Annotated in this window: 52 protein-coding genes, 4 tRNA genes, 2 pseudogenes and 1 riboswitch (1 of these 59 running past the window's edge); of the genes and pseudogenes, 19 read left to right on the forward strand and 39 right to left on the reverse strand. The window is 72.5% G+C overall.

Translation table 11 applies throughout. From position 1 onward, the window contains the following. The 3 genes and pseudogenes from G6R13_RS02025 to G6R13_RS02035 form a co-directional block, all read right to left on the reverse strand. A pseudogene (locus G6R13_RS02025) lies at positions 1-269 on the reverse strand (IS21 family transposase); the annotation flags it as partial. Between the two features lie 246 nt (positions 270-515). Continuing rightward, positions 516-1,693 (reverse strand): annotated as a pseudogene (locus G6R13_RS02030) (IS3 family transposase). A gap of 221 nt (positions 1,694-1,914) precedes the next feature. Beyond that, positions 1,915-3,480 carry a multicopper oxidase family protein gene (locus G6R13_RS02035; protein WP_060974119.1) on the reverse strand — a complete coding sequence of 522 codons (1,566 nt, stop codon included), beginning with the start codon at positions 3,478-3,480 and terminating at the stop codon, positions 1,915-1,917. Between the two features lie 316 nt (positions 3,481-3,796). Between G6R13_RS02035 and G6R13_RS02040 the strand changes: the two genes are divergently transcribed. Then, a protein-coding gene (locus tag G6R13_RS02040; RefSeq protein ID WP_163720937.1) for an IS5 family transposase occupies positions 3,797-4,691 on the forward strand; the annotation gives its coding sequence in 2 pieces (ribosomal slippage) (positions 3,797-4,153 and positions 4,155-4,691; 894 coding nt in all). Here the strand turns inward: G6R13_RS02040 and G6R13_RS02045 are convergent. The 12 genes from G6R13_RS02045 to G6R13_RS02100 all read right to left on the reverse strand — a co-directional run bounded on the left by G6R13_RS02045 (position 4,677) and on the right by G6R13_RS02100 (position 15,100). Then, a complete protein-coding gene (locus G6R13_RS02045) occupies positions 4,677-4,961 on the reverse strand; it encodes a hypothetical protein (protein WP_080696003.1) in 285 nt (94 codons plus the stop codon). The two genes, G6R13_RS02040 and G6R13_RS02045, sit on opposite strands and share 15 nt — an antisense overlap. Beyond that, positions 4,958-5,089: a hypothetical protein gene (locus G6R13_RS12420; protein WP_020624531.1), complete on the reverse strand. Its 132-nt coding sequence runs from the start codon at positions 5,087-5,089 to the stop codon at positions 4,958-4,960. The genes G6R13_RS02045 and G6R13_RS12420 overlap by 4 nt, the downstream gene beginning before the upstream one ends. Before the next feature lie 418 nt (positions 5,090-5,507). Further along, positions 5,508-5,990 carry a 6,7-dimethyl-8-ribityllumazine synthase gene (gene ribH / locus G6R13_RS02055; protein WP_036383758.1) on the reverse strand — a complete coding sequence of 161 codons (483 nt, stop codon included), beginning with the start codon at positions 5,988-5,990 and terminating at the stop codon, positions 5,508-5,510. After that, complete coding sequence (locus tag G6R13_RS02060; protein ID WP_020624533.1) at positions 5,987-7,300, reverse strand: bifunctional 3,4-dihydroxy-2-butanone-4-phosphate synthase/GTP cyclohydrolase II; 1,314 nt, start codon at positions 7,298-7,300, stop codon at positions 5,987-5,989. The genes ribH and G6R13_RS02060 overlap by 4 nt, the downstream gene beginning before the upstream one ends. Further along, a complete protein-coding gene (locus G6R13_RS02065) occupies positions 7,297-7,953 on the reverse strand; it encodes a riboflavin synthase (RefSeq protein ID WP_010078770.1) in 657 nt (218 codons plus the stop codon). Before G6R13_RS02065 ends, G6R13_RS02060 begins: the two co-directional genes overlap by 4 nt. Further along, positions 7,954-9,087: a bifunctional diaminohydroxyphosphoribosylaminopyrimidine deaminase/5-amino-6-(5-phosphoribosylamino)uracil reductase RibD gene (ribD, locus tag G6R13_RS02070; protein ID WP_141842769.1), complete on the reverse strand. Its 1,134-nt coding sequence runs from the start codon at positions 9,085-9,087 to the stop codon at positions 7,954-7,956. Further along, positions 9,084-9,788: a nicotinamide riboside transporter PnuC gene (gene pnuC, locus G6R13_RS02075; protein WP_095695671.1), complete on the reverse strand. Its 705-nt coding sequence runs from the start codon at positions 9,786-9,788 to the stop codon at positions 9,084-9,086. Before pnuC ends, ribD begins: the two co-directional genes overlap by 4 nt. An 82-nt stretch (positions 9,789-9,870) precedes the next feature. Continuing rightward, positions 9,871-10,015, reverse strand: a riboswitch (FMN riboswitch). A gap of 104 nt (positions 10,016-10,119) precedes the next feature. Next, the gene (gene rpe, locus G6R13_RS02080) at positions 10,120-10,791 is read right to left on the reverse strand and encodes a ribulose-phosphate 3-epimerase (RefSeq protein ID WP_144919259.1); all 672 of its coding nucleotides are present in this window, start codon (positions 10,789-10,791) and stop codon (positions 10,120-10,122) included. A gap of 16 nt (positions 10,792-10,807) precedes the next feature. Continuing rightward, positions 10,808-12,439: a transcription antitermination factor NusB gene (locus G6R13_RS02085; protein ID WP_163720939.1), complete on the reverse strand. Its 1,632-nt coding sequence runs from the start codon at positions 12,437-12,439 to the stop codon at positions 10,808-10,810. Next, positions 12,436-13,518 (reverse strand): methionyl-tRNA formyltransferase, encoded by a 1,083-nt coding sequence (locus tag G6R13_RS02090; protein WP_228070664.1) that lies wholly within the window; start codon positions 13,516-13,518, stop codon positions 12,436-12,438. The genes G6R13_RS02085 and G6R13_RS02090 overlap by 4 nt, the downstream gene beginning before the upstream one ends. Positions 13,519-13,532: 14 nt before the next feature. Then, on the reverse strand, positions 13,533-14,117 hold the full coding sequence (gene def, locus G6R13_RS02095; protein WP_061867729.1) for a peptide deformylase: 585 nt from the start codon (positions 14,115-14,117) through the stop codon (positions 13,533-13,535). Next, the gene (locus tag G6R13_RS02100; protein WP_036340783.1) at positions 14,114-15,100 is read right to left on the reverse strand and encodes a hypothetical protein; all 987 of its coding nucleotides are present in this window, start codon (positions 15,098-15,100) and stop codon (positions 14,114-14,116) included. Before G6R13_RS02100 ends, def begins: the two co-directional genes overlap by 4 nt. Before the next feature lie 158 nt (positions 15,101-15,258). Between G6R13_RS02100 and G6R13_RS02105 the strand changes: the two genes are divergently transcribed. From G6R13_RS02105 to G6R13_RS02120, 4 genes are all read left to right on the forward strand, one after another. Continuing rightward, positions 15,259-15,332: transfer RNA gene (locus tag G6R13_RS02105), tRNA-Gly, on the forward strand. 18 nt (positions 15,333-15,350) lie between these two features. Continuing rightward, positions 15,351-15,421: transfer RNA gene (locus G6R13_RS02110), tRNA-Cys, on the forward strand. Between the two features lie 58 nt (positions 15,422-15,479). Beyond that, positions 15,480-15,551 (forward strand) — tRNA-Val (locus G6R13_RS02115). Between the two features lie 28 nt (positions 15,552-15,579). After that, positions 15,580-15,653 (forward strand) — tRNA-Gly (locus G6R13_RS02120). Positions 15,654-15,752: 99 nt separating this feature from the next. Here the strand turns inward: G6R13_RS02120 and G6R13_RS02125 are convergent. Continuing rightward, positions 15,753-16,643 (reverse strand): siderophore-interacting protein, encoded by an 891-nt coding sequence (locus G6R13_RS02125; protein WP_049147987.1) that lies wholly within the window; start codon positions 16,641-16,643, stop codon positions 15,753-15,755. A 161-nt stretch (positions 16,644-16,804) separates the two neighbouring features. Here G6R13_RS02125 and G6R13_RS02130 point away from each other — a divergent pair, with 161 nt between their 5' ends. The 5 genes from G6R13_RS02130 to G6R13_RS02150 are packed head-to-tail and all read left to right on the forward strand — an operon-like array spanning position 16,805 to position 24,906. After that, positions 16,805-18,400: a pyridoxal-dependent decarboxylase gene (locus G6R13_RS02130; protein ID WP_163720941.1), complete on the forward strand. Its 1,596-nt coding sequence runs from the start codon at positions 16,805-16,807 to the stop codon at positions 18,398-18,400. Beyond that, on the forward strand, positions 18,397-19,722 hold the full coding sequence (locus G6R13_RS02135; protein WP_043279265.1) for a SidA/IucD/PvdA family monooxygenase: 1,326 nt from the start codon (positions 18,397-18,399) through the stop codon (positions 19,720-19,722). Before G6R13_RS02130 ends, G6R13_RS02135 begins: the two co-directional genes overlap by 4 nt. Before the next feature lie 5 nt (positions 19,723-19,727). Continuing rightward, on the forward strand, positions 19,728-20,372 hold the full coding sequence (locus G6R13_RS02140) for a GNAT family N-acetyltransferase (protein ID WP_223246401.1): 645 nt from the start codon (positions 19,728-19,730) through the stop codon (positions 20,370-20,372). Then, entirely contained in the window at positions 20,369-22,204 is a 1,836-nt protein-coding gene (locus G6R13_RS02145) for an IucA/IucC family protein (protein WP_020624757.1), read from the forward strand. Before G6R13_RS02140 ends, G6R13_RS02145 begins: the two co-directional genes overlap by 4 nt. Further along, positions 22,201-24,906 (forward strand): GNAT family N-acetyltransferase, encoded by a 2,706-nt coding sequence (locus tag G6R13_RS02150; RefSeq protein ID WP_113914430.1) that lies wholly within the window; start codon positions 22,201-22,203, stop codon positions 24,904-24,906. Before G6R13_RS02145 ends, G6R13_RS02150 begins: the two co-directional genes overlap by 4 nt. Positions 24,907-24,981: 75 nt before the next feature. On the opposite strand, the gene zapE is transcribed toward G6R13_RS02150, so the two are convergent. Next, positions 24,982-26,037, reverse strand: coding sequence for a cell division protein ZapE (gene zapE / locus G6R13_RS02155; RefSeq protein ID WP_036340820.1), 1,056 nt, complete (start codon positions 26,035-26,037; stop codon positions 24,982-24,984). A 222-nt stretch (positions 26,038-26,259) separates the two neighbouring features. Here zapE and G6R13_RS02160 point away from each other — a divergent pair, with 222 nt between their 5' ends. From G6R13_RS02160 to G6R13_RS02170, 3 genes are read left to right on the forward strand one after another with little or no spacing between them, the layout of a single operon-like run. Then, positions 26,260-27,153 (forward strand): sulfurtransferase, encoded by an 894-nt coding sequence (locus G6R13_RS02160; RefSeq protein ID WP_123244432.1) that lies wholly within the window; start codon positions 26,260-26,262, stop codon positions 27,151-27,153. 37 nt (positions 27,154-27,190) lie between these two features. Continuing rightward, positions 27,191-27,649, forward strand: coding sequence for a SufE family protein (locus G6R13_RS02165; RefSeq protein WP_070708839.1), 459 nt, complete (start codon positions 27,191-27,193; stop codon positions 27,647-27,649). Between the two features lie 7 nt (positions 27,650-27,656). Continuing rightward, positions 27,657-28,175 carry an aminoacyl-tRNA deacylase gene (locus G6R13_RS02170; RefSeq protein ID WP_163720943.1) on the forward strand — a complete coding sequence of 173 codons (519 nt, stop codon included), beginning with the start codon at positions 27,657-27,659 and terminating at the stop codon, positions 28,173-28,175. 25 nt (positions 28,176-28,200) lie between these two features. Here the strand turns inward: G6R13_RS02170 and pgsA are convergent, their stop codons facing one another. From pgsA to G6R13_RS02195, 5 genes are all read right to left on the reverse strand, one after another. Beyond that, complete coding sequence (gene pgsA, locus G6R13_RS02175; RefSeq protein ID WP_123244431.1) at positions 28,201-28,812, reverse strand: phosphatidylinositol phosphate synthase; 612 nt, start codon at positions 28,810-28,812, stop codon at positions 28,201-28,203. Beyond that, a complete protein-coding gene (locus tag G6R13_RS02180; RefSeq protein ID WP_070708841.1) occupies positions 28,812-29,492 on the reverse strand; it encodes an HIT domain-containing protein in 681 nt (226 codons plus the stop codon). The genes pgsA and G6R13_RS02180 overlap by 1 nt, the downstream gene beginning before the upstream one ends. Then, positions 29,489-31,507 (reverse strand): threonine--tRNA ligase, encoded by a 2,019-nt coding sequence (gene thrS, locus G6R13_RS02185; RefSeq protein WP_044659661.1) that lies wholly within the window; start codon positions 31,505-31,507, stop codon positions 29,489-29,491. Before thrS ends, G6R13_RS02180 begins: the two co-directional genes overlap by 4 nt. Positions 31,508-31,616: 109 nt before the next feature. Next, positions 31,617-35,315, reverse strand: coding sequence for a DNA polymerase III subunit alpha (gene dnaE, locus G6R13_RS02190; protein WP_163720945.1), 3,699 nt, complete (start codon positions 35,313-35,315; stop codon positions 31,617-31,619). After that, positions 35,312-35,638, reverse strand: coding sequence for a DUF6504 family protein (locus G6R13_RS02195; protein ID WP_036338972.1), 327 nt, complete (start codon positions 35,636-35,638; stop codon positions 35,312-35,314). The genes dnaE and G6R13_RS02195 overlap by 4 nt, the downstream gene beginning before the upstream one ends. 475 nt (positions 35,639-36,113) lie before the next feature. Here G6R13_RS02195 and G6R13_RS02200 point away from each other — a divergent pair, with 475 nt between their 5' ends. After that, positions 36,114-36,857: a DUF6318 family protein gene (locus G6R13_RS02200; protein WP_119217322.1), complete on the forward strand. Its 744-nt coding sequence runs from the start codon at positions 36,114-36,116 to the stop codon at positions 36,855-36,857. 479 nt (positions 36,858-37,336) lie between these two features. Next, a complete protein-coding gene (locus tag G6R13_RS02205) occupies positions 37,337-37,807 on the forward strand; it encodes a PKD domain-containing protein (RefSeq protein WP_004167595.1) in 471 nt (156 codons plus the stop codon). Between the two features lie 68 nt (positions 37,808-37,875). Here G6R13_RS02205 and G6R13_RS02210 read toward each other — a convergent pair whose 3' ends face one another. The 4 genes from G6R13_RS02210 to G6R13_RS02225 all read right to left on the reverse strand — a co-directional run bounded on the left by G6R13_RS02210 (position 37,876) and on the right by G6R13_RS02225 (position 39,650). Further along, a complete protein-coding gene (locus tag G6R13_RS02210; RefSeq protein ID WP_036381645.1) occupies positions 37,876-38,121 on the reverse strand; it encodes a hypothetical protein in 246 nt (81 codons plus the stop codon). Beyond that, a complete protein-coding gene (locus G6R13_RS02215) occupies positions 38,118-38,477 on the reverse strand; it encodes a hypothetical protein (protein ID WP_020628069.1) in 360 nt (119 codons plus the stop codon). Before G6R13_RS02215 ends, G6R13_RS02210 begins: the two co-directional genes overlap by 4 nt. Positions 38,478-38,569: 92 nt before the next feature. Continuing rightward, positions 38,570-39,391 (reverse strand): SOS response-associated peptidase, encoded by an 822-nt coding sequence (locus G6R13_RS02220; protein WP_036381670.1) that lies wholly within the window; start codon positions 39,389-39,391, stop codon positions 38,570-38,572. A 1-nt stretch (position 39,392) separates the two neighbouring features. Further along, complete coding sequence (locus G6R13_RS02225) at positions 39,393-39,650, reverse strand: hypothetical protein (RefSeq protein ID WP_036381642.1); 258 nt, start codon at positions 39,648-39,650, stop codon at positions 39,393-39,395. Positions 39,651-39,855: 205 nt separating this feature from the next. Between G6R13_RS02225 and G6R13_RS02230 the strand changes: the two genes are divergently transcribed. Genes G6R13_RS02230 through G6R13_RS02240 form a run of 3 tightly spaced genes read left to right on the forward strand, consistent with a single transcriptional unit; the run spans position 39,856 to position 42,259 of the window. Then, positions 39,856-40,950: an S-(hydroxymethyl)mycothiol dehydrogenase gene (locus tag G6R13_RS02230; RefSeq protein ID WP_036381639.1), complete on the forward strand. Its 1,095-nt coding sequence runs from the start codon at positions 39,856-39,858 to the stop codon at positions 40,948-40,950. Further along, positions 40,950-41,606 carry an MBL fold metallo-hydrolase gene (locus tag G6R13_RS02235; protein WP_004167600.1) on the forward strand — a complete coding sequence of 219 codons (657 nt, stop codon included), beginning with the start codon at positions 40,950-40,952 and terminating at the stop codon, positions 41,604-41,606. The genes G6R13_RS02230 and G6R13_RS02235 overlap by 1 nt, the downstream gene beginning before the upstream one ends. Positions 41,607-41,638: 32 nt before the next feature. Further along, positions 41,639-42,259: a hypothetical protein gene (locus tag G6R13_RS02240; protein ID WP_036338950.1), complete on the forward strand. Its 621-nt coding sequence runs from the start codon at positions 41,639-41,641 to the stop codon at positions 42,257-42,259. A gap of 27 nt (positions 42,260-42,286) precedes the next feature. Here the strand turns inward: G6R13_RS02240 and G6R13_RS02245 are convergent, their stop codons facing one another. The 9 genes from G6R13_RS02245 to nrdH all read right to left on the reverse strand — a co-directional run bounded on the left by G6R13_RS02245 (position 42,287) and on the right by nrdH (position 51,322). Continuing rightward, on the reverse strand, positions 42,287-43,057 hold the full coding sequence (locus tag G6R13_RS02245) for a lipoate--protein ligase (protein WP_036381636.1): 771 nt from the start codon (positions 43,055-43,057) through the stop codon (positions 42,287-42,289). Further along, positions 43,054-43,920: a thioesterase family protein gene (locus G6R13_RS02250; protein ID WP_036381633.1), complete on the reverse strand. Its 867-nt coding sequence runs from the start codon at positions 43,918-43,920 to the stop codon at positions 43,054-43,056. The genes G6R13_RS02245 and G6R13_RS02250 overlap by 4 nt, the downstream gene beginning before the upstream one ends. Before the next feature lie 85 nt (positions 43,921-44,005). After that, positions 44,006-44,683, reverse strand: coding sequence for a methionine ABC transporter permease (locus G6R13_RS02255; protein WP_036313181.1), 678 nt, complete (start codon positions 44,681-44,683; stop codon positions 44,006-44,008). Further along, positions 44,680-45,774, reverse strand: a complete 1,095-nt coding sequence (locus G6R13_RS02260; protein ID WP_159833103.1) for a methionine ABC transporter ATP-binding protein — start codon at positions 45,772-45,774, stop codon at positions 44,680-44,682. Before G6R13_RS02260 ends, G6R13_RS02255 begins: the two co-directional genes overlap by 4 nt. A gap of 3 nt (positions 45,775-45,777) precedes the next feature. Then, entirely contained in the window at positions 45,778-46,683 is a 906-nt protein-coding gene (locus tag G6R13_RS02265) for a MetQ/NlpA family ABC transporter substrate-binding protein (RefSeq protein ID WP_123244148.1), read from the reverse strand. 507 nt (positions 46,684-47,190) lie between these two features. Beyond that, positions 47,191-48,162, reverse strand: a complete 972-nt coding sequence (nrdF, locus tag G6R13_RS02270; protein WP_036338940.1) for a class 1b ribonucleoside-diphosphate reductase subunit beta — start codon at positions 48,160-48,162, stop codon at positions 47,191-47,193. 261 nt (positions 48,163-48,423) lie between these two features. Further along, positions 48,424-50,601, reverse strand: a complete 2,178-nt coding sequence (gene nrdE / locus G6R13_RS02275; RefSeq protein ID WP_123244149.1) for a class 1b ribonucleoside-diphosphate reductase subunit alpha — start codon at positions 50,599-50,601, stop codon at positions 48,424-48,426. After that, complete coding sequence (nrdI, locus tag G6R13_RS02280; RefSeq protein WP_004167610.1) at positions 50,598-51,065, reverse strand: class Ib ribonucleoside-diphosphate reductase assembly flavoprotein NrdI; 468 nt, start codon at positions 51,063-51,065, stop codon at positions 50,598-50,600. The genes nrdE and nrdI overlap by 4 nt, the downstream gene beginning before the upstream one ends. An 11-nt stretch (positions 51,066-51,076) precedes the next feature. Continuing rightward, positions 51,077-51,322, reverse strand: a complete 246-nt coding sequence (gene nrdH, locus G6R13_RS02285) for a glutaredoxin-like protein NrdH (RefSeq protein WP_036313172.1) — start codon at positions 51,320-51,322, stop codon at positions 51,077-51,079. 411 nt (positions 51,323-51,733) lie between these two features. Between nrdH and G6R13_RS02290 the strand changes: the two genes are divergently transcribed. Then, positions 51,734-52,039, forward strand: coding sequence for a GNAT family N-acetyltransferase (locus G6R13_RS02290; protein WP_036338933.1), 306 nt, complete (start codon positions 51,734-51,736; stop codon positions 52,037-52,039). Positions 52,040-52,048: 9 nt separating this feature from the next. Here the strand turns inward: G6R13_RS02290 and G6R13_RS02295 are convergent, their stop codons facing one another. The 4 genes from G6R13_RS02295 to G6R13_RS02310 form a co-directional block, all read right to left on the reverse strand. Next, positions 52,049-53,092 (reverse strand): hypothetical protein, encoded by a 1,044-nt coding sequence (locus G6R13_RS02295; protein ID WP_036338930.1) that lies wholly within the window; start codon positions 53,090-53,092, stop codon positions 52,049-52,051. Positions 53,093-53,294: 202 nt separating this feature from the next. Beyond that, complete coding sequence (locus G6R13_RS02300; protein ID WP_123244150.1) at positions 53,295-54,365, reverse strand: DUF305 domain-containing protein; 1,071 nt, start codon at positions 54,363-54,365, stop codon at positions 53,295-53,297. 122 nt (positions 54,366-54,487) lie between these two features. Beyond that, positions 54,488-55,393, reverse strand: a complete 906-nt coding sequence (locus tag G6R13_RS02305) for a class F sortase (RefSeq protein ID WP_063189606.1) — start codon at positions 55,391-55,393, stop codon at positions 54,488-54,490. Positions 55,394-55,473: 80 nt separating this feature from the next. Beyond that, positions 55,474-55,916, reverse strand: the end of a protein-coding gene (locus G6R13_RS02310; protein ID WP_123244151.1) for a LysR family transcriptional regulator. 454 nt of this gene lie beyond the right edge of the window; the window shows 443 of its 897 coding nt (coding positions 455-897); its start codon lies beyond the right edge, outside the window — the gene reads right to left on this strand; its stop codon occupies positions 55,474-55,476.

Consider the following 55,916-nt stretch of genomic DNA (forward strand, 5'->3'; position numbering starts at 1 on the left):
GTGTAGCCCATTGCGGTGAGCTTGGCGTGCACGACATCGGCGCGGATCCTGCCCGTGGAGGCCTCGACCCATTCCTCGATCTTGGGCAGCCAGACATCGGTGACCTTCGGGCGGCTGGCTCCGGATCCAGGGGTCTGGCCGGCGTCGCGGGCCCGCACCAGCCGGGCCACGGTGTGATGGGAGCAACCGGCCAGCTCGGCGGCGCCCCGCAATGACTTGGTCAGGTCATAGGCACTGAGTATTTTCATGGTTTCTGCGGCATCCTTCATTCAGGGCCTCTTCCTCGCTGGATTCGATTCGACACCGATATCCAACCCGGGGAGGAGGCCCCCGCCGGCTCACGACGCGGCGGGCAACGAGCAACGCGGGCAAACCAGATGGCCAGCACCGGGCAGTTCCCGTGGCCATCACTGGGCAGTCCTCATGGCCGTCAGCGGGTCATTCCCTGGCCACCTATGGGCAGCTTTTCATGGCCGCTTACAAGGGTCTGCCATGAGTTTGCTTGACACGAGTTATCAGGCGGCGGCAGCCGCCTGGACTGATTGAACCATCTCGAACTCGACAGGGGTGAGCTTCCCGAGACGGGCCTGCCTACGACGGCGGTGATAGGTCCGCTCGATCCAGCTCACGATCGCGAGCCGGAGCTGGTCGAAGGACTGCCAGCGACGCCGGTTCAGCACGTTCTTCTGCAACAGCGCGAAGAAGGATTCCATTGCCGCGTTGTCCCCAGCAGCACCGACCCTGCCCATCGACCCGACCAGGCCGTTGACCCGGAGCGTCTCCACGAACCGCCTGGCTCGAAATTGCGATCCTCGATCCGAATGCACCCGGCAACCCTGCACCTCGGCCTTGCCTCCACGCCGGCCCAGAGCCATCTGCAGGGCGTCCACGGCCAGCTGCGAGCTCATCCGCCGATTGATCGAGTAGCCCACGATCCGGTTCGAGAACACGTCCTTGACCGCGCAGAGATAGAGCTTGGAATCCCCGGCCCAATGCTCTGAGATGTCCGTGAGCCACAGCTGGTTCGGCTTCTCAGCGGCGAACTCACGACGAACCAGATCATCATGAACGGCAGGGCCAGGACGCTTGCCCGAGCCGCGACGGATCGAGTGGCAGCAGCGGACCTTCACGAGCCGACAGGCCTTCAACACCTGATGGTCCGACACGGCCAGGCCACGGCCGCGGAGCTCATCAGCCAGGAACCGGTATCCGAACTCCGGGTCATCGGCATGGGCATCGAGGACGGCGTTGGCGGCATGCGCGTCGGACCATTCCCGCTCGCTGACAGGTTCGGCCAGCCACTGGTAGTAGGCCTGACGGGAGAACCCGAGGACCCGGCAGGAGAGTTTCACGGCAATCCCGTCGCGGGCCAGGTCCTTCACGACGGGATAGGTCATTTTGGGGACTGACCCAATTTCAGGTTCGCCTGGGACAGATACGCGGCCGCACGCCGTAGGACCTCGTTCTCCATCTCCAACTCGCGGTTGCGGCGCTTGAGAGCCTTCAGCTCCTCGTTCTCAGCCTTGGTGATGCCGGGCCGGATCCCGGCCTCGACATCATCCTGGGCCAGCCAGCGCCGTAGGCAGGACTCGGCGATGCCGAAGTCCTTCGCGACCTGCGCGATCGGCATCTGACCCTTACGGGCGATCGCGACCACGTCCTGGCGGAACTCTCGGGGGTATGCAGCGGGCATGGGGTCATCCTTCCAGCAGTCCCTCCCGGGACCACAGATCAGATGTCAACCAAACTCACGGCAGACCCTTTCCTCCTACGGGTCAGGACGGGGGTGCCGGGCCAGAGGTCTCGGGCGGGCTGGGCACGGTGGGTGGGGGTGAGCGATAAAGGCATGTTCTTTCCTGGGCGGCCACCGTGCGATGCCCCCGTGGATGGAGGGGTGTGGGCCGGGCGGGAGGGTCAGTGGATGTAGGAGAAGACGCCCATCATCCCGGCCTCGGCGTGGTAGGCGTTGTGGCAGTGGGTTAGCCACTGGCCCGGGTTGTCCGCCTCGAAGTCGAAGACGATGGTTTGCCGGGGTTTGATGATGACCGTGACCTTGCGGGCGCCATGGTCGGCCAGCTGGAAGGTGTGGCCGTGCAGGTGCATGGGGTGCCACATGTCGGTGTCGTTGGTCATCGTGACCCGCACGCGTTCGTCCAACCGGAGTTCGAAGGCGCCCTCGAAGGGGTTGGCCGGGTCGAAGCGTCGCCCGTTGATGCCCCAGTCGTACTCCATCATCGATCCGGTGAGGCGTACCCCGTGGGTCGTGGTCGGGTCCTTGGGTGGGAGCAGGACGGATTCGTGTGCCTTCAGTCGGCTGCCATCGAGCACGGTTCCGCCCAGGGTCTGTGGGAGCCGACCGGAGAGCGTGGTCTTTGGACCGGCTGCGATGATGCCGTAGGCGTGGCCGGTCTTGCCCTCGGGCAGGGCCAGTACGGGCACCGCCTGGTCGCCGAGGGTGATCAGCACGTCCAGGCGTTCGCCCATCCCCAGGACGACGGCATCGGCCTGGCGGGGCTGGACCGGGAACCCGTCGGTGTGGGTGATGGTCAGTTCCTGGCCGGGGATCCCGACCCGGTAGGCGGTGTCTCCGGCCGCGTTGATCAAGCGCAGGCGGATCCGGTTGCCCGGGGTGCTGGAGAAGGTGTCCGGGTCGGATGGGGGGCGGCCGTTGAACAGGTGCACGGGGATCTTCACGTCGCCGGCGTCCCCGCCCAGATAGTCGCTCTCAGCGCCCATGAGCATGTGCTTCATGGGCATGCCCGAGGAGCTGTCCTGGCTCATGGACCCGTGGTCCATGCCCGCCATGCCGGCCATGCCCTCCATGTCGCCGGACATGTCCATCCCGGCGGAGAGTTCCTCGACGACGTCCTGCGGTGTTCCGGTGATCCCGTCGAGCCAGTCGTCCAGGATCACGACCCATTCCTGGTCGTAGCTGAGGGGCTCGTTGGGGTCCTCGACGATCAGGGCCCCGTACAGGGCGCGTTCGCGCTGGGTGTCGAAGTGGGAGTGGTACCAGTACGTGCCCGGATGGGACAGCCGGAAGCCGTACGTATAGCGTCCTCCGGCGGCGATGGGGTCCTGGGTCACCCCCTGGACTCCGTCGGCGTCGTTGCGCAGGGCCAGCCCGTGCCAGTGCACGCTCGTGTCCTCGGGCAGGTCGTTGGCGACGCTGACCTTGAGCAGGTCCCCGGTCTGGGCGCGCAGCAGCGGCCCGTTGAGGCCGTCGTTGTATCCCCAGGTGGTCAGGCCCCGACCCTGGAGGGAGGTCTCGAGGGGTGCGGCGGAGAGCCGGTGGGTGACGGTGGTGCCCGAGGCGGCGCGTCGTTTCTCGTACTCGGCGACCAGCGGGTCGGTGGGCAGGATGCGCCCTGACGGTTGGGGGCTGATGACGGGATCGGCGCAGGCGGCCAGCCCGGCCAGCGCCAGGGCCCCGACGGAGGCGCCCAGGAAGGTGCGGCGGGTGGTCAGTGAGGAGGTCATCGGTTCTTCTTTCCGTCATCCGGCCCCGTGTCGCAGGCGGGCGCGACGGGGCCGGGCATGGCTGATCAGTTGCTGGGTGAGGCCGGTGGCGTACCGGGGCTGCGTGCCGCTGTCACCCGGAGGTATTGGCGGACCCTGCGCTCACCGGTGGGGCGCGGCCGGGGGCTTTAGGTGCGGCTGACGGCCAGTTGAGCCAGTGAAGGGTCCACGGGGGCCGGAAATGGGCAACCCAGGGCAGGGGTGGTGCGGTCAGTCCCCCACCGGGGCTAGGGCGTGTCTGAGAATAGATGCACGAGTCAGCTGAGACCCTGGGGACATGTCCCGGTTCCAGATGCTCTCTGACACCCAATGGGAGTTGATCGCCCCGATGCTCCCGACCCGGACCGGCCGCGCCGGCAGGCCGTTCGCCGACGCCCGCGCCATGGTGGAGGCGATCATCTACCGGTACCGGTGCGGAATCGCTTGGAGGGATCTGCCCGAGGTCTACGGGCCCTGGCAGACCGTGTGGACCTGGCATCGGCGCTTGGCTGAAGAGGGCACCTGGGACACGGTGCTGGCCACGCTGACCGCCGCCGCTGACGCCGAAGGCCTGATCGATTGGTCGGTCTCGGTGGACTCCACGATCGCCCGCGCGCATCAGCACGCGACGAACATCACCCGCCACACAGGGGGATGGATCGAACTACAAGAATCCGCGTGAGGAGCCGGCCGATCACGGCATCGGGCGCTCCCGTGGCGGGCTGAGCACGAAGATCCATCAGCTCGTGGACGGGACCGGGCTGCCGCTGGTCAGCCTGATCACCCCCGGCCAGGCAGGGGACTCCCCGATGCTGCTTCCTCTTCTGGCGCAGCTGCGCGTGACCCGGCCAGTAGGGCGGCCCCGGACCCGCCCCGAGGCCGTGCTGGGCGATAAGGCGTACTCCTCCCGGGCGATCCGCACCCACCTACGCGCCCGTGGGATCAAAGCGGTCATCCCCGAACCGGCCGACCAGCAGGGCCACCGCAGACGGCGCGGTGCCCGCGGCGGGCGCCCCGTCAGCCTCGACGTGGACGCCTACAAGGGCCGCAACGTCATCGAGCGTCAGTACGCTCACCTGAAGCAGTGGCGGGGTCTGGCGACCCGGTATGACAAGTACGCGATCATCTACAGGGCCGCTGTGGTCCTGAATGCTGTGATCGCATGGTCCAAACGATTGTCAGACATGCCCTAGGGCTTCGATGACCGCGGCCTGGCTGGGCGTTGCCGGGTTCGTGGCGGCCTCTCGACGCACCGCGTCGCGGATCGCTTCGGGCACTCGCACGTTCAGGGCCACGGTCGGCGCCCCACGCCGCGCCAGGGGCGCATACCCACCGGCCGGGTCCGAGGTCGTTGCCGGTTCTGCGGGGATCACCGCTCCGGGAGCCGGGGTCTGGGGGGCCGGGGTGGGCTTGCGTCGCTGTGCTCGCAGACTCAGGTCGGGCTCAAGCTGCTTCTCGTTCATGCGGTGATCCTTTCGAAGATGAGGCCGGCCAGGTCGGCGTAGGCGGAGGCGACGGGTTCGCGCTTCTCATAGTGGCCCAGCCAGTCGCAGGCCAGACGTGCACCGGGGACGATGGAGCGGGCCGGCACCAGGGGGGTGAGCAGCAGCCCGGTCTCGCGCAGCTCCCAGCAGGGCCATGGACTGTTTGAACGCGGCCACGCTGCGGCAGGCTCCGTGCACCCCGACGCAGTCGTCCGAGGCGGGGCGGGCCGCATAGATCACCCGTCTGCGGCGGTGAACGCGTTGGGGGTCAACGGCCCGCCCTGACGGTCGGGGCAGTGGACGACGAGCTGTGGATGCCGCGAGCGAGACGAAGGGCGGGGGCTTCGCGTCTCCGCCTCTATCGTCGGGTCCCCGCGCCCTCCGGCCGACCCCATCCATGACGGCGCGGGGCTGCCGTCGTTCCGGACGGGCCCGGTTGACCGGCCTGCGATCACCCCACCGGCCCCGGGGACAGGGTCCACGTCGAGAGCAGCCGACCCAGCAGGCAGCCCCGCCCGGCCACCCTCAGTCCCGTGGCGTGACCGAGCGCAGCGCGAGCTCGGTGAGGACGGCCGCCTCGAGGGCCTCGCGTCCCTTGTCCTCTCGAGATCCGGGCAGGCCCGCCCGGTCGCGGGCCTGCTGGTCGGTGTCCACGGTGAGCACGCCGAAGCCCACGGGAACGCCCGTGCGCACCGAGACCTCCGTCACGCCCTGGGTCACGGACTGGCACACGTAGTCGAAGTGCGGGGTGTCCCCGCGCACCACGACGCCGAGGACCACGACGACGTCGAAGCGCTCCGCCAGCCGCGCCGCAGCGACGGTGAGCTCGACGGTGCCGGGCACGCGCACGAGCACGGGCTCCAGGCCCAGGTCGGCCGCGGCGGCCTGCGCCCCGGCGATCAGCCCGTCCATGATCTCCGTGTGCCACTGGGCGGCGACGATCGCCACGTTCAGGCCGCTCGCAGCGGCGGGGTCGGGGGTGAAGGTCGGGGCTCCGGCGCCGCTCATGGGGTGTCCTCCTGGTGGGTGGGGTGGGTCGGGTCGGTGGTCGGGTCATCGGCCGGCGTGGCGGGGCCGCCGGTGGCCGTCGGCGGTTCGAGCACGCGGTCCGCCAGGGCGTGGGCCATGCGGTCCCGCTTGGTGCGCAGGTAGACGACGTTGTGCTCGGTGACGGGCGTGGGGGCCGGGACACGCTCGACGACGTCGATGCCGGCCGCCCGCAGCCCCGCGACCTTCGCGGGGTTGTTGGTGACCAGGCGGATGCGCCGATGGCCGGCGGCCGTGAGGACGGCGGCGGCCCCGGCCCAGTCGCGCGCCTCGGCGGGCAGACCGAGGGCGAGGTTGGCCTCGACGGTGTCCATCCCCTCCTCCTGGAGCCGGTAGGCGCGGATCTTGTTGGCCAGGCCGATGCCGCGTCCTTCGTGGCCCCGGAGGTAGAGGACGGCGCCGCCCTCGGCCGCCGCGCGGGCCAGGGCGTCCTCGAGCTGGGGGCCGCAGTCGCAGCGCAGGGAGCCGAGCACGTCGCCGGTGAGGCACTCCGAGTGCACGCGGACGGTGAGGGGACGCTCCGGGTCGGTCTCCCCCGCCACGAGCAGCAGGTGCTCAGCCCCGGTCTCGGCGTCCACGTGCACGCTCACGCGGAACAGGCCGTGCCGGGTCGGCAGGGTGGCCTCGGCGGGGACGGCGGTCAGGGTCGGCGTCGTCTCCTCCAGGTGGGCCACGAGGTCCTCGATGGAGATGAGCACGAGGCCGTGCTCATCGGAGAACTCCCGCAGGGCGGGCAGGCGCATCATGGTGCCGTCGTCGTGGACGAGCTCGGCGATGGCGGCCACGGGCGCGACGCCGGCCAGGCGGCACAGCTCGACGCCGGCCTCGGTGTGGCCGCGGCGGGCCCGGACGCCGCCGGGGACGGCGCGCAGGGGGAACACGTGACCGGGCCGGGTCAGGTCACCGGGGGCGGCACCGGGGTCGGCGAGCACGCGGAGGGTGCGGGTGCGGTCGGCGGCGGAGATGCCGGTGGTGACGCCGGCGGCGGCGTCCACGCTCACGGTGTAGGCGGTCCCCTTGGGGTCCTCGTTGACGGTGGTCATGGGCGGCAGGGCCAGGCGGTCGGCCAGGCCGGCCGGCAGGGGCGCGCAGATGACGCCCGAGGTGTGGCGGACGGTGAAGGCGGTGACCTCGTCGGTGGCCAGGGCGGCCGCGTAGATCAGGTCGCCCTCGTTCTCGCGGTCGGCGTCGTCCACGACGACGACGGGCCGGCCGGCGGCGATCGCGGCGATCGCCGCGGGGACGGGGTCCAGACGGATGTGCTCGCTCACGGGCGGGCCTCCTCGGTGGGTGCGGCGGGGGCGGACGGGATGAGCGCGAGACGCTCGGCGTACCGGGCGAGCACGTCGGTCTCGAGGTTGACGCGGTCGCCCGGCCGCAGGGCGCCCAGGGTGGTGGCCTCGAGCGTGGCCGGGATGATGCCGACCTCGAACCAGTGCGCGGCCGCGCCCGGGTCGGAGACGGCGGTGACGGTGAGGGAGACGCCCTGCAGGGCGATGGCCCCCTGCGCGGGGACGTAGCGGGCCAGGCGGGCGGGCAGGCCGATGCGCAGAGTGGTCCAGGCCCCGTGCGGGGTGACCGCGAGGACCTCGCCGGTCCCGTCCACGTGGCCCTGGACCACGTGCCCGTCCAGGTGGTCGGTGGGGCGCAGGCAGCGCTCGAGGTTGACCCGGTCCCCCGGGGCGCGGTCGCCGAGGCTGGTCATGCGCAGCGTCTGGCCCATGAGGTCGGCACGGAACACGCCGGGGCGCTCCGTGGGCTCGTCGAGGGCCGTGAGGCACACGCCGTCGACGGCGAGCGAGCCGCCGGCGGGCAGCCCGTCGAGGGCGCCGCCGGCGTCGAGGGTCAGCAGGGCGGTGTCGGCGGCCGCGTCGTGCTCGAGGGCGACGACGGTGCCGAGATGGGTGACGATGCCGGTGAACACTCAGTCCTCCTGGAAACGGGTCGGGGCGGGGGCGGTGGGCAGGCGCGGGGCCGGCACCGGGCTCAGGTGGGTCCAGACGTCGACGCCGAGGGCACGGACGGGGCCGCCCTCCGCGGGGTCGGGGTGCCAGCGCAGTCCCTCGGACAGCGTGGCGACGTCCAGGCCGGCGACGGCGGCGCGGCCCGGGCCGAGCAGCAGGGGCGCGGTGTAGACCATGAGCTCGTCCACGAGGCCGGCGCGCAGCCACGCGCCGAGCACGCGGGGCCCGCCCTCGATGAGCACGTGCTCGGCACGGCGGCCGTGGGGCCAGGGCCCGGGGTGGGCCGCGAGCGCGGCCAGGACGGCGTGCGGGTCGTGGTCGAGGACCTCCAGCACCACCGGGTGGGTGCGCAGGGCGGCGCCGTCGGGCACGGGCCGGTGACCCTGGACGACGGGCACGGGCTGGTGCGCGAGTTCGGCGCCGACGGCGTCACGGGCGGTGAGGCGGGGGTCGTCGGCCAGGACGGTCCCCGTGCCGACGACGATGGCGTCGACGCGGGAGCGCACCTCGTGGGCGTGGACGCGGGAGTCCGGGCCGGTGATCCACTGGCTCGTGCCGTCGGCGGCCGCGGCGTGGCCGTCGAGGGACTGAGCGAGGTGCCCGGTCACCCACGGACGGCCTGCGTCGCGGACCTCGCGCCAGCGGGCGGTGAGCGTGAGGGCGGCCGCCTCGCCGGTGGGGCCGGTGACGTGCACCCCGTGCGCGGCGAGGCGGGCCGCGCCGCCGCCGTCGTGACCGGTGGGGTCCGCGACGGCGTAGCGCAGTGCGCCGATCCCCGCGTCCAGGACGGCCTGCGAGCAGGGGCCGGTGCTGCCGGTGTGGTCACAGGGCTCGAGGGTGACGTGCAGCGTCAGGCCGGCGTGGTCGAGGGCAGCCAGGGCCGGATCCGCGGCGCGGGCGGCCCGCCAGCGGGTCAGGGCGTCGACCTCGGCGTGGGCGGTCCCCCGTCCGCGGTGGTGCCCGACGGCCAGGATGCGGCCGGCCGCGTCGGTCAGGACGGCCCCGACGAGGGGGTTGGCGCCGCGCACGCCGCGCAGCGCGGCGCCGACGGCGAGGTCCATGGGGTCGGCGGACGGGGTCTCGGCGGCGTTCATCGGGCGACGTCCCCCTCGGGGCCGTCCGGCAGCAGCGTCTCCACGGCGGGCTTGTCCCGGTCTGTGGCGCGCAGCCACACGAAGAAGCCGATCAGGGTGAAGGCGCCGTAGAAGGCGTACATGACGGCCGAGGCGTAGTAGCCGGTGCTCCACAGCAGGGGCACGCCGACGACGTCCACGGCCACCCAGATCAGCCAGAACTCCACCCAGCCGCGCGCCATGCCGTAGGTCGCCAGCAGCGATCCCACGAACGTCCAGGCGTCCGCCCACACCGGCTCCCACGAACCCAGCGCGCGGAACACGGGGGTGAGGGCGACGGTGCCGACCGCCATGGCCGTCACGAGGAACACGCGCCCGCGCCAGCCGGCCCACTCCGGGGTGATGGCGGGAGCGTCCTCGGCGTGGCCCCGACGGGCCTGACGCCAGCGCACCCAGCCGTAGACGGAGACGGCGATGAACATGACCTGTCGGCCGGCCTGACCGAGCAGGGTGGCGTGATCGGCCCCCGTGAACAGGGAGGCGAGGAAGACCGTCAGCAGGATGAGGTTGCCGAGGATGCCCACGGGCCAGGCCCAGACCCTGCGCGCCATGCCGCCCAGGGCGGAGGCGAGGCCGAAGACGTTGCCCAGCACCTCGCGCATGAGCAGGCCGCCGCCGGCGACCGGGATGGTCCAGTTGAACGCGTCCACCAGCCAGTCCATGACCGTGACGCCACCTCCTCGGATCGGGACTCCGAGGGGTGCGCTCCGCAGCCCTCCCGCGCAGGGCGCGGAACGGCTCCGCCGCGTGCCTCTCCCATCCCGACTGTACGGTCGGCACCGGAATTCCACCGGTCAGGCCGCTCGGCACCGCCTCGGATGAGGACGGGCCGCGCGGTTAGCGGGCTGTCACCGCCGGTGCGGACTTCCACCGCATCTCGGAGCACGTTGCTGTCCAGCAGTATCGCACGCCCGGCCGGCCGCGCATGCCGGACGTCGCCGGACGACGCCGGGCGACGTCCGGCGCGGCGGGCGGGCGACGGCGTCGCCGGGCTCAGTGGCAGGCGCGGGCGGCGGCGGTGCGCAGGCCGGCGAGCGCGGCGTCGGGGTCCTCGGCGCCGAACACCGCGGAGCCGGCCACGAACACGTCGGCCCCGGCCTCGGCCGCGCGTTCGATGGTCTCGCGGTTCACGCCGCCGTCAACCTGGAGGGCCAGCGGGGCGGGCCCGCCGTCGAGGGCGCGGCGGGCCCGGCGGATTTTCGGCAGCACGACGTCGAGGAACGCCTGCCCCCCGAAGCCGGGCTCCACGGTCATCAGCAGGAGCATGTCCAGCTCCGGGAGCATGTCCAGGTAGGGCTCGACCGCGGTCGCCGGTCGCAGCGCCATGCCGGCCTTCGCTCCGGCCGCGCGCAGCTCGCGGGCCAGTCGGACGGGCGCCGCCGAGGCCTCGGCGTGGAAGGTGACGGACTCGGCCCCCGCCTCCGCGTAGCCGGGCGCCCAGCGGTCGGCGTCCTCGATCATCAGGTGGAGGTCCAGCGGCAGGTCCGTGGCGCGTCGGATCGCCTCGACCACGGGCAGGCCGAGGGTGAGGTTCGGGACGAAGTGGTTGTCCATGACGTCCACGTGCACCGCGTCCGCGCTGGGGATGCGGGCCAGCTCGTCGGCGAGGCGGGCGAAGTCCGCGGACAGGATCGAGGGGTGCAGGCGCGGGGGGCGGGCGGTCATGGTCGGGTCCTCTCGGTCAGGCGCCGGGGGCGCGCAGCAGGGCCAGGAACATGGCGTCGGTGCCGTGCCGGTGCGGCCAGAGCTGGGCCGTGTGGGCGACCACGTCTCCCGGCTCCGGCGCGCCGGTGGGTTCTGCCTCGTCCAGGCGCAGGTCGTCGAGCGCGACGGCGTCGAGGGCGGTGCGGGCGTCGAGCAGCTCCAGCTCGGGGTGGCGGCGCACGAGGTCCTGGACCTGGACGACGGTCTCCGCGACGTGCGGGGAGCAGGCCACGTAGGCGAGCACGCCGCCGGGGGCCAGGACGGCGACCGCCGCGTCGAGCAGCTCGGCCTGCAGGCCGGTGAGCTCGGCGAGGTCGGCCGGGGTGCGGCGCCAGCGCGACTCGGGTCGGCGGCGCAGCGCACCGAGGCCGGTGCAGGGGGCGTCCACGAGGACGCGGTCGAACGCCGGGGCCGCCTCGGGGGCGTCGGCGATCGTGCGGCCGTCCCCGGCCCGGACGGTCCAGGCTCCGGCGGGCACGGCGGCGAGTGCCTGCCGGACGAGGTCGGCGCGGTGCGGGGCGACCTCGTTGGCCACGAGCGTCGCACCCCGCTCGGCGGCGAGGGCGGCCAGCAGGGCCGCCTTGCCGCCGGGGCCGGCGCACAGGTCGAGCCAGCGCTCGGCCCGCCCCTCGGCCGCGGGGACGGGTGCCTGGGCCAGGGCGCGGGCGGTGAGCTGGGAGCCGGCGTCCTGGACGCGGAGCACGCCCTCGCGCACCCCGGGCAGACGGCCGGCGTCGCCGCCGGAGTGCAGGGCGGAGTCCGGGGCCAGCGGCCCGGGTTCGGCGCCGTCGTCGAGGGCCGCGGCGAGCGCCTCGGCCCCACCGGCCACGGGCAGGGCGACGAGGTTGACCACGGGCGGGGCGTTGTCCGCCTCGAGCAGGGCGGCCAGCTCGGCGTCGCGGTCGGCGATGTGGCGGGTGCCGCGGTGAGCGGCCAGGGCCTGGCGCAGCGCGCGGACGATCCACACGGGGTGCGAGGTGCGGACGGCCAGGGCGGCGTCGCCGCCGTCGGCGGGGGCGACGTCGGCCAGCCACTCCTCGAGGGGGCGTTCGGCGACCCGACGCAGCACCGCGTTCACAAACCCGGAGGCGCCGGCCCCGATCTCGGCGCGCACGAGGGAGACGGTGGCGTCGAGGGCGGCGTGGGCGGGCACGCGCATGCCCAGCAGCTGGTGGGCGCCGAGCCGCAGGGCGTCGAGCACGGGTGGGTCGATCTTCTCGAGCGGGCGGTCCACGCAGCGGGTCAGGATCGCGTCGTACAGGCCGAGCCCGCGCAGGGTGCCGTAGGCGAGTTCGGTGGCGAAGCCCGCGTCGCGCCGGTCGAGGCGGGCCTGGCGGATGCGCGCCGGGAGGACCAGGTTCGCGTACGCGTCCTCCGCGTGGACGGAGCGGACCACCCCGAACGCGACGCGGCGCGCCGGGTCGGCGGTGCGGGAGCGCTGTGACGGCGCCTGCGCCGAGTACTTCCGCCCGGCGCCGGAGCGACCCCGGTTGCGGGTGCGCCCCTGCGCGTCGCGGCGGTCCTGGGCGTCCGGCCGGGGTGCGCGGCCGCGTTCTCCGCGGGCCCCTCGCTCGCCCCGGCCCTGTCCTGCCTGTCCTTCGCGGCTCATGCGCGTGCCTCCTCGTCCTGTGCCGCGGCGTTCCGCGCGGCCTCGCGTGCCGCCGCCCGGGCGGCGGCCTCCTGGCGGGCCTGTTCTTCGTGGTGGGCGAGCGCCTCCCCGGCCAGCAGCGCGGCCCCGGCGGCGGCGCCGCGCGCCCAGTCGGCGGCCGGCATCAGCTTCCTGCCCGCCGGCTGGACGCGGGAGAGCCGGACGGCCCCGCCGGCCGTGCGCAGCCAGGCGGCCTTCGCGGCCACCAGGATCTGCCCGGGAACCGCGGCGTCGAGGGCGGAGGGCCAGCCGTCGTCGCCGGCGCGGACCGGGGCGACGCCGTCGAGCTTGAAACGGGCCGGGGCGGCGCCGTCGTCCGCGGTCAGCCAGCCCCAGGCGCCGGGCTCGGGGGTGACGCCGTTGATCCGGGCGGCCACCTCGGCGGCCGGGCGGGCGGGGTCCACCAGGCCGTCTGCGGCCGTGAGCTTCGGCGCGTGGGAGGGTTCGCCGCGCTGGGGCGTCGCCGTCGCGGTGCCGGCCGCCAGGCGGTCGAGCACGTCGATCACGAGCGGACCGCCGCGCTCGGCGAGGTCGGTGAGCACGGCCCCGGCGGTCTCGTCGGCCGCGACGGGGCGGGTGAGCCGGGCGAAGACGGGGCCGGTGTCCAGGCCCTCTTCGAGCTGGAACACGTCGGCGGCGATCTCGGTCTCCCCGGCCATCACGGCGCGCTGGACGGGGGCGGCGCCGCGGTAGGCCGGCAGCGCGGAGAAGTGCAGGTTGAGCCAGCCGTGGCGGGGGATCTGCAGGGCCTCGGCGGGCACGAGCGCCCCGTAGGCGACGACGACGGCCACGTCTGCCTCGAGCGCCCGGATCGCCTGGAGGGCATCGGCGCCCTCGGGTCCGCGGAGTCGGTCGGCCTTGAGCACGGGCAGGCCGGCCTCCTCGGCCACGATCGCGACCGGCGACGGGGTCAGCACCCGCCGGCGCCCGACCGGGGCGTCCGGCCGGGTGAGCACGCCGACGACCTCGTGGGGCGAGTCGAGCAGGGCGTGCAGCACGGGCACGGCGGTCTCGGGCGTGCCGGCGTAGAGCACGCGCAGGGGCGTCGGGGCGGTCATCGGGCGGCTCCTGTTCCGGCGGCGGGGGCGGCGGGGGCGCCGAAGACCGAGCTGACGGCGGCCGCGCGCTCGGCCCCGATGCGGCGAGCGGCGTGGTCCACCTCGCCGGCGCGCATGCGGCGGCGGGCCTCACGGCGTTCCTCGCCGTCGAGGCGGTCGACGTAGAGGATCCCGTCGAGGTGGTCGGTCTCGTGCTGCAGGCAGCGGGCGAGCAGGCCGGTCCCCCGGTGCTCCACCGGGTTCCCGTCCACGTCGGTGCCGCGGACGACGGCCTCGGCGGCGCGCGCCGGGTGGTAGCGCAGCCCGGGCACGGACAGACACCCCTCGCCCGGCTCCCGCAGCGCCTGGCCGGCGGTCTCGAGTACGGGATTGACCACGTGCCCGGCGACGCCGGCGACGTCGAACACGAAGACGCGCAGGCCCACGCCCACCTGGGGCGCGGCCAGGCCCACGCCCCCGACGGCGTGCATCGTCTCGATCATGTCCGCCACGAGGGCGCGCACATCCGCGCCCGGGGGCACGGGCGACGCGGCGGTGCGCAGGACGGGGTCGGGGACGGTGCGGACGGGCAGGACGGTCACGCCGTCACCCTATCGCCGCCCTCGGCAGACGCCGGGCGCGACGACGACCCGTCGGGCGCCACGTCCGGGGCGGCGTGGGAGCCGCCGCCGAACGCCGCGGCGCGCACGGCCTGCAGGCCGGTGGCCGCCGACACCGGGACCGACGGCGGAGGGGGGCCGATGACACGGAGCGCGGGGCCGGCGTCGTCCACGGCCTGCGCGTGCTTCCAGACCTGGCGCAGGGCCCAGAACTTGTGCCAGTGGCGGGGCAGCACGCCCGGGTTGGCCTGGTGCACGGCGACCTCGGTCTCCCCCAGGGCGACGCCGAGCAGCATCTCGGCCTGGCCGTGCCGCCACTCCTCCCAGGTGCCGGCCTCGGGGTCCACCAGGGACTCCTCCGCCTTCAGGCCGGCGGTCAGCTGCATGACCACCTTGGGATCGAGCGCCTTGACCCGTCCGTCCCGCCCCGTGCCCTTCGTCTTGTAGTCGATCAGGCACAGCCGGCCGCCGATCCGGGCGACGAGGTCCAGCGTGCCCGCGTAGCCCACCGTGTGGTTCCAGACGGTGATCTCGGCCGCGATCGGCCGGACGTCGTAGAGGTCCCACCACTCGTCGAAGCGGTCCGCGTAGGCGCCCTCGCCGTGCTCGATCAGCCGGGCCCGGGCCTCCGCCATGGTGTGGGGGCGGCCGAGGGCGCGCTGGGCCACCTGCTCGGCGTAGTCGTGCACGCGGTCCCCGCGCTCGGCCGCGGCGTCCCGGTAGCGGGCGGCGGCGTCGGCGGACTGCCGGGCCACCTGCTTCAGGCGCGCCGCGGAGCCCACCGATTCCGCCAGGCGCGGATCCTGGGTCACGGACTGGGCCGCCATCCACCCGACCCAGCCGTCCAGGTCCGTCTTCTCCATGCCGATCACGGTGGTGATGGACGGGACCTCGGGCAGGCCCGAGAGGGAGCGCGCGTACATGCGTCCGTGGGGGGTCTGATGCGCGAGGCGTGGCTGGGTCATGGTCAGCCATTCTGGCAGGGTCCCCGGACCCCCGACGGGGTGGCCCGACACGCCTCCGGACGCCGATTTTGCATCCGGGCGGAGATGGCCTAGAGTTCTTTCTCGTTGGAAAACGCAGGTGAGCGGCTCGGACGAGCGGATCCCGGCGGCACCGACGCGCGGATGTAGCTCAGTTGGCTAGAGCGCCACCTTGCCAAGGTGGAGGTCGCGAGTTCGAATCTCGTCATCCGCTCGCTCAACCTTCACCCCTGGTCGGGTGGCCGAGAGGCGAGGCAGCGGCCTGCAAAGCCGTATACGCGGGTTCGAATCCCGTCCCGACCTCGCAGCCTTCTCCGACCGGGAGTGGCGGCATGTTCACCACCTCTTCGGAGGTGGACGAGCGCGATTGGCGCAGCGGTAGCGCGCTTCCCTGACACGGAAGAGGTCACTGGTTCGAACCCAGTATCGCGCACGGAGACGATCCGTGAGGATCGACTCAGGCGGATGTAGCTCAGTTGGCTAGAGCGCCACCTTGCCAAGGTGGAGGTCGCGAGTTCGAATCTCGTCATCCGCTCCCACACGAAGGGACCCTCCTGGCGGAGGGGCCCTTCGTCGTTCCGGGGCGTGCGGTCGGCCTCGTGCTCGGAGCACGGACGCCGACCGTCGGACGGGATCAGAGCCGCGGGCCGTCCACCCGCCAGTAGCCGCTGAACATGATCGCGCGCTTCGGTGCGATGCCGCGGCGGACGATCACCCGCCGCGCCGCCGTCGCGAGCGACTGCTCGCCGCACGCCCACACGTGGTCGCGGGGCGCGGCGGGGAGGTCCTCGAGGTGCGGCGTGAGCAGGGCGCCCGGCACGGCGTCTCCGCGGTGCAGGACCGTGAGCGTGGCGCCCTCCGGGACCTCGAGGGCGGGGACGTGGTCACGGCCGGGCACCTCCAGGACGACGTCCATCCGGCCCCCGCGCGGCGTGCGACGCTGCGCGGCGAGGGCGGCGGCGATGCTCGGGACTGCGGTCTCGTCCCCCACCACGAGGTGCGACTCCCCCGCCGCCGGCAGACGATAGGCGCCCGTCCCGGTGCGGAAGCCGGCGACGTCGCCCGGACGTGCGGTGCGCGCCCACGTGCCGGCGGGGCCCGCATGGTCGTGCACGACGACGTCGACGTCGATCTCACCGACGGAGGGCCGGTGCTCGGCGACCGTGTACCACCGCAGATCCGGCCGCACGTCCTCGGGGATCCGCCCGACCGCTCGCCGCGCATTGAGCGCCGCGGGATCGGGCATCACGAGCGCCCGCCCCGGGGGCGGGGTGAGCAGCCCGAAGTACTCGTCGCAGCCCTGCGGGGTGAACGTGCGGAACTCCTCCGCGGCGAACGTGAGACGACGCAGCCGGGGGGCGAGCAGCCACGTGGCGCGGACCGTCATGGTCCACTGCGGATACTCGTCGCGGTCAACGGGCATCGCCTGGCCGAGGGCCGCGAGCCCGCGGTAGGCCTTCATCTGCAGGGCCTCGACACGCGAGGGACGGGCGGCAGGCGGGGGGAGGACGGAGGAGCTCGTCATCCGGTCATCATAGGTGAGCCTCACCTTTGCTGGAGTCCTCCCTTTGAATACGTCACGTCATTGTTGCGTATTTGCTTTCTTAGGTAAGGCTTCCCTACTGTGCGGGACGTCCGTGGCGCACGCCGCCCGGAGCCGACGACCCCCTCACGGAAGGCCCTCCCATGCTCCCTCGCCTGTTCGGACTCGGCGATCCAGCCGCCTACCTCGACGCCACCGGCAGGGCGGCCCGGGTGGCCGTCGACACCGCCTACGACCGCGCGGGGGTCCACCCGGACACCCCGTCGACGCACCTGGCCGACGCCGTCGGCGCCGTCGACTTCTCGCAGCCGACGGGCAGCCTCGACGACGCCCTCGCCGAGGTCGCGGAGCTCTACGCCCACCAGACCACCGCCTACCACCACCCGCGCTATGCCGCTCACCTCAACTGCCCGGTCCTGCTCTCCAGCACCGCAGCGGACACCGTGCTCGGGGCGCTCAACACGGCGGTCGAGTCCTGGGACCAGGCCCGCTCCGCGGCGCTCATGGAGCAGCGGCTCCTGGCCGAGGTCGGACGCTGGTGCGGGTTCGCCGCGGGCGACGGCGTCTTCACCTCCGGAGGGTCGGCCTCCAACCTGCAGGCCATGACGCTGGCCCGCGGCCGCGCCGTGCAGCGTCTCACCGGCCACGCCGGGCTCGCCGACCTGCCCGCCGAGGTGCTCGGCTCGCTGCGCGTCTTCGTCAGCGCGGCCACGCACTACAGCATCGCCAAGGCAGCCGGCCTGCTCGGGCTGGGCCGCCACGCCGTGGTCGTCGTCCCCACCGACGCCGCCGGGCGCCTGGACCCCGGGGCCCTGGCCGCGGCGGTCGAGCGTGAGGTGGCCGCCGGTGCCGTGCCGATGGCCGTCGTCGCGACGCTGGGGACCACCGACCGCGGCGCCATCGACCGGCTGCCGGCCATCGCCGACGTCGCCGAACGCCACGGGATGTGGGTCCATGCGGACGCGGCCGTGGGCGGGATCCTCGCCGCGAGCGCGGCGACGCGCCACGAGCTGCCGGCACTGCACCGTGCGGACTCGGTGACGATGGACTTCCACAAGACGTTCTACGTGGGGCTGGCCTGCAGCGCGCTGGTGGTGCGGGATGCCGAGAGCCTGCGCCATGTGACGGTGCACGCGGATTACCTGAACCCGGAGGACAGCGTCCATCCGAACTTGGCGGATCGGTCGCTGCAGACGAGCCGCCGGTTCGATTCGCTCAAGCTGTGGCTGACGCTGCGTGAGCATGGGGCCGAGGCGGTGGTGTCCCTGTTCGCGGGGGCGCGCGAGCGCACGCGGCAGGCGTGCGGGATCCTGCGGGCCCGGCCGATGTTCGCGGTGCTGGAGGATCCGACGCTGGTGACGGTGCTGTTCCGGGTGCGGGCCGAGGGACTGTCGGAGGAGGAGTGCACGGCGGTGCAGGCGGCGATGCACCGGGAGCTGGTGGCCGGCGGGCGCGCGCTGATCGCGACGACGGTGGTGGACGGGGTGCCCCATCTGAAGTTCACGATCCTGAACCCCGCGGTCACCTCGGGCGAGCTGGAGGAGCTGGTCGACGTCGTGGAGGAGGCGGCGCTGCGGCACGTCGACGCGGTGCGGGCGAGCCGTCATCGGTGTCGCGGGGTGGCGCGGACCCGTCCGCATGGCCCGTCGGTCGCCGTGTCCTGCACGCTCCCCGCTTCGGCGGGGCCACGTCCGTCCGCGGCGCGCGTGGACGAGCACGGAGAGCAGGTGTGCGCATGAGCCCGGCGTCCACGTCCCCCCGCCGCGTGCTCGCGATCGGGCTGGGCCCGTTCAACCTGAGCCTGGCCGCGCTGGCCCACCCGCTGCCCGACGTCGAGGTGGAGGTGGTGGAGAGCCGCGACGCGTTCGTGTGGCACCCGGGCATGATGCTGCCGGGCGCGCAGATCCAGGTGCCGTTCCTCGCGGACCTGGTGACGTTCGCGGACCCGACCTCCCCGTACTCGTTCCTGGCGTATCTCAAGGCGATGGGCCGGCTGCACCGCTTCTACATCCGGGGTTCCTGGTACCCGCTGCGGCGGGAGTTCTCGGACTACTGCGCGTGGGTGGCAGCCCAGCTGCCCGGCATCGCCTACGCGACCACGGTGACGGCGGTGCGGTGGGACGATCAGGCGGACGAGTTCGTGGTGGAGGCGGCCTCCGCGGCCGGGACCAGCACGCACCGGGCCGACCACGTGGTGGTGGGCACGGGCACGGTGCCGTCCCTGCCCGCGCCGCTCGCGCGCGTCGCGGAGGAGTCGGCCCGGGTCGGCGCGTCCCCCGTGGTGCACACGGGTGAGTACATGGGCCGTCGCGAGGACATCGCCGGGGCCGGGTCGGTCCTGGTAGTGGGCAGCGGCCAGTCGGCGGCGGAGTGCGCCCTGGACCTGCTGAACGCGGGCCACCCGGACCTCACGTGGGTCACGCGCTCACCCCGGTTCTTCGGCATGGAGGTCGGCCAGCTCACGCTCGAGCTGACCTCGCTGGACTATGAGCGGCACTTCGCCACTCTGCCCCGGGCGCGGCGGGATGAGATCAACGCATCCCACCGGTCCCTGTACAAGGGGATCAGCGAGTACACGATCGAGGACGTCTACCACGCGCTGTACGAGCGCCAGGTGGGTCCGCTGGACCCGGCCCGGCTGTGGCCGGGCACGTCGGTGGCGGACGCCCGCCTGGTCGCGGGCCCGGGTGCGCCCCGGGTGGAGGTCACCCTGCGCGACGAGGAGACCGGGGTGACCGGGCGGCACGTGGTGGACCGTGTCGTCGCGGGCACGGGCTACCGCCACCCGGACCATCCGTTCCTGGAGCCGGTGCGGCACCTGCTGCGCGCGGAGGACGGTCGGACGACGGCGAACGCGGACCACGCGATCGACGTGAGCGGCCGCCGGATCTTCGTGCACAACACCGCCGAACAGCCCCTGGGGCTCACCGGCCCGGACCTGGGCATGGCGGCGGAGCACAGCGGCCGCATCCTCAGCACGATCGCCGGCCGTGAGGTCTACGCGCAGGCCGAGTCGATCGCGTTCCAGGACTTCGGTGCCGTCGCGGCGGGCGTCCGGTGAGCGCCGTGACGCCGCCGCAGACCACCGTGGACGGTGCGGCCGCGAGCGCGGCCCGTCGTGTGGAGCTCCGTCCCGTGGGCGCGCAGGACCATCCGCTGCTGCACCGGTGGGTGACGTCCCCGCACGCCGTGTACTGGGAGATGACGGAGGCGGGTCTGGCCGACGTCGTGGCCGAGTACGAGGCGATCGCCGCGCACCCGCACCACCACGCGCACGTGGGGCTCGTGGACGGGACTGCGACCTTCCTGGTGGAGGTCTACGACCCGGCCCACTCGGAGCTGGCCGGACGGTATGCGGGCGCGCCGGGCGACGTCGGCCTGCACGTGCTCGTCGCCCCGACGGACACCCCGGTGCCCGGGACCACGGACCTGGTGATGGCCGCGGTGGTGCGCTGGTGCCTGGCCCAGCCGGGGGCGCGGCGCGTCGTCGTCGAGCCGGACGAGCGCAACGCCGCCATCCGGGCGAAGAACCTGGCCGCCGGGTTCACGGAGCTCGGTCCCGTGGCGCTGGGATCCAAGACGGCGATGCTCTCGATCGCCACGCCCGAGTCCTTCACTGCCAGCCGGATCGGCGTCCTCGCCGCCGGGCTGGACCTCACCCTCCCCGAGCCCCCGCTCCTCCTCACCCCCGACAGGCAGGTGTCCGCATGACCCCCGTCCCCCCGTCCTCCCCGTCCCGCCTGGACGCGCTGACGGCGCCGACCGCCCGGCACGCCCACCGGCTGCTCGTCGCCAAGGCGATCCGCGAGTTCACCCATGAGCGGCTCCTGACGCCGGTGCGCGGCGAGCGGGTCGACGACGCCGGCCGCCACGCCTACACGCTCACCCTGGGCGGGGTGCGGTGGACGTTCACCGCGCGTGCCCTCCCGCTCGAGCACCTCGGCGTGGATCCGGACTCGGTGTGCCGTGCCGGGGATCCGGACGCGGTGGCCGTCGACCGCTTCGTCCTCGACGCGGCCGAGGTGCTCGGGCTGGCCGGCGAGGCGCTGGACGTCTATCTCGAGGAGCTCGCCTCCACCTTCGCCGCCCGGTGCCACACCCTGGCCGGCGAGCGCCCGTCCGCCGCCGACCTGGTGGACGCGGACTACACGGCGGTGGAGGCCGCCATGAGCGAGGGACACCCGGGCTTCGTGGCCACCAACGGCCGCATCGGCTGGGGGGCCACGGAGTACGCGATGTTCGCCCCCGAGGGCGGGCGGGCGCTGCACCCGGTGTGGCTCGCGTTCCCCTCCGAGCTCGGGGGACGGTGGACCTGGCCCAAGACCGCGAGCGCGGGCGCCGCCGTGCCGGCGCCGCCCCCGCCGATCACCGAGGCGGTGGCGGGCCTGTGGGCGGAGCGGGCGGCGGCGCTCGACGTCGATCCGGAGGCGTACACGCTGATCCCGGTGCACCCGTGGCAGTGGGAGCACCGGATCCAGGTGGCGTTCGCCCCCGACCTCGCCGCGGGGCGGCTGGTGCACGTGGGCGAAGACCCGGACGCGTTCACGGCCATGCAGGCGGTGCGCACCCTGTTCAACGCGAGCGACCCGCACGCCCCGCAGCTGAAGACGGCGTTGTCCGTGCAGAACATGGGGTTCGTGCGCGGCCTCTCCCCCGCGTACATGTCCGTCACCCCGGCGATCAACGCGGTGGTGGCCGACCTCGTGGACTCCGACCCCCTGCTCGCGAGGTGGGGCTTCGGGGTGCTGCGGGAGTACGCCTCGGCCGGGTACACCGGGGACGCCTTCCATGCCGTGGGCTCGAAGGGTCCTCACACGAAGATGCTCGCCGCCCTGTGGCGGGAGAGTCCGCTGCCGCGCCTGGCGGAGGGCGAGCGGGTCATGACCATGGCGGCGCTGCTGCACCGGGACGGCGGGGGCCGCTCCGTGGCGGGGGCGCTCGTGGAGCGCTCGGGGCTGACGGCGGCGCAGTGGCTGCACGGGGTGGTGACGGCCTACGTGACCCCGCTGGTGCATCTGGCCGCCGCCTACTCGACCGTGTTCATGCCCCACGGGGAGAACATCGTGCTCCGCCTGCGGGAGGGACGGGTCACCGGCGCCTTCCTCAAGGACATCGGGGAGGAGGTGGTGGTCGGCGCGGACGGCGTCCCGCTCACGGAGCAGACCCGGCGCATCCGCATCGACCTCACCGACGAGGACCTCTCCCTCTCCTTCTTCACGGACATGCTGGACGGCGTGCTGCGCCATCTGGCCGACGTGATGGACGCGGACGCCCTGCTGCCGGCGGAGGAGTTCTACGCCGTGGTGGGGCGGGTCCTCGCCGAGTACACGGCCCTGGGGCTCGCGGATGTGGAGCGCCTCGGCCTGGACGCGGAGGACTTCGCGCACTCGTGCCTGAACCGGTTGCAGCTGCGGAACGCCACGCAGATGGTGGACCTGACGGACCCGTCGGGCTCGCTGCTCTACGCCGGTCGCCTGGCCAACCCGGTGGCCGCGCCGCTGCGCCGCGCGCTGGCGGAGCTCCGGCAGGACGCCGCGGCATGAGCGCGGACGCGTGGACCGGGACGGCGACGGGTGACGTGGCGGGCCGTTGCCACCGGGACGCGCACGGCGTGCCGACGCTCGTGGCCGCGTCCCTGCCCGAGCTGGCCTACCTCCAGGGGTGGCACGTGGCGACGGAGCGGGCCTGGCAGGTCGACTGCGAGCACCGCCGGGTCACCGGCATGAGCGCCGAGGTGTTCGGCCCGCCGGCGGTGGCGAACGACGTCGCCGCCCGGCAGATGGACCTGGACGGCGCGGCCCGCCAGGCGTTCAACGCCCTCGACGACGCGGAGGACCGGGCCTGGTTCACCCGGTTCGCCGACGGCGTGAACGCGGGGCTGGACGCCGGGGCCCGGCGCGCGCCCGAGTTCGCCGCCCACGGGGTGAAGCCGCTGCCGTTCGACCCGCACACGGCGCTCGCCCTGCACCTGGGCTACAACGTCTGGCTGACCAACGCGCCGGCCGCCCTGTTCCGCACCCTGCTGGCCGAGCGCTTCCCCGCGCTCGCCGCGGCGCTGATCTCGCCGCGCCCCGACGCGGACGGCTCGAACGCCTGGGCGGTGCGCGTCGGCGCCGAGGGCGCTCCGCTCGTGGCCGCCGACCCGCACCGGCTGCTCGAGCTGCCCGGCGTCTACCAGCAGGTGCGCCTCGTGGTGGAGGCCGAGCGTCCCCGGGACCGCGTCGACGTCGTCGGCCTGGCCTTCCCCGGTGTGCCGGGCGTCCCGCATGTGGGGCAGTCCGAGCACGTCGCGTGGGTGACGACCTCGGCGATGGTGTCCTCGCTCGAGATGGTCCTCGAGGACGCCCCCGAGGGGCCGGAGGTCCTCGACGCCCGGACCGAGCGGGTGCACGTGCGCGGCGGCGACCCCGTGGACTTGCGGGTGGCCCACACCCCGCGCGGGCGGCTCGTGGACGTGCCCGGCGCCGGCCCGGTGAGCATGCGGTTCCCCGCCTGGGACCGCGCCGACACCGGCCTGCCGAGCGCGCGCCGGCTGCTCACGGCCGCGAGCGCCGCGGAGGCCTGCGCGGTGCTGGACGGGCACGTCGAGCCGGTCAATCGCGTGATCGTCGCGGACCGGCGGACGGTGCTCACCCGGCACGCCGGGGCCGTGCGGCGCCGGGATCGACGCTCGGCCTGGGGTGCGGCGCGGGCCTCCGCGCTGGGCCGGGGCTCCGCCGACGGGTCCCTCGATCAGCGCTGGGTGCGCTGGCCCGCGCCGGCCGCGGCGGACGACGTCGTGGTGGCGGCCAACGAGCCCCACCCGGACACCGCCTGCCTCACCGTGGACGCGTGCGCGCCGTGGCGGTCCCGCCGCATCCGGGAGGCCCTCGAGGCGCTGGCACCGCAGGAGCGGACCGTGGACGCGATGGCCGCCCTGCAGACGGACACCCGGACCCCGGGCGCGCCGCGGGCCTGGCTCGCCGACGCCGTCGACGCGCTCGTCGCGGACGGCGTGCTGGCCGCGGAGTCCGTCCCGGCGTGGGCCGGCGACGCCGCCGCCGGATCGGCCGCGGCCCGCTGGTGGCTCCTCGTGGAGCACGAGGTGGCCGCCGCCCTGATCGCGCACCTGCCGCCCGCCTCGCGGGCCCTGCTCGGCGGCCCGTGGGCACCGTGGGGCGACGCCGCCGCATGGGTCGGCGCGGCGCTCGCCGAGCGCGGGCCGGAGCCGCTGCGCGCGGCCCTGGGGGTCGCAGCGTCGACGAGGGACCTCGTGCGGGCCGCCGTCGCCGCCGTCGGCGACGCCGCTGAGCCGCCGGGCCCCGACGACACGGCTCGGACGTGGGGTGCGGCGCATGCCCTGACCCCGTTCCTGTTCACGCACGAGCATCCCGGCGGGCCGGATGTGCCGGGGCTCGCCGACGTGCTCGACACGATCGGGTCCGTCCGGGTGGGCGGCACCGCGGACGCGGTCTGCGCCACCTCGCACGCCCCCGGCCTGGCCGTCGGCACCCACCGCGGGCCAGTGGCCCGGGTCGTGTTCGACCTCGGCGACCGCACCCGCAGCCGGTGGGTCGTCCCGTTCGGCGCCTCCAGTCTCGGAGGCGGGCACGTGACGGATCAGCTGGACGCGTGGGCCGCCGGCCGCCTGCTGCCCGTGCCGTCCGGTCCCGTCCCCCCGTCCGCCGGCAGCGGCGTCGCACCCGCCCGCTCCGTCCCCGGCGGGGCCCCTCCGGGACGCATCGTGGCCGAGGTCGGCGTCGGGGCGTTGGGCCTGACCATGACGCGCGTCCGCCCGGCCCTGGACGCCCCGCTGATCCACGCACTCGTCACGGAGCCGCGGGCGGAGTTCTACGGGATGCGCGGGCACAGCGTGCAGGACGTCGAGGAGGTCTACGACTTCCTCGAGTTCCAGCCCACCCACGCGAACCACCTCGTGTGGCACGGCGGGACCCTCGTGGCCCTCGTGCAGACCTACGACCCTCGCGCGGAGGAGGTCGGCGGCGCCTACGAGGTGCGGGACGGGGACCTCGGATTCCATTTCATCACCGCCCCCGGCGGCCTGCAGGGGCGCGCCCGCGCCACGGCCTACCGGAGCATTGTGGACTGGTTGGGCGCACGCCCCGGCACGCGTCGGCTCGTGATCGAGCCGGACGTCCGCAACACGCGGGCCGTGAAGACCGCCCGGGCTCTGGGCTTCACGGTGGACCGGGAGGTCGAGCTGCCGGGCAAGCGGGCGGCGCTGTGCTTCCGCGCCGTGCACTGACCCTGCCCCGCACACGGCGACGGCGCGCACCCGTCTCGGGTGCGCGCCGTCGTCGTGCCGGTCAGGGGCGGTGGCTCACTTGTGCTCGGCCACGCCCGTCTGGCCCTCCCGGACCAGGGCGGTCATGCGGGAGACCGTGCGGAAGTACTTCTTCATGTAGCCGCCGTGCATCATCTCCTGCGTGAACAGGGCGTCGAAGGGCACACCGGAGGCGAGGACGGGCACGTCCTTGTCGTACAGGCGATCCGCGAACACCACGAAGCGCAGGGCCGTGGCCTGCTCCGTGATGGTGTGCACGTCGTGGAGGGCGAGCACGTCCACGTCCTTGACGAGCTCGCGGTAGCGGGAGGGATGCACGCGGGAGAGCATCGCGGTGAGGTCCGCGAAGTCGTCCACGGCGAGCACACCCGCGTCGGGGAAGTTCTCCTGGGCGGTGGCCTCGACGGCGGCGTCGTCCAGCGGCGACGGGGCGGCGGAGAGGCCGCGGTGGCGGTAGTCCTCGCCGTCCACGCGGATGACCTCGAACTGGTCGGCCAGGACCTGGATCTCGCGCTTGAAGTCCTGCGCCGCGAAGCGCCCCTCGCCGAGCGAGCCCGGCAGGGTGTTGGAGGTCGCCACCAGGCGCACGCCGGCGTCGGCCAGCTCGCGCATGAGGCGGGACATCAGCACGGTGTCCCCCGGGTCGTCGAGCTCGAACTCGTCGATGCACACGAGGGTGTACTCCTTGAGCTCGTCCACCGCCTTGCGGAAGGACAGGGCGCCCACGAGGTTGGTGTACTCCACGAACGTGCCGAACGCCTTGGGCCCGGGGGCCGCGTGCCACGTCGAGGCCAGCAGGTGGGTCTTGCCGACGCCGAAGCCGCCGTCGAGGTAGATGCCGGCCGGCCCTGCCGCCCGCTTCTTCCCGCCGAACAGGCCGCCGAGGAACCCGCCGCCCGAACCGCCCCGGCCGAGGTCTGCCGCGAACCGGCGCAGCCGCTCCACGGCCTGTGCCTGCGAGGGGTGCGCGGGGTCCGGGATGTAGGTGTCGAAGGACACCGTGCCGAAGCGGTACGACGGGTGGAAGCCGGCCAGCAGCTGGTCCGGGGTGACCTGCGGCGAACGGTCGGCGAGGTGGACGATCTGAGCCACGGGACACTCCCAGGGTCGACGACGGGGATTCCGGGCCATGCTATCGGGCCGCGGACCCGACCCATGTGACCTCGCGTGTCCCGGACTGAGGGGCCCCTACCCTCTTACGTGACACCGATGTGCCGTAATCTGTCGCGCAGGGCACGGACACGGAACCCGCCGTCGTCGTGCCGCCCGCCCCGGGCCCGTGCGGGCCCGCCCGACGCGAAGGAAGGCAGTGCCATGACCGATACCGCCGCGAAGTTCTCCGAGTACGCCCACCCCGAGAAGCTGGTGTCCACGCAGTGGGTCGCCGACCATGTCGGCGACGAGGACGTCGTGGTCCTCGAGTCCAACGAGGACGCTCTCCTCTACTCCACCGGCCACATCCCCGGCGCCCAGCGCGTCGACTGGCACACCGAGCTCAACGACCCCGTCACCCGCGACTTCGTCGGCCCCGAGGCCTTCGCCGAGTTCGCCGCCTCCAAGGGGATCTCCCGGGACACCACCGTGGTGTTCTACGGCGACAAGTCCAACTGGTGGGCCGCCTACGCCCTGTGGGTGTTCACCCTCTACGGCCATGAGGACCTGCGCCTGATGGACGGCGGCCGTGACAAGTGGATCGCGGAAGGACGCGAGACCACCCGCGAGGTTCCGACCGTGGCCCGCGCCGAGTACCCGGTGATCGAGCGCGACGACCACACCGAGCGCGCCGCCCGCGAGGACGTCCTCAAGGCCATCGGGACCACCCCGCTGATCGACGTCCGCTCCCGTCCCGAGTACACGGGCGAGACCACGCACATGGCCGGCTACCCGCAGGAGGGCACCCTGCGCGGCGGCCACATCCCCACGGCGGCGTCCGTGCCGTGGGCGTCCGCGGCCAACGAGGACGGCACCTTCAAGTCCCGCGCCGAGCTGGAGCAGGTCTACCGCACCGGCGCCGGCCTGCAGGAGGGCGACGACGTGATCGCCTACTGCCGCATCGGCGAGCGGTCCTCCCACACGTGGTTCGTGCTCAAGTACCTGCTCGGCCACGAGGACGTCCGCAACTACGACGGCTCCTGGACCGAGTGGGGCAACGCCGTGCGCCTGCCCATCGCCGTCGGCGAAGAGCCGGGCGAGGCCCCCGCGCGCTAAGCCCCCGGCACGGCGTGGATCACTAGACTGGGACACCATGACCGAGAACCACGCCGTGCCCGCCGCCCTGGCCGAGATCATCGACGACTTCGCCGGGGTGCCCGATCCCGAGAAGCTCGAGCTGCTGCTGGAGTTCTCGGACGAGCTGCCGGCGCTGCCGGAACGCTACGACGGCCACGAGGCCGAGATGGAGCAGGTCGTGGAGTGTCAGACCCCGCTGTTCCTGGCCGTCGAGCTCGGGGGTGAGCCCGGCCCGCAGGCCCCGGTCCGCCTCTTCATCACCGCTCCCCCGGAGGCGCCCACCACGCGCGGCTTCGCCTCCGTGCTCACCCAGGGCCTGGACGGGCTGAGCGCCCTCGAGGTCCTGGACGTGCCCGAGGACATCCCCACCCGCCTCGGTCTGGCCAAGGCCCTCACCCCCCTGCGGCTGCGCGGCATGTCCGCCATGCTCGGCCGCATCAAGCGCAACGTGCGCGAGCAGGCCGGGATCGCCTGAGTCCGCCGTGGGCCAGCGCAAGAAGGATCGCGGCGCCCGGCACGGGGCGGCCACGCCGGCCGTCGCCGCACTCGCGGCCGCCGGGGTCCCGTACCGGCTGCACACCTTCGACGTGGCCCTCGACGCCGGCGGCGAGCGGTTCGGCGTCCAGGTCGCCCGGGCGCTCAGCGTGCCCGCCGACCGACTGTTCAAGACGCTGATGGTGGCGGACCCCGACGGCGCGCTCGCCGCATGCGTGGTGCCCGTGTCCGGTCAGCTGGACCTGCGGGCCGCCGCCGCGGTGCTGGGCGTCAAGCGGCTCGCCCTGGCCGATCTGGCGGTCGTCGAACGCCGGACCGGCTACGTGCGGGGCGGCGTCTCGCCCCTGGGCCAGCGCCGGCCCCACCCCGTCGTCCTGGACTCCTCCGCTCTCGACGCGGAGCTCATGTACGTCTCCGGCGGGCAACGCGGCCTGGATGTGGAGATCGCGCCCGCCGACCTCGTGCAGGTGACGGGCGCCGTCGTCGCGGAGATCGCGGCGGACTGACGGGCGGGTCCTGCGGCCGGGCCGGTCAGGCGTCGTCGCGCGCCTGGCGGCGCACCACAGCCATGCGCTGGCCGACGGTGACCAGGGAGGCTGCGGCGAGCAGCCCCAAGGTGACGGCCAGGACGACCGGGGGCAGACCGAGGCCGGTGAGGCCGGCGACCACGAGGGTGGCCACGAGCCGTTCGGCGCGCTCGGCGATGCCCACGTGCGCGTCCCAGCCGAGGGCCTCCGCCTTGGCACGCACGTAGGAGACGAGCATGCCCAGGGCGAGGCAGGCCCCGGAGAGCGCGCCGACCGCGGGTGCGGCGCCGACGCCGAAGCCCCACAGGCACAGCCCGAGGAACACGGCCGCGTCCTGCACGCGGTCCAGGGTGGAGTCGAGGAACGCGCCCCAGCGGCCGGTGGACCCGGCCTCGCGCGCCATGATCCCGTCCACCAGGTCCGAGAACACGAACGCGGTGATGAAGAGCGTGCCCCAGAACAGGTGCCCCAGGGGGAAGAGCACGAGCGCGCCCAGGCTCACGCCGAGTGTGCCGACGACCGTCACGGTGTCCGGACTGACCCCGGCCCGCAGGAGCGCACGGGCCACCGGGGTGAACAGGCGGGTGGTGACGCCGCGCGCGTGACGGTCCAGCATCAGGCGGAGTCTCCGGCCCCCGGGCGAGGATGCTCGGCCGCGGCACGGGCGTTGGCCGCCTGGCGCGCGGCGTGGTCCCGGGCGGCCCGGTCCCAGACGTCCGCGAGGATCTGCCGGGTCTCCCCCAGGGTCTGCGACATGTTCTTGGTCCGGGCGATGATCGGCAGGAAGTTGCCGTCGCCGGTCCACCGGGGCACCACGTGCTGGTGCAGATGGGCCGCGATCCCGGCGCCGGCCACCGCCCCCTGGTTCATGCCGAGGTTGTAGCCGGACGCGCCGGCGGCCTGGCCGAGGGCGAGCATCGCCGTCTGGGTCAGCTCCGCCATCTCGGCGGCCTCCTCCGTGGTGGTGTCCGTGTACAGGGGCACGTGGCGGTAGGGACAGACGAGCAGGTGGCCGGGGTTGTACGGGTACAGGTTCAGCACCACATAGGCGGTGCGGCCGCGGTGGACGATGAGGGAGTCCTCATCGTCGCGCTGCGGGGCCGCACAGAACGGGCAGGTGTGCTCGTCCTTGACCTGGCCCGTCCCCTTGGACACGTACGCCATGCGGTGGGCGTTCCAGAACCGCTCGAAGGCGTCCGGGGCGCCGGGCAGCTCGAAGCCGTCCGTGGCGGCGGCGTCCGCCGACGCGCGGGCCTGCGCCCGCGCGTCGGATCCGCCGGTGCCGGGGCTGGTCATGGGGTGACCTCGCGCTCGCGCACCGCCTTCACGATGCGTTCGATCGCCTCCTCCACCGGCACGCCGTTGTCCTGGGTGCCGTCGCGGAAGCGGAAGGACACGGCGTTCGCCTCCCTGTCCTCGCCGCCGGCGATCAGCACGAACGGCGCCTTCTCCTTGGCCGCGGTGCGGATCTTCTTCGGGAAGCGGTCCGAGGAGTCGTCCAGGCGCGCCCGGATCCCCTCGGCGCGCAGCTTCGCGACGACGTCGTCCAGGTAGTCGTTGAATGCCTCGGCCACCGGGATGGCCACGACCTGCTCCGGGGCGAGCCAGGCCGGGAACGCGCCGGCGTAGTGCTCGGTGAGGACGCCCAGGAAGCGCTCGATGGAGCCGAAGAGGGCGCGGTGGATCATCACGGGGCGCTGACGGGTGCCGTCGGCGGCCTGGTACTCGAGGTCGAAGCGCTCGGGTAGGTTGAAGTCCAGCTGGATGGTGGACATCTGCCAGGTGCGGCCGATGGCGTCCCGGGCCTGGACCGAGATCTTCGGGCCGTAGAACGCGGCGCCGCCCGGATCCGGGACGAGCTGCAGACCGGAGGCCTCCGCGACCTCGGCGAGGGTGCGGGTGGCCTCCTCCCAGATCTCGTCGGAGCCGACGAACTTCTCCGGGTCCTTCGTGGAGAGCTCGAGGTAGAAGTCGTTGAGGCCGTAGTCCTTGAGCAGGTCGAGAACGAAGTTGAGCGTGGTGGTCAGCTCCTCCTTCATCTGCTCGCGGGTGCAGTAGATGTGGGCGTCGTCCTGGGTCATGCCGCGCACGCGCGTGAGCCCGTGGACCACGCCGGACTTCTCGTACCGGTACACGGAGCCGAACTCGAACAGCCGCAGCGGCAGCTCACGGTAGGACCGGCCGCGGGAGCGGTAGATCAGGTTGTGCATGGGGCAGTTCATCGGCTTGAGGTAGTAGTTCTGCCCCTGGCGCGTGATCTCGCCGGTCTCGGGATCACGGACCTCGTCGATGTGCATGGGCGGGAACATGCCGTCCGCGTACCAGTCGAGGTGGCCGGACACCTCGTAGAGGTGCTGCTTGGTGATGTGCGGGGTGTAGACGAACTCGTAGCCGGCCTCGGTGTGGCGCCGACGGGAGTAGTCCTCCATCTCCTTGCGGATGATGCCGCCGCGCGGGTGGAACACGGGCAGGCCGGAGCCGAGCTCGTCCGGGAAGGAGAAGAGATCCAGCTCGGCGCCGAGCTTGCGGTGGTCGCGGCGCTCGGCCTCGGCGAGGCGCTCCTGGTAGGCCTTGAGGTCGTCCTTGCTGGCCCACGCGGTGCCGTAGATGCGCTGCAGCTGCTTGTTCTTCTCGTTGCCGAGCCAGTAGGCGGCGGCGGAGCGGGTGAGCGCGAAGCCGTTGCCGATGAGCTTGGTGGAGGGCAGGTGCGGGCCGCGGCAGAGGTCGCACCACACGGCGTCGCCGGTCTTGCGGTCCACGTTGTCGTAGATGGTGATCTCCCCGGCCCCGACCTCCACGGAGGCGCCCTCGCCGGCGGTGTCCGCGGCATCCTTCTTGCCGAGCAGCTCGAGCTTGTAGGGCTCGTCCGCCATCTCGGCGCGGGCGGTCTCCTCGTCCACGACGCGGCGGCGGAAGGTCTGGCCGGACTTCACGATCTTCTGCATGAGCGAGGAGATCTGCTTGAGGTCCTCGGGGGTGAAGGGCTCGTCGACGTCGAAGTCGAAGTAGAAGCCGTCCGTGATGTACGGGCCGATGCCGAGCTTGGCGCCCGGGCGCAGCTGCTGCACGGCCTGGGCCATCACGTGGGCGGTGGAGTGCCGCAGCACCTCGAGGCCCTCGGGCTCCGTGATGTCCACCGCTTCGACGGACGCGCCGGCGGGGATCTCCCGGGCCAGGTCCCAGAGCAGGCCGTCCACCCGCATGACGGCGGTGGTCGGCTTCTCGCGGAAGAGGTCGAGGCCGGTGGTGCCGTGCGTCACCTCCCGCAGCTCTCCGTCCACGGTCAGCAGGATGTTCTTCGGCTCCGACACGGTGCTCCTTCGAGGTCTGGCTTCGGGATCGGTGGCGTACGGGGGCCACCGTCGGCCGCGTCCCATTCTAGGGGTGCGGCCGGACGGCGGGGCACGGAGGCGGACGGTCTCATCTGTCCGGGGTGGGCAGCAGCTCCCACGTCTCCGGGTGGGGCACCGGGATCGGGGGGTGCTCCGGCGCGGGCCGACCCGGTGCCGTGCGGCCGGGGCGGGCCCCGCCGGCCGGCCCGACGTCGGTGCGCACCTTCACGGGCCAGCCGCCCGTGCCGTGGTGCGGGATGTCCGGCAGGGGCTGCGCTCCGGTGCCCGCCCGGCCGCTGCGGCGCGCGGCGGCGGCTCGGCGGTCCGCCGCGAGCCAGTCCCGCCACTGCTGCCGGGTGGCGTCCAGGTAGTCGGGGTCCGGGAGCGTCTCGGGCCGGTGCAGGTCCCAGGCGCGCACGGCCTGGACGGACACGGCCCGGTCGCCGGTGCGCCGGACGGTGCCCTCGATCAGCAGGAGGCGGGCGGAGAAGAGCATCTCCCCGGAGGCGTGCTGGGCCTCGGTGAAGAAGGAGGCGTCCACGCAGCCGGTGCCGTCGTCCACGGAGAGGAACACCACCCGCTTGCCGCTGCGCATGGGCGGGGTCTGGGTGGCCACGCGCACCCCGGCCACGAGCACCCGGGACTGCGTGCGCAGCCCGAGCAGGTCCTTCGCCCGGGTGACGCCGAGCGCGTCCAGGTACGGGGCGTGGGAGTCCATGAGGTGGGCGGTGACGTCCAGGGCGGTGAGCTCCAGCTCGGTGCGGACCCGGGCGGCCGGGCCCGGGTCAGGGAAGAGCGGGGCGAGGGCGGTGAGCTCGGTGTCCGGCAGGTCCAGGGCCAGCTGGCCCTCCACCTGCCGCGGACGGGCGGACCGCGAGCGCGGGGCGGTGCGGCCGGGGGCGGTGCCGCGGGTGGTGGAGTGCTGGAGTTCGAGGTGGTGGACGAGGTCGGTGCGGGAGGCGCCGCCGGGTGGGAGGAGGCAGTCGAGGGCGCCGAGCTGGGCGAGGCGTTCGAGGTTGCGGGCGGTGGGGCGGGCGCGGTCGCGGACGTCGGCGAGGGAGCGGTAGGGGCGGCCGGCGTCGAGGCGGTCGGTCTCGGCTTCGCTGAGTCCGGAGAGGCTGGTGAGGGGCAGGCGGATGCCCCAGCGGCCGGGGGCGCCGTCGTCGACCTCGGGGTGGGCGGGGACCCACTCGACGTGGACGTGGCGCGAGGAGGCGTTGACGTCCACGGGCAGGACGGGGATGCCCATGCGGCGGGCCTCGGCGACCATGAGGCGGGCGGGGTACATGCCGGGGTCGTGTTCGAGGATGGCGGCCATGAAGGCGGCGGGGTGGTGGGTCTTGAGCCAGGCGGAGTGGTAGGTGGGGACGGCGAAGGCGGCGCCGTGGGCCTTGCAGAAGCCGAAGGAGCCGAAGGCGGAGAGGGTGGCCCAGACCTCGTCGATGACTTCGAGGGAGTAGCCGCGGGCGAGGGCGCCGGTGCGGAAGGCCTCTTCGACGAGGTGTTCCTGCGGGCCGCCGAGGAGGCGGCGGTGCTCGTCGGCGCGGGCCAGTCCGCAGCCGGTCATGACGTCCATGGTGCGTAGGACCTGTTCGTGGAAGACGGTGACCCCGTGGGTCTCGGCGAGGACGGGCCGCAGGTCGGGGTGCGGGTAGTGGGCGGGTGCCCAGCCGTGCCGCTGTTCGAGGAAGGGCCGGACCATGTCGGACTGCATGGGGCCGGGGCGGAAGAGGGAGATGTCCACGGTGAGGTCGTTGAACTCGCGGGGGGCGAGTTTGCCGACGAGTTCGCGCTGGCCCGGGGACTCGATCTGGAAGCAGCCGAGGGTGTGGGTGGTGCGGATCATCGCATAGGTGGCGTCGTCGTCCAGGGGCACCTGTTCGAGGTCGATGCGCTCGCCCGTGGTGCGTTCGACCTCGGCGATCGTGTAGGCGATGGCGGACTGCATGCGCACGCCGAGGATGTCGAGCTTGAGGAAGCCCATGGGGTCCATGTCGTGCTTGTCGAACTGGCTCATGGGCAGGCCCATGCCGGAGGGCTGGACGGGGGTGCGGTGCAGCAGGGCGGCGTCGCCGAGGATGACGCCGCAGGGGTGCATGGAGATGTGGCGGGGCAGGCGGTCGAGGCGTTCGGTGAGGTCGACGAGCAGGTCCAGCTGGCGGTCGCCCTCGGCGCGGCCGGACTCGATGCGGCGGGAGAGGCCGCCGAGTTCGGGCATGCGCTGGAGGGCCTCGCGGAAGTTCGAGGCGGAGAAGCGCCAGAGCTGCTTGGCGATGGCGTCCACCTCGGGTTCGGGCATGCCGAGGGCGAGGCCGGCGTCGCGGACGGCGCCGCGGGCCCGGTAGGCGTTCTGCATGCTCATGAGGGTGGTGCGCTCGGCGCCGAAGCGCTCGACGACGGCATGGTAGATCTCGTGGCGGCGGGCGGACTCCACGTCGATGTCGATGTCCGGGAGGGTGGAGCGGTCGGTGGAGAGGAAGCGCTCCATGATCAGGCCGTTGGCCATGGGGTCGACATGGGAGATCCGCAGGGCGTGGTTGACGAGGGAGGAGGCGCCGGAGCCGCGGGCGGCCACGCGGATGCCCATGCCCTCGATGAGGTCGACGACGGCGGCCACGGTGAGGAAGTAGGAGGAGAAGCCGAGTCGGGTGATGATGCCGAGCTCGTGTTCGGCGCGGTCCTGCAGGTCCCGGGCCGCCTGGCTGGTGCCGGGGAGGCCTCCCCCGGTGTGGAGGTGGGGGTAGCGGGCGAGGAGGCCGGTGCGGGTGCGCTCGCGCAGCACGTGCTCCGGGGGGCCGTCGATGCCGATGACGGCGGCCTCGGGGACGCGGGGCACGCCCCAGCCGAGGTCGGTCTCGGGGTCGAGCGCGCAGGCCTCGGCGAGGCGGCGGGTGGCCTCGAGCAGGGGGGCAGGGCGGTCGTCGGCGGCGGCGGCGACCTCGTGGGCGATGCGGTGCATGGCGGCGGTGGACTTGAGCCAGCCCTGCCCGTTGGGTTGCAGGTCGTGGAGGGCGTCGAGGGAGCTGAGGGCACGGACGGCGTCGAGGACGTCCGCGGTGGCGGCACCGTCCGGGGCCGCGTAGCGCACGGCGTTGGTCAGGACGGCGGGGATGCGGGCCTGGCGGGCGGCGCGGAGGGTCTTCACGGCGTGCCCGGTGTCGAGGCGGCGGCCGGGGGCGGAGAGGTGGGTGACGACGTCGGCGTGGGGGCTGCCTGCGGGCAGGGCCGCCTTCCAGCGGTGCAGGGCGGCGAGGCCGGCCGCGTACCGGCGGCGGGCCAGGTGGCGGCCGACGTCCGAGTCCGGGCCGAGGAGGACGAACAGCTCGGGGGTGGACGGGTTGTCCCGGTTGGCGGCGGTGGGGACTCGGCCGGCCGCCGCGGCGGCGAGCTCGGCGACGCTGGCCCAGGGGCTGCCGCCTGCCGCTCCCCCGGTGGTGCGGGCGTGGGCGGCGGAGACGAGCTCGCACAGGGAGCGGTAGCCGGAGCCGTGGCAGCCTCCTCGGGCGAGCACGACCACGCGGCCGGCGTCCTCGTCCTCGCTCCACCGGACGGCCAGGTCCACGCCCACGATCGGGGTGATGCCGTGGCGCAGGCAGGCGCCCACGTGCTTGGCCATGCCGTAGAGCCCGTCCCGGTCGGTGCAGGCCAGCAGGTCCATGTCCGCGGCCGCGGCGGCGGCCACGAGGTCCTCGGGCCAGCTGACCCCATGGTGGGCGCTGAACGCGGAGGCGACGTGCAGGTGGGCGAAGGGTGCGGCGGTGCGTCCGGCCGCGGCGGCCTGGCTCATGCCGACCGCCTCAGGTCCTGGGCGTGCTCGTGGACGCGCACGAGCCGCCACCGGCCGGAGTCCAGGTGGTGGGCGACGTCGAGGGTCTGCAGGGGCGCGGCGCCGGCCCGGGCCAGGCGGACCTGCAGCCGCCACATCTCGTGGTCGACGAGACCGGCGCCGCGGCCCTTCTCCGCGCGGACCTCCTCCGCCCACCAGCGGCGCCGCTCGAACCAGCGCACGGGGCGCTCTGCGAGGACGTAGTCCCGCCCGTTCCAGCGCAGCCCCTGCGGGGTGCCGTCTGCCCCGCACTCCACCGCCACCGACTGTGTGAGGACTCCCATTCTGCTTCTCTCCCTGTGCACTGCTGACCGGACCGACGACGGGGTGCCGTCGGGCGATGGGAGCGCGGCCCGTCCGGCGGACCGGACGCGGGGAAGAAGTGGGAAGGTGGGGCCGCACCCCCGATCGTACTCGAACATGTGTTCGAATGCGATGAGTGCGAAGGTAGGGTGGCCGCCGGACACGTTAAGGACGCATCGCCCCGAGACGAGCGAGGCCGGGAACGCCCTTTTCGTGAGACCGGCTGGCCGAGTCCTGGCCGGGGACCTCGAATCCGACCCTGGAGCGCACATGCACGAGAAAATCGTCTCTTGGGCCGGAAGAAGTGCGTCGGCACGGCCCTGTGGACAATGCGAGCAGGACCACAATCCGTCTGCGTATACTCCGAACCAACCGGGCCTCGCATGCCACGGGCACCGCGCTGCGGGATCAGCGCGGGAGGCGCGGACACACGACGGACGTCCAGTTGGAGGGGAAATGTCTCTCACCGCACCCGGGCGCGCCCTGCGCCGCCACCGATTCGCCCAGGCCGGCACGCTCAGCGTGGCCTTGGCGCTCGCACTGACCGCCTGCGGCGGGCAGTCCGAGCCCGCCGAGTCGTCGACGACGTCGCCCTCGTCCGCCAAGCCCGCCGTCGAGACGTCCGCGCCCGCGAGCACGAGCGAGACCGCGAGCACGAGCGAGACCGCGGGCGTCAGCTCATCCCCCATGGCCACGGAGAGCGGGTCCGGCGAATACGTGCCCGCGTCTGCCGACGGTCCCGCTCAGAACGTGCCCAAGCCGGAGATGCCCGCCGCCATGAAGGAAGAGACCAAGGAGGGCGCCGAGGCGGCGATTCGCTATTTCTGGGACGTGCACTACTACGCCGAGCAGACCGGAGACACGGAACTCCTCGACTCTCTCTACAGCGAGTATTGCGAGTTCTGCCAGTTCAGCTCGAACGACCTGCAAATGATCTACAAAGACGGGGGGTGGTACACCGGCACTGAGGTACAGATCGATTCGATTCTGACTCATCGATCCGAAACCGGGTATGTCTCGACACTCCTTGTCACTACGGGCACAGGAACGGGATACACCAAGGGCGGGGTTGTTCCCGAGAACGGAGATGTTGAAGCGGCCTCCAAGCAGCCTTGGATCGCGGAGGTCTCGTTTAACCCCGAATCTTCACACTGGATTGTTGATGAGATGTCATATGAAGGTTCGATCGGATCTAACTGATGGGGCGCACCTGGATTGTATTAGTGGCATTATTGATCAGCCTCCTATTCGTGCCTACCACTGCCGCCGCCACCCCTTCACACGCACGAGACATCGAGTCGTGCACTTCTTCGAAGAGCCACTACTCAATAAATAAAAAGGGCATTGCGGCGAATAAGAGATGCTCAGATAGACACTCAGCAACCTCGAGTTCAGTTGTTGCAACTGATTACTCAGCGACCGCCGCCCGCCCGGACCCACACCTAGAGCACAAAACGGTCAGTGCATGCTTCTCGGGGCAGCTGGGCAATCCGGATTTCGAGAGTTGTCGAGAGCAAGAGGCGAACTTCTGCCCCGAGGGTTCGTGGATCCGGGCGCAGACCGTAGACACTCGTCAGCCTGATGCTAATCCCGCCTATGGCGCCCCTAAATGTTGGACGGCCAAGGCCTCCAGCAACGGCGCCCCGCCCGTCTCCATCGACGAGGTCCGCACGCTCCTCGTGCTGGAGCCTGAGATCCGGTCGGACAATGGCGGACGCGGGATCCGCAATGCGGAGACCAACTTCTACGCAGACGCCGAGACACGCACGCTCGTCACCACCCTCAACGGGGTCGAGGTCGAACTCCGCGCCACGCCGGTGAGCTTCCACTGGGACTACGGGGACGGCTCCCCCACCAAGACCACCTCGGTCGCAGGCCAGAGCCAGCCGGAGTTCAACGTCCCCACCCCCACGAGCCACGTGTACGAGGACACCGGGCAGTACACGGTCCGCCTCACCACCGTCTACATCGGCGAATACCGGGAGGCCGGGGGCGAGTGGGTGCTCATCCCGGGCACCATCAGCCTCGACTCGGCCCCTGTCACCGCGAATATCTGGCGCACCATCACCCGCAATGTCGCCGATGACTGCAGCGTCGACTCCTCAGCCTGGGGCTGCACCGGCCCCATCGAATCCGCTCCGGCCGGCTGAGCACAGACCGCGGGGCGGCCGACGGTCTCCCGTCCACCGCCCCGCGGCCCCCTCGTCGGCCGGGTGTGTCAGACCCGGCGCACCCGCCCCCGGGCCATGAGCACGAGTCCCGCGCCGAGGGCCGCGAGCGCTCCGAGCGCGCCCGCCGGAACCTCACGCCCGGTCTCGACCGTGTCCGGGGTCGTGTGGGCGTCCTCCCCCGCCGGCACGTTCAGGGCCCGGGGCTTCTGCCCATCCGCGAGCGACTCCACGAGTGCGAAGACGTCGGACCGCTCCGCGTCCTGGGTGATAATGACGTCCTCACTCCTGGTCACCCCGTCCAGCGACCAGTCGCGAACGAGGCGGTCGTCGGTCGGGTATGTCGCGTCGGCGAGGTAGTGAAACCCGGTGAAAATTCCAACGCGGTGTCGCGCCAGAGGGTGCCCCAGCGCGGACCCCACGAGAGTTCCGCGACCGACGCGTCGTCGCCCTGGCGCTTGGACCACAATGGCAGCTCCACGCCCGGCTCGGCGTACTTCAGCGCGAGGACCCGCTCGGGGTAGTCCCCAAACACGGGGTCGGCCCGGCTGTGCTCGCCCCACGCGTAGACGAGCCCGGCAGAGGGGCCTCTGTTGCCCTCCGGAATGCCGGCGGTCTCGTCGTCGAGGGCGGCCACCGGGGTGCCGCCCACGGACAGGGTGAACAGGAGATGACCGTCTCCGGCCTCACCGCGGCACCGCGCTTCCGCGTCTCACGGGCAGGTCATCCCCGTCGCCCCGTCTCTCAGAGCAGCGTTCCCTGCTGCTCTCTCATCTCCTGGATCAGTTCTGGCCCGTTGTTCCGGACGTTCCCCACGGCGCTCCCCACGGGCCGCAGCGACCAGCCCGCCGCGACGTCGTACGCGCCGGCGCACACCTGGCCCACGAGGGCGTCGGCTTCTTCGGCAGACCCGAGCGTGTCCGGAGCGAGCCACCGGTCCATCGTCTCGGCATCCATGGGCACGGGCAGCCGGTCGTGCAGCTGGCCGAGCGCGGCGAGCACCGGATCGTCGTCGTCCGCGTCGGGCGCGGCCATGGTGAGGATCGTCGTCGAGAGGACCCAGGCGTCCTCCCCCGCGGCCTTGGCCTCGGGGTCCTGCCACCACTCGTACAGGCCGGCGAACCAGATGACCGGCCCCTCGCCGTCCCCGGCCCCGGCCGGGTGCACGTAGTAGGGCTGCTTCTTCGCGGCCCGCCCGTCGGGACCCTTGGCGCCAGGCTCCGGCGTCTTCCACTCGTAGTAGCCCTCCACCGGCACGGCGCAGCGTCGAGCGCGGACGGCGGCCCGGAACGTCGGCTTGGAGGCCACGGTCTCCGAGCGCGCGTTGAACGCACGGGACCCCACGGACAGCTCCTTCGCCCACGGCGGCACCAGGCCCCAGCGCGCCACGTGGATCCGCCGGGTCACTCCGGCGCCGACGTCGTCCGCATGCGCCACGAGGATCGGCACCTCGGCTGTCGGCGCCACGTTCCAGCTCTGGCGCAGCACCAGCTCCTCATTCGTCTCGGCATCGCCCAGGGCCACCAGGTCGCTCGTGGCGCGGGCCATCACGTAGCGGCCGCACACGTCAGCGGTCCCTCCCGTCCCGGCCACGATCGACATACATCCACGCGATGCCGAGGGCGAAGCCCATCATCGCGCAGCCGAGCACAGTGCCCCAGGGACTCTCGGTGCCCAGTCCGAACACCACTCCCAGGCCGACGCCGATCAGCAGCCCCACCAGCAGGATGCGCCACTGAGCGAGCGTGCCGGCACCGGCCGGAGCCCCGGCTGGAGCCTCCGGAGCCTCGTACGCCTCGTCCTCGTCTCTGCCATGTCCTGCCACGGTTCGCCCCTCCGTTCACATCGGTGTTGCGGGTCAGGTTGCAGTCTCCCCCGGCCGCCATGGTGACGCCATACACCAGGCCCCCCGGCTGCTCACCGATGCGTCGCACAGGGTCCTGTGATGGGATGGGCAGAACGAGCCCGCCCGCCGCGCCGCCTCACGCATGCGCGGCCTCGGGCAGATCCCCACCACCAGGAGGAACAACGTGTCCCAGAAGGTCCGCGGCGTCGTCGCCATGGCGAAGGACGCCCCCGTCACCATCGAGACCATCGTCATCCCCGATCCGGGACCCGGCGAGGCCGTCGTCGACATCAAGACCTGCGGCGTCTGCCACACGGATCTGCACTACCAGCAGGGCGGGATCGGCGACGAGTACCCGTACCTGCTCGGCCACGAGGCCACGGGTGTGGTCTCCGCGATCGGCGAGGGCGTCGACCACGTCCAGGTCGGCGACACCGTGATCCTCAACTGGCGCGCCGTGTGCGGCGAGTGCCGCGCGTGCCGCAAGGGCGAGCCGAAGTACTGCTTCAACACCCACAACGCGACCCAGAAGATGACCCTGGAGGACGGCACGGAGTTGTCCCCGGCCCTGGGCATCGGGGCGTTCGCGGACAAGACGCTCGTCCACGCCAAGCAGTGCACCCAGGTCGACGGCGTCGACACGCCCGAGGAACAGGCCGCGGTCGGCCTGCTCGGCTGCGGGATCATGGCCGGCATCGGCGCGGCCATCAACACCGGCGAGGTCAAGCGCGGCGAGTCCGTGGCCGTGATCGGCTGCGGCGGCGTCGGCGTGGCCTCGATCGCCGGGGCGAAGCTCGCCGGCGCCACCACGATCATCGCGGTGGACATCGACGCCAAGAAGCTCGCCAAGGCCAAGGAGCTCGGCGCCACCCACACCGTGAACTCGAAGGACGAGGACCCCGTGGAGGCCATCCGCGCGGCGACCGGCGGCTTCGGCGCCGACGTGGTCATCGATGCGGTCGGCCGCCCGGAGACCTACGAGCAGGCGTTCTACGCCCGGGACCTGGCCGGCCGCGTCGTCCTGGTGGGCGTGCCCACCCCCGGCATGGAACTGAAGCTGCCCCTGCCGGAGGTGTTCGGCCGCGGCGGCGCGCTGAAGTCCTCGTGGTACGGCGACTGCCTGCCGGAGCGCGACTTCCCCATGCTCGTGGACCAGTACCGCCTGGGCCGCCTGCCGCTGGACGAGTTCGTCACGGAGACCATCGCCCTGGACGAGGTGAACGAGGCCTTCGAGACGATGAAGTCCGGCGACGTCCTGCGCTCGGTGGTGGTGCTCTGATGGCGCGCATCGATCACCTGGTCACCTCCGGCACGTTCTCCCTGGACGGGGAGACGTTCGACGTGGACAACAACGTGTGGATCGTCGGCGGCGCGGAGCAGTGCGTCGTCATCGACCCGGCCCATGACGCCTCGGCCGTCTGGAAGAAGGTGAACGGCCGCCAGGTGCTGGCCATCGTCCTCACCCACGGCCACGACGACCACATCCGCCAGGTCCAGGAGTTCCGCCAGATGGTGGACGCCCCCGTGCTGCTCCACCCCGCAGACCGCATGCTCTGGGACGACGTCTTCCCCGACGAGGAGCCCGACGGCGCGCTCGCCGAGGGCGACGTCCTGCGCGTGGCCGGCGTCGAGCTGCGGGTGCTGCACACCCCCGGCCACTCCCCCGGCTCGGTCTGCCTGTACGCCCCCGCGCTGGGCGAGGCCGGCGACGACGGCGCCCCGACCGGCGTCGTGTTCTCCGGCGACACCCTGTTCCAGGGCGGGCCCGGCGCCACCGGCCGCTCGTACTCGGACTTCGACACGATCATCGAGTCCATCCGCGAGCGCCTGTTCCCGCTGCCGGAGGCCACCGTGGTCCACACCGGCCACGGCGACTCCACCACAATCGGCACGGAGAAGCCGCACCTGCAGGAGTGGATCGACCGCGGCCACTGAGGACGCGCCGAGGTGGGGAAGAATGGTCCCCCGTGACCATCCTCCCCGCCTCGCCCCCTCCCTCCGTGATCCTGCTCGGCGGCGCGTCGGGCTCCGGCAAGTCCTACCTGGCCCGGCGGCACGGCCGGCCCCACCTCTCGCTCGATGCGTTCTACCGTCCGCAGTCCGACGACGGCGCCGCGGGCGGGCCCGGCCCCGTGTTCCCGCGCACCCCCTACGGTGAGATCGACTGGGACCACCCCGGAACGTGGGATGAGCAGGCGGCCGTGGACGCCGTCGTCGAACTGCTCGAGGAGGGCGCCACGCGCGTGCCCGACTACGACATCTCCACGTCCTCCGTCCGCGGGCACAGCACCGTCGCGCTCGAGCCGGGCGGGGTGATCGTGGCGGAGGGCATCTTCGCCGAGCGCATGCCCGCCGCCCTGGACCGGGCCGGAGTCCGCTACGCGGCCTGGTACATCGACCAGGCGCGGACCACGACGGCGGCCCGCCGGTTCGTGCGCGATGTCGCCGAACGCCGCAAGCCGGTGCCGTTCCTCGTGCAGCGGGGCTGGTCCCTGTACCGGACGGACGCGGCGCGCCGGGCGGCGGCCGTGGCGGCCGGCTTCACCCCGCGACGCAAGCGGGAGATCATCGCGGATCTCACGGCCTGACGGCCCGCCCGCAGCCAGTCCGTGCCCTCAGCCGGAGGTGCGCGCGCCGAGGACGGCGAGCTGCTCGGCCACGACCTCGATCCCGGCGGCGGCCGCCCACGCCGTGTACTCCTCCCGCAGGGCCGCGGCGAACGCGGGAACGCTCACCCCGGGACGCACGTCCTCGGCCGCGCCCGCCGTGCGGGGGTCCATGTCCAGGCCGAGCTCCCGGTAGACGTCGACGAGCACGGCCCGCAGCGGAGCGGGGTCGGACACCACCACGTGGGTGGAGAACAGGAACGCCCCCTTCACCACGCGCTGCGCGGAGCCGGCCAGCTTCACCGGGTACGTCGGCGCAGGACCCTGCACGGAGAACTCGCCCGGGCAGTACTCCCCCGGGATCTCGCCCACGGAGGCGGGCACGTCCATGCGCGCGAACGCCCGCACGAACAGGTCGGCGAACTCGGCGAACCGGGCCTGCTGGGTGAGTGCCGCGTCCTCCTGCTGGCTCAGGTGGTCCACCACCAGGCAGCCGTGATGGTAGGCCGCCGCCCTCCCGCCGGCCCGGCGCACCGCCGGCGCGAAGCCGTGGGCCCGGGCCGCCGCAGCCGCGGCCGCGAAACCGGGCAGCCGCGCGTCGCGCTGGCCGAACGCGACCGTCGGTTCGGGCACGTAGACGCGGATCAGATCGTCGAGGGCCCTTCCCTCGGCCGCGGCGGCGCGGAAGACGGCCAGCTCGCCCATGGCCCAGTCGAGGTCTTCGACGGCCCCGAGGGTCCGCTCCTGCACAGCCCAGCGCAGCCGGGGAGCTGCACTCACAGGCCGCCCTCGACCGGCCAGGAGCGCAGGGTGAGGGTCTGCTCGACGTGGGCGAAGGGGCCGTCGTCGTCGTGGAGGACGGTGCTGGTCAGGCCCACGCCGTCCGGGCCCACCGTGACCTGCCCCGCGAGGCCGAGCCAGTGGCCGGTGGGCTCGCGGTACAGGTGGATCTGCAGGTCCACGTTGGGGAAGAACCACCCGCCCGGCTTCGCCGGCAGGGCCGGGGCGATCCCGTTGGCTGCGTCGGTGAGGCTGATCAGGCGCACCAGGTCGCTCGTGCTCTCCCCCGCCACCATCTCGCGGTCCGTGGTGAGCCACACCCGGCCGTGGCCCGGCCCGTGGCCGGGCAGGATGACGCCGTCGAGGGAGGCGATGTACCCGCCTCCCCATCCGTGGAGCGCGTTGTGCGACTGCGCCTGCGAGCGCGGCGGGAGGGGCTCGTCCGGCAGCTGGGCGACGGCGGAGGTGTCCGAGGTGGACAGCAGCCAGGCCCGCAGGGTCAGCACGGTGCGGCCCCGGGCGTGGAGCACGGACTCGACGAGCTCGATGGTCCGGCCCGGACGCAGGGTGCGCGTGACCACCTCGAGCTCGCCCGACCAGAGCGTGCCCAGGATGTCGTAGGAGAGCCGTCCCACCCGCAGCCCGGGAGTGGTCTCGTGCGCGGCGACCTCGTGCAGCAGCAGGCCCGAGACGGCGGCCATGTGCATCTCCTCTTCCCGCCATGCGCCCTGGGCGTGCACGGTGGAGCGCACGCGGGAGGTGCGGACGCCGTCGGCGTCCACGGTGGGCTCGCCGAGGCGGACGTAGAAGGCCAGGGGATCGTCGGCGACGGAGGTCGCGGGGGTGGAGGTGATGTCGGTCATGGGCCGAAGTCTGCCAGAACGACGACGGCCGGTGACGTCCCCGCGGGGATGTCACCGGCCGTCGTCGTGCGGACCGAGCCGGGGTTCAGCGGCGCATGACCTTGCGGGCGATGCCGTTGCCGATCAGCTGCAGCGCCTGGACGAACACGATCACCACGATCACGGCCAGCCAGGTGACCTCCGGACGGAACCGGTTGTAGCCCTCCACGATGGCGAAGTTGCCGACGCCGCCGCCGCCGATGATGCCCGCCATCGCGGACATGTCCACGAGCGAGATGATCACGAACGTGAAGCCGAGGATCAGCGGGCCGAGGGCCTCGGGCAGCACCACGGCGCGCACGATCCGCATGCGGGAGGCGCCCATCGCGCGGGCGGCCTCGATCACGCCGGGGTCCAGCGAGACGAGGTTCTGCTCCACGATGCGGGCGATGCCGAACGTGGACGCCCAGATCATGCAGAACACCACGGCGGTGTTGCCGATGCCGGTGCCGAGCACCGCGATGGTCAGCGGCTGCAGGGCGGCGATGAGGATGACGAACGGGATGGGCCGGATGAGGTTCACGATGAAGTTCGTGACCAGGTAGACGGCACGGTTGGCGAAGATGCCGCCCGGGCGCGTGGTGTAGAGGACGAGCCCGACCAGCAGGCCGAGGATGCCGCCGAGGATGAAGGACCAGCCGACCATGTAGAGGGTGTCCCCCACGGCGGTCATCAGCTCGGGGCCGTAGTACCCCCAGTCGAGGTTCTGGAATCGGTCGATCACTGGTGCACCTCCTGCACGTCTCCGGCGCCGGCCAGGTCCGCGACAAACGCGTCCACCGCGGCGGCCTCGCCCGTGAGCGCCACGGTGAGCAGGCCGTACGCGGAGTCCTTGGTGGCGGACATGCCGCCGTGGACGATCTCGAAGCCCACGCCGCGCGTCGATGCGGTGCCGAGCACCGCCGAGACCGCGGCGGAGTCCTTGAGCGAGACCATGATCAGCCGACCCTCGGTGCGCGCCCGGATGCGGGCCACCTCCTCGGCATTCGGCCGGTCCTTGAGCGCCGTGGCCACGAAGGACGCGGCGTCGGCGGAGTGGGCGGGCCGAGAGAAGAGGTCGTAGACCTTGCCGGACTCCACCACGCGGCCGGTGTCCATCACGGCGACGCGGTCGGCGATCGAGCGGATGACCTCCATCTCGTGGGTGATGGCCACGATCGTGACCCCGAGCTCCTCGTTGACGCGGCGCAGCACGGAGAGCACCTCGTGCGTCGTCGAGGGATCCAGGGCGCTGGTGGCCTCGTCCGCGAGCAGGATCTCCGGCTCGGCGGCCAGGGCGCGGGCGATGCCGACGCGCTGCTTCTGGCCGCCCGAGAGCTGCTCCGGGTAGTGCTTGGCCTTGTCCGCCAGGCCGACGAACTCGAGCAGCTCCGCCACGCGAGCGCGGCGCTTGGAGCGTGGCCAGCCGGCCGTGTCCAGGGCGAACTCGATGTTCCCGGCCACCGTGCGGGAGGTCAGCAGGTTGAACTGCTGGAACACCATGCCGATGCGGGTGCGCAGCGGACGCAGCTTCGCCTCGGACAGGTGGGAGACCTGCTGGCCCAGCACCGTGACGGTGCCCGACGTCGGCTTCTCCAGCCCGTTGATCATGCGGATCAGGGTGGACTTGCCGGCGCCGGAGAAGCCGATCACGCCGAAGACCTCGCCGCGTCGCACGGAGAGCGAGACGTCGTCCACGGCCGTGACGCCGCGGCCCTTCTTGGCGGCGTAGACGCGGCTGACGTGGTCGAAGACGATGACCGGCTCCCCCGGGGCGCCCTCAGAGTGGCGCCCCGGGGTGACCGCGTCACGGTCGGACGTATGGGAACCTGCCATGGATCAGGCGTCCTGCTTCGCGATCGCGTCCTGGTACTGCTTCAGGGTCTCGTCGATCTGGGCGGCGTCGAGCTGCACCGGCACGCTCGTGTCGGAGGAGAGCTTCGCGGACTCGTCCAGCACGGCCTGCTCGTGGTACAGGGCCGCGACCTTCTTGTAGGTCTCGTTCTCGCGGTCCGCGCGGCGCACGGCGAAGCCGTTGACGAACGGCTTGGCGGAGTCGGCCTGGGGGTCGTCCTTGAACAGGGCGGTGTTCGTGTCGATGCCGGCGTCGGCCGAGAACGTGTTGTTGATGACCGCGCCCTGCACGGACTCGAGCGCGTTCACGGTCTGCTGCGCGGCCACGGGCTGCACCGTCACGGTGGAGGCGGCCTCGTCGATGTCGCGGACCTCCGGGCGGATGGTCTCGTTGGACAGCTTCAACAGGCCGGCGGCGACGAGCACGTTGATGGCGCGGGCCTGGTTCACGGTGTCGTTCGGGATGGCGACGGTGTCGCCCTTCTTGAACTCGGAGACGTCTTTGTACTTCTTGGAGTACAGGGGCAGCGGGATGATCTCGGTGGTCCCGATCAGCGTCAGGTCCTTGCCGGAGGCCTGGTTGTAGTCGGCCAGGTAGGCGATGTGCTGGAACCAGTTCATGTCGATGTCGCCGTTGTCCAGCGCCGGGTTCGGCTGCGTGTACTCGGTGAAGTTGCGGATCTCGACGTCGATGCCGTGCTTCTCCTTGGCGAGCTTCACCAGGGCGCGGTGCGTCTCGTTCTCGGACACGACGCCGATGCGCACGGTCTGGGCGCCGTCGTCGCCCTTCTTCTCGGCCTGCGAGTTGCAGGCGGTCAGGGCGAACGCGCCGACGGCGGCCAAGGACAGGCCGGCGAAGGAGCGGCGGGAGATGTTCGAGGGGGTCGTCATGGGGTTCTCCTTGGAGGACGGTGCGACGTCGCCGGCGCGGGTGGGCACGGCGGGTGCGGAACGGTGCGGGGTGGGCCGTGCGGTGGGTGATTCCCCGCGGGGCACAGCACGGCGGGCGGGGGGCGAGAGACGCCCCGAGCCGGAGGCCGGGATCCTTTCGAACGCTGCTCTTGCCCGTCCCCCAGTCACCGCGGGCTCCCCTCGAGGGGTCTGCACGCAGCGGAGGCGGGCCGCTTCTCGGTCCGTTGCCACCCGTGAACATGGGGTTGGCGAGCGGCTCGTCGTGGGACCACGTGGACCCGCCGAGGCGGGGTCCACAGCCGCTTCTCCTGAAGCTGGGCCCAAGCCTATCGCAGCGTGTGCGCTCCATCGGGCAGGGCGGTGACGCGCAGCGTCATACTGCGGGGCCCGGGGCCGACGTGTGATGCCCCCGCGAGACGACGACGGCCGGGCGCCTCCGCGGGGAGGCGACCGGCCGTCGTCGGGACGGGGCTCAGGCGGACGGGATCAGAAGTCCCAGTCCTCGTCCTCGGTGTTCTCGGCCTTGCCGATCACGTAGGAGGAGCCGGAGCCGGAGAAGAAGTCGTGGTTCTCGTCCGAGTTCGGGGAGAGCGCGGAGAGGATGGCGGGGTTCACGTTCGTGGTCTCGGCCGGGAACATGGGCTCGTAGCCCAGGTTCATCAGCGCCTTGTTCGCGTTGTAGTGCAGGAACTTCTTCACGTCCTCGGCCAGACCGACGGCGTCGTAGAGGTCATGGGTGTACTCGACCTCGTTCTCGTACAGCTCGAACAGCAGCTCGAAGGTGAACGCCTTGAGCTCCTCCCGCTTCTCCTCCGGCAGGGTCTCGATGCTCCGCTGGTACTTGTAGCCGATGTAGTACCCGTGCACCGCCTCGTCGCGGATGATCAGGCGGATCAGGTCGGCGGTGTTGGTGAGGCGGGCGTGCCCGGAGAGGTACATGGGCCAGTAGAAGCCCGAGTAGAAGAGGAAGGACTCGAGCAGGGTGGAGGCGATCTTCTTCTTGTACGGGTCCTGGCCGTCATAGCGCTCCACGATCAGGCGGGCCTTGGCCTGCAGGTTCCGGTTCTCACGGGACCAGCGGAACGCCTCGTCGATCTCCGGGGTGGAGGCCAGCGTGGAGAAGATCGAGGAGTACGACTTCGCGTGCACCGACTCCATGAACGCGATGTTCGTGAGGACGGCCTCCTCGTGCGGGGTCATGGCGTCCGGGATGAGGGAGACGGCGCCCACGGTGCCCTGGATCGTGTCCAGCAGGGTCAGGCCCGTGAACACGCGCATGGAGAGCAGCCGCTCCTCATCCGTGAGGTGGGACCAGGACTGGACGTCGTTGGACAGCGGCACCTTCTCCGGCAGCCAGAAGTTGTTGACGAGGCGGTTCCACACCTCCACGTCCTTCTCGTCCTGAATGCGGTTCCAGTTGATCGCCTCGACGAGGTGGGACTGCTGGGTCTCGGTCACGGCAGGGCACATCCTTCAGAAGAATTCGTTGAGAATCCGCGGATTCCGGGGGCTCTCGAGAGCACGGTCAGCGGGGCGCGGGTCCGGGACAGTCTAGGCCCGCAGGGGCAGCGGCAGCCACTCGGGCAGGTCCGGGCTCACGACGTCGTGGGCCCGCCCCGCCCGGCCAGGCGCGCCGCTCCACTTCGCGGCGGGAAATCGAGCGCACCTGCGCTCAGAAGCGCGGAATACGCCGGATTTCCCGCCTCGAAGGGCTGGCTGTCAGAGCATGCAGCTGACGCAGCCCTCGACCTCGGTGCCCTCCAGCGCGAGCTGGCGCAGGCGGATGTAGTAGATCGTCTTGATGCCCTTCGTCCACGCGTAGATCTGCGCGCGGTTCAGGTCACGGGTGGTGGCCGTGTCCTTGAAGAACAGCGTCAGGGACAGGCCCTGGTCCACGTGCTGCGTCGCCGCGGCGTACGTGTCGATGATCTTCTCGTAGCCGATCTCGTACGCGTCCTCGTAGTACTCGAGGTTCTCGTTGGTGAGGTACGGCGCCGGGTAGTACACGCGGCCGAGCTTGCCCTCCTTGCGGATCTCGATCTTCGAGGCCACCGGGTGGATCGAGGAGGTCGAGTTGTTGATGTAGGAGATCGAGCCCGTCGGCGGGACGGCCTGCAGGTTGCGGTTGAAGATGCCGTGCTCCATGACGGAGGCCTTCAGCTCACGCCAGTCGTCCTGCGTGGGCAGGGCGATGCCGGCCTCGGCGAACAGCTCGGCGACGCGCTCGGTGGCGGGCGCCCACTCCTGGTCCGTGTACTTGTCGAAGAACTCCCCCGAGGCGTACTTCGAGTCCTCGAACCCGCCGAACCGCTGGCCGGTCTCGATGGCGATCCGGTTCGAGGCCCGCAGCGCGTGGAACAGCACCGCGTAGAAGTACATGTTCGTGAAGTCGATGCCCTCCTCCGAGCCGTAGTGGACGCGCTCGCGCGCCAGGTAGCCGTGGAGGTTCATCTGCCCCAGGCCGATGGCGTGGGAGGCCGCGTTGCCCTTGGCGATGGACGGCACCGACTGGATGTCGGACATGACCGACACGGCCGTCAGCGCACGGATCGCGGTCTCCACGGACCGGCCGAAGTCCGGCGAGTCCATGGTCTTGGCGATGTTCATCGAGCCGAGGTTGCAGGAGATGTCCTGGCCCACGTGGGCGTAGCTCAGGTCCTCGTTGTACTCGGAGGCCTCGGAGACCTGCAGGATCTCGGAGCACAGGTTGGACATGGTGATGCGGCCCTTGATCGGGTTCGCGGCGTTCACGGTGTCCTCGAACACGACGTACGGGTAGCCGGACTCGAACTGGATCTCGGCGATGGTCTGGAAGAACTCACGCGCGCTGATCTTGGTCTTCTTGATCCGCGCGTCGTCGACCATCTCGTAGTACTTCTCGGTCACGGAGATCTCGGAGAACGGCACCCCGTAGACGCGCTCGACGTCGTACGGCGAGAACAGGTACATGTCCTCGTTCTTCTTCGCCAGCTGGAACGTGATGTCCGGGATCACGACGCCGAGGGAGAGGGTCTTGATGCGGATCTTCTCGTCCGCGTTCTCGCGCTTGGTGTCGAGGAAGCGGTGGATGTCCGGGTGGTGCGCGTTGAGGTACACCGCGCCGGCGCCCTGGCGCGCGCCGAGCTGGTTGGCGTAGGAGAAGGAGTCCTCGAGGAGCTTCATCACGGGGATGACGCCGGAGGACTGGTTCTCGATCTGCTTGATGGGCGCGCCGTGCTCGCGGATGTTGGTCAGCGAGAGGGCCACGCCGCCGCCGCGCTTGGACAGCTGCAGGGCGGAGTTGATGCCGCGGGCGATCGACTCCATGTTGTCCTCGATGCGCAGCAGGAAGCAGGAGACGAGCTCACCGCGCTGCTTCTTGCCCGAGTTGAGGAACGTGGGGGTGGCCGGCTGGAAGCGGCCGGCGATCATCTCGTCCACCAGGTGGGTGGCCAGCTCCTGGTCGCCCCGGGCCAGGTGGAGGGCGACGACGGCGACGCGGTCCTCGTAGCGCTCGAGGTAGCGCTTGCCGTCGAAGGTCTTCAGGGCGTACGAGGTGTAGAACTTGAACGCGCCGAGGAAGGTCGGGAAGCGGAACTTGGCCTTGTAGGCACGATCGAACAGGCCCCGGATGAACTCGAAGGGGTACTGCTCGAACGTCTCGGTCTCGTAGTAGTCGTTCTTCTGCAGGTAGTCGAGCTTCTCCTCCAGGTCGTGGAAGAACACCGTGTTGGTGTTGACGTGCTGCAGGAAGTACTGGCGCGCGGCCGCGTGGTCGGCCTCGAACTGGATGCGACCGTCGGCGCCGTAGAGGTTCAGCATGGCGTTGAGCTCGTGGTAGCCGAGGTTCTGCCACTCGGCGGGCATGTTCTTCGCCTGGCGGATGAGGTCCGCCTCGGTGGGTGCGGTGGTGGTCATGTCCACAGTCCTTCCAGGCCGCCGCGGACGCGTTCGACGTCGTCGGGCGTGCCCATCAGCTCGAATTTGTACATGAGGGGCACCTGGCACTTGCGGGAGATGATGTAGCCGGCCAGGCAGTAGCCCTCATGGAAGTTGGTGTTCCCGGACGCGATCACACCCCGAATCCAGTGACGGTTCTCCGGGACGTTGAGGAACTTGATCACCTGCTTCGGGACCGCGCCCGGCCCGCTGCCCCCGCCGTAGGTGGGGGTCATCAGGACGTACGGGGCGGTGGCCCCGAGGGTGGGCTCCCGGGTGATCAACGGCAGTCGAGCCACCCGGTCCTCGGGCAGCTCGAGCTTCTCGACGAAGCGGTGCGTGTAGTTGGAGGCGGAGGAGAAGTAGATCAGTCCCGCGTCGGTGGGGACGAGCCCCTGCGCCTCGGCCGAGCGGATGTGGCTCGGGTCCGCGGCGACGGTCATGTCGACTCCGGTCAGGCCACCGATGCCGCGGCGGACTCGGCGAGCTCGGCGATCTTGTCCGGGCGGAAGCCGGACCAGGAGTCGGTCTCGGTGACGACGACGGGGGCCTGCATGAAGCCGAGGGCACGGACGCGCTCGAGGGCGGCGGGGTCCTGGGACATGTCCACGACCTCGTAGGCGATGCCCTTCTTGTCCAGTGCACGGTAGGTGGCGTTGCACTGCACGCAGGCCGGCTTGGTGTACACGGTGACGGTCATGGCGATCCCTGTTCCTTCGTGGTCTCTGGTGGTCTGCGGGTGTCGGCGCGGCGCCCGCGAGGTGAATCACGGGGCGTGCCGAACATCTGCGTCGATACTACATCTAGTGATCACAGCCGGGAACCATCCCTACATGTAGTAGTCACACCGCTGTAGTTACGTATCCCCACCCTCTGCCCATCCTGTCCACACCCTGCTGTGCGAGACGATCCGCGCGGACATGCGGGACACGCCGGGACCGAGGTCGACTGTCCACAGCCGGTGGAGATCTCGGGGCCGGGTTCCCACAGCCGGAAAGTCGGGTTCGCCACGTCCGCGAGCGGCGTGTCCGGCCCCCGCGGACCACTACATGTAGGAGCCCGCCGCCGGCCGGCGTCGGAATACCCCGTGACCACCGGGGGTTGCCCCGGCATGAGCACCTCCCCCACCGTCACCCGCAATGACGCCGAGTCCCGCTACGAGCTCCACGACGGCGGCACACTGCTCGCCGTCCTCGACTTCCGGGACAACGGCGCGGCCGTCTCCCTGAACCGCGCGTTCACCATCCCGGTGCACCGCGGCCGGGGCCACGCCGCCGCGCTGACCGCGGGCGCCGTCGAGGACATCGCGACGAACGGCGGCCCCGCAGGGGGCCGCCGCATCGTGCCGATGTGCTGGTACGTCGCCCAGTGGTTCGACGAGCACCCGGAGAAGAGCGCGCTGCTCGCGCCCCGCTGACCGGCGCGGTCAGGCCGCGACGCGGTGCCGGCGCACCACGGCCAGGACGCCCGCGGCCAGCACCGCGACGGCGACGGGCCACGCCGCCGGACCACGCCCGGTCTCGACCGTGTCCGGCACCGTGTGCTCGCCGTCGGCCGGATCCGCAGGGGTCTCGGGCTCCGCCGGCGAGGTGGGAGTGTCGGGATCGGCCGGCTGGCCCGGAGCGTCGTCGAACGGGCCGGCCACGGGGAAGGTCACGAACCCCGGGATCCGCCCGTTCTCCCAGTCGTAGAGGTCCACGCGGGGATCGCCGAACCGCACGGTCACCGTCCGCGTCGTCGTCACGCCGTCCCTCGTGGCCCGCAGGGTGACGGTGTCGGATCCGGTGAAGCCCTCGGGCGCCTGGTACACGTAGCCGCGCGGCCCGCCGGTCTCCTCCTCCGTCACCTCGACGACCCGACCCTCGGCCGGGCCCGCGACGAGCGTCAGCGGCGCCGCCTCATCGCCCGTGTACGAGGAGATGAACACGTGTCGCTCCCCCGGCGCCGCGAGCAGGGTGGTGTCCCAGGCGGTGGGGAGCATGTGGAAGCCGAGCTCATGACGCTGGTCGGCGCGCAGCGGCTCGCCCGGGTCAGCGTCGGTGAGGTCGGCGTCCGGACCGTAGGTGAGGGCGGCCACCTCGCCGCCCAGGACGTAGAGGGTGTAGACGACGGGACCGGTCCCCGACTCGCCCAGGCTCCGCCGGGCCGCGGCGACGTCGAAGTCACCGCGCTCCAACTCGTCGTCGTACGTGAACGGGACCTCGGTCTCGGCGCCGCGGGCCTCCCCCTCCAGCACCGGAGCCACCGTCAGGCGGACGTCGGACTCGTCCACCTCGAACTCGGTGCCGAAGGAGGCACCGGTCTCACCCTCCGCGCCGGCCACGAGGAAGGATCCGCCGGGCAGGCCGTGCTCGGCGGTCCATCCAGCGGGGTGGGCGGGTGAGGCGAGGGCAGGGGTCGCCCCCAGGCCGGTGAGAAGGACGCCGGCGCCCAGGGCGGCGGCAAGGCGGGTCGGTCGGGCGGTGCGCATCGTGCTCCTCCAGGGGTGCGGTGCTGCGACGGGCCGAAGGGTTCTCCGGCTCGGACGCCCGAGGTCGACCGGATGCCGCACTCGCCGCTTCGGCACGAATCTACGCCGCGCGGACGTGAGGCGGGTCACTGTCCGGTGACGAAGCGCTATCGACTCGGTCACGGCGACGCGCGATGCGGATCGGGCCGGCCGGCGCCGCGCGTCAGCGGGACGCGCTGGGCGAGGGGCTCGCCCCGGAGGAGGGGCGCGGGGTGGCCTGCGCCGTGTCGGCCGGGCTGGGCGACGGGCTCGCCGACGCGGCGTCCCGCCCCCGCTGGTCCTCGGCGTCCCGGCCGGAGGCGCTGGCGGAGCCCGACGCGCTGGAGGAACTGGGCGAGCTCGACGACGGCAGCACCGGCTTCTGGGTGGCGCGGAAGTTGCGCACCCGCTGCAGCGGCTCCGGGACGAAGTCCGAGGGGACGGAGCCGCCGTCGGCGCCGGTGCCCTCGATCTTGATGGGGCCGGTGAACCCGGACGGTTCCGCCGTGCGCGCCCCGCTCGACCCGATCACGCCCATCTCCGCGAGCGTCGCGGCCAAACTCTCCAGCTCCTTGCGGTGGCCCTCGACCACGCTGGAGGCCAGCTCCTTCGCCGCGTCGTCCGAGCCGTCCTCCGCCTCCGTGGCGGAGATCGTCAGCGCGCCCTGATAGAGGCGGCGCATCTGGAGCAGGTAGATCCGTCCTGCCTCCTCCGGCTCGGCGGCGGCCAGCACGTTCTTCTCCCGGTCGGACAGGAGTCCGGCGCGCAGCTCGTCGCCCACGATCTCCGCCGGCTCCGCGTCCTCCGTGGACTCGGGCTGCGCAGACGGGGTCGCCTCGGCACCCGCACCGCGCACGTCATCCGAGGGGACGCCCCAGCCCTCGAGCATCGACTCGAGCCGGCCCGCCCGCTCCTCGTGCTCGGACTTCATCCGTTCGGCGGTGGCCCGGATCTCCTGGTCCACGCCGTCCTTGCCCAGCACCTGATCGGACTGCTGGATCGCGTCGCGGTGGTTGCGCAGCAGCAGACCCGCGAACTGGATGTCCGCCGCGAGCGGGTCGGCGGACGTCTGGCTGGGGCTGGCCAGCACGCCCTCCAGGTAGGTGTTCCCCGCCTCCGTGCCACCGGTCTGTCCGGGCTCCTCGGCGACGCTGCAGCCGCCGGTGGCCAGGGTGATGCTCAGGAGCGCCCCTCCGACGGCCACGCTCCAGCGGCGGGGGTGCACGCGGGCGGGGGCGATGTCGGCTCGGCTCATGGGCGCAGGTCCTCTCGGCGGTCGTCACCCGGTCACGGGGTCAAGGGCGGTCCGACGCGGTCGGCCGCCCCGGCCTCCCCAGGGTACCCCTCCGGCCTCCCGGCCCCGGGGTCGCCGCGGCCTCAGGCGACGCGGGTGGCCTGCACCACCCAGTTGTTGAAGGCGTTCCCGGCCATCCCGGTGCCCGGCACGAGGTCGCACGTGATCAGCGTGACCTTCGCGTCGTCGCCCCCGGGCTCCCATGCCCAGCGGTGCGACGGATCCTGGGTGAGCGCCTCCTTCTCCACCGAGACCGCGTCCGCGTCCGCCTCGAAGGCGGCCTGCGTGCCGTCGTCGTATGTCACCACGACGACGGCACCCGCGCGCACGTCGCCCAGGTTCCAGAACACGTCCCGCACGCCGTGGTAGACGACGTGCCCGGCCAGGACCCCCGCGTACCGGGACCGCTCCCCCGGCGTGGTGCCCCACTGCGGCGGGCCGTACCAGCCGACCGTCTGTGGCTCCGGGTCCAGGTCGCCGCCCTCATCCAACTGCGTGAGGTCGATCCCCGCTCCGACGATCTGCTCGCCGTCCTGGTGGACGTCCACGTGCACGGGCGTCGCCGTGACCTCGTCCCACGGGGCGGCGGGGCCGGAGAGGTGGGCGGCCGCGGCGGGGGTCGGCTCCTCGGACGGTGCCGGCTCCTCGGACGGCGCCGGCTCCTCGGTGGGGGTCGGCTCCTCGGACGGCGTGGGTGTGCCGGCGAGCTCCTGGGTCTCGACGGGAACCGCCGCCTCCCGCGTGGGTGACGCCGAGGACGGGCTCGGCGTCGGGGTCGGGGTGGCCGTCGTTGCGGGGCTGGGCGTGAAGCGTGCCGAGGACGGCGACGGCGACGGCGACGGGGTCGCGGACGCCGTGGCGCTGAGGGTGGGGGCGGCGCTGATCGGCACGGCGCCGACCGCCAGCACCCCGCGCAGCGCGAGGAACACGAGTCCCAGGCACAGCAGCACCAGGACCACCCACAGGGCGCGTCGGACGGTGGTGTTCATCCGGGTTCTCCCCTCGTGTGCATCGACGCGGCCCGCCCGGGGCCGCGTCCGACGACGGCATGGTCTCACGCGCTCCGGCCTCAGCGCGGCGCGTCGTCCCCGGGCTCGGCATAGCGGTCCCGGACGAAGGCCTGCAGCCGACGGGCGATTTTCTCCAGCGTCGCGGTGGCGAAGTGGTCCTCCCGCCACGCCGCGTGCAGTCGCACCGCGAGCGCCCGCCCCTGCGCGATGACCCGCACCGGCGTCAGCTCGAAGGCCGGGTCCTCGGTGACGACGGCGACGCCCGCCCCCGTCGCGACCAGGGCCTGGGCCACCCGCCCGGAGTTCGCCTCGACGAGGGCCGGCGGCGTGAGGCCCGCCACGGCCACGGCGCCGTCGAGGACGCGCCGCGCCATGAAGGTGCGGGCGGGTGCGACGACCGGCTGGGCCACGAGGTCGTCGAGGGACACCCGCGTCCGGCCCGCCCAGGGGTGGCCCGGGGCGACGTACGCCCAGACCGGCAGGTCCATCAGCGGCAGCGACG

This window comes from Micrococcus sp. Alg238-R198, from assembly GCF_900537135.1.
GTDB lineage: Bacteria > Actinomycetota > Actinomycetes > Actinomycetales > Micrococcaceae > Micrococcus > Micrococcus luteus.

What these genes read in the sequence shown, in the direction of transcription:
- nrdI (WP_004167610.1), bottom strand. Translation starts at nt 51,065, where the DNA reads ATGACCGTCGCCGCGGACCCGAGCCACATCCGCTCGGCCGAGGCGCAG.
- G6R13_RS02260 (WP_159833103.1), bottom strand. Translation starts at nt 45,774, where the DNA reads ATGGCAGGTTCCCATACGTCCGACCGTGACGCGGTCACCCCGGGGCGC.
- ribD (WP_141842769.1), bottom strand. Translation starts at nt 9,087, where the DNA reads ATGAACGCCGCCGAGACCCCGTCCGCCGACCCCATGGACCTCGCCGTC.
- G6R13_RS02145 (WP_020624757.1), top strand. Translation starts at nt 20,369, where the DNA reads ATGACCCCCGTCCCCCCGTCCTCCCCGTCCCGCCTGGACGCGCTGACG.
- G6R13_RS02125 (WP_049147987.1), bottom strand. Translation starts at nt 16,643, where the DNA reads ATGACGAGCTCCTCCGTCCTCCCCCCGCCTGCCGCCCGTCCCTCGCGT.
- dnaE (WP_163720945.1), bottom strand. Translation starts at nt 35,315, where the DNA reads ATGAGCCAGGCCGCCGCGGCCGGACGCACCGCCGCACCCTTCGCCCAC.
- G6R13_RS02195 (WP_036338972.1), bottom strand. Translation starts at nt 35,638, where the DNA reads ATGGGAGTCCTCACACAGTCGGTGGCGGTGGAGTGCGGGGCAGACGGC.
- G6R13_RS02150 (WP_113914430.1), top strand. Translation starts at nt 22,201, where the DNA reads ATGAGCGCGGACGCGTGGACCGGGACGGCGACGGGTGACGTGGCGGGC.
- G6R13_RS02130 (WP_163720941.1), top strand. Translation starts at nt 16,805, where the DNA reads ATGCTCCCTCGCCTGTTCGGACTCGGCGATCCAGCCGCCTACCTCGAC.
- G6R13_RS02290 (WP_036338933.1), top strand. Translation starts at nt 51,734, where the DNA reads ATGAGCACCTCCCCCACCGTCACCCGCAATGACGCCGAGTCCCGCTAC.
- G6R13_RS02250 (WP_036381633.1), bottom strand. Translation starts at nt 43,920, where the DNA reads ATGACCGACATCACCTCCACCCCCGCGACCTCCGTCGCCGACGATCCC.
- G6R13_RS02295 (WP_036338930.1), bottom strand. Translation starts at nt 53,092, where the DNA reads ATGCGCACCGCCCGACCGACCCGCCTTGCCGCCGCCCTGGGCGCCGGC.
- G6R13_RS02180 (WP_070708841.1), bottom strand. Translation starts at nt 29,492, where the DNA reads ATGACCAGCCCCGGCACCGGCGGATCCGACGCGCGGGCGCAGGCCCGC.
- G6R13_RS02160 (WP_123244432.1), top strand. Translation starts at nt 26,260, where the DNA reads ATGACCGATACCGCCGCGAAGTTCTCCGAGTACGCCCACCCCGAGAAG.
- rpe (WP_144919259.1), bottom strand. Translation starts at nt 10,791, where the DNA reads ATGACCGCCCGCCCCCCGCGCCTGCACCCCTCGATCCTGTCCGCGGAC.
- ribH (WP_036383758.1), bottom strand. Translation starts at nt 5,990, where the DNA reads ATGAGCGGCGCCGGAGCCCCGACCTTCACCCCCGACCCCGCCGCTGCG.
- G6R13_RS02200 (WP_119217322.1), top strand. Translation starts at nt 36,114, where the DNA reads ATGTCTCTCACCGCACCCGGGCGCGCCCTGCGCCGCCACCGATTCGCC.
- nrdE (WP_123244149.1), bottom strand. Translation starts at nt 50,601, where the DNA reads ATGACCACCACCGCACCCACCGAGGCGGACCTCATCCGCCAGGCGAAG.
- G6R13_RS02235 (WP_004167600.1), top strand. Translation starts at nt 40,950, where the DNA reads ATGGCGCGCATCGATCACCTGGTCACCTCCGGCACGTTCTCCCTGGAC.
- nrdH (WP_036313172.1), bottom strand. Translation starts at nt 51,322, where the DNA reads ATGACCGTCACCGTGTACACCAAGCCGGCCTGCGTGCAGTGCAACGCC.
- G6R13_RS02035 (WP_060974119.1), bottom strand. Translation starts at nt 3,480, where the DNA reads ATGACCTCCTCACTGACCACCCGCCGCACCTTCCTGGGCGCCTCCGTC.
- G6R13_RS02045 (WP_080696003.1), bottom strand. Translation starts at nt 4,961, where the DNA reads ATGAACGAGAAGCAGCTTGAGCCCGACCTGAGTCTGCGAGCACAGCGA.
- G6R13_RS02100 (WP_036340783.1), bottom strand. Translation starts at nt 15,100, where the DNA reads ATGACCCAGCCACGCCTCGCGCATCAGACCCCCCACGGACGCATGTAC.
- pgsA (WP_123244431.1), bottom strand. Translation starts at nt 28,812, where the DNA reads ATGCTGGACCGTCACGCGCGCGGCGTCACCACCCGCCTGTTCACCCCG.
- G6R13_RS02305 (WP_063189606.1), bottom strand. Translation starts at nt 55,393, where the DNA reads ATGAACACCACCGTCCGACGCGCCCTGTGGGTGGTCCTGGTGCTGCTG.
- pnuC (WP_095695671.1), bottom strand. Translation starts at nt 9,788, where the DNA reads ATGGACTGGCTGGTGGACGCGTTCAACTGGACCATCCCGGTCGCCGGC.
- G6R13_RS02300 (WP_123244150.1), bottom strand. Translation starts at nt 54,365, where the DNA reads ATGAGCCGAGCCGACATCGCCCCCGCCCGCGTGCACCCCCGCCGCTGG.
- G6R13_RS02135 (WP_043279265.1), top strand. Translation starts at nt 18,397, where the DNA reads ATGAGCCCGGCGTCCACGTCCCCCCGCCGCGTGCTCGCGATCGGGCTG.
- G6R13_RS02165 (WP_070708839.1), top strand. Translation starts at nt 27,191, where the DNA reads ATGACCGAGAACCACGCCGTGCCCGCCGCCCTGGCCGAGATCATCGAC.
- G6R13_RS02265 (WP_123244148.1), bottom strand. Translation starts at nt 46,683, where the DNA reads ATGACGACCCCCTCGAACATCTCCCGCCGCTCCTTCGCCGGCCTGTCC.
- G6R13_RS02085 (WP_163720939.1), bottom strand. Translation starts at nt 12,439, where the DNA reads ATGAGCCGCGAAGGACAGGCAGGACAGGGCCGGGGCGAGCGAGGGGCC.